48 protein-coding genes and 4 pseudogenes (2 of these 52 cut by a window edge) are annotated in these 57,671 nt (G+C 68.0%); 19 read left to right on the top strand and 33 right to left on the bottom strand.

Features of this window, described 5'->3' with window-relative positions:
- A protein-coding gene (locus ACQBJO_RS16565) for a DUF2200 domain-containing protein (protein WP_421007818.1) crosses the window boundary here: on the top strand, positions 1–233 show its 3' portion. 112 nt of this gene lie to the left of the window's left edge; only the last 233 of its 345 coding nucleotides appear in the window; its start codon lies off the left edge, out of view; its stop codon occupies positions 231–233.
- Between the two features lie 79 nt (positions 234–312).
- Here the strand turns inward: ACQBJO_RS16565 and ACQBJO_RS16570 are convergent, their stop codons facing one another.
- A complete protein-coding gene (locus tag ACQBJO_RS16570; RefSeq protein ID WP_421007817.1) occupies positions 313–3,609 on the bottom strand; it encodes an SNF2-related protein in 3,297 nt (1,098 codons plus the stop codon).
- A 219-nt stretch (positions 3,610–3,828) separates the two neighbouring features.
- On the opposite strand from ACQBJO_RS16570, the gene ACQBJO_RS16575 reads away from it, so the two are divergent.
- Positions 3,829–4,461, top strand: a complete 633-nt coding sequence (locus tag ACQBJO_RS16575) for an alpha/beta hydrolase (RefSeq protein WP_421007816.1) — start codon at positions 3,829–3,831, stop codon at positions 4,459–4,461.
- Between the two features lie 8 nt (positions 4,462–4,469).
- Here the strand turns inward: ACQBJO_RS16575 and ACQBJO_RS16580 are convergent, their stop codons facing one another.
- Both ACQBJO_RS16580 and ACQBJO_RS16585 read right to left on the bottom strand, forming a co-directional pair.
- Positions 4,470–4,799, bottom strand: a complete 330-nt coding sequence (locus ACQBJO_RS16580; protein ID WP_430407186.1) for a LysR substrate-binding domain-containing protein — start codon at positions 4,797–4,799, stop codon at positions 4,470–4,472.
- Positions 4,754–4,894, bottom strand: a complete 141-nt coding sequence (locus ACQBJO_RS16585) for a hypothetical protein (protein WP_421007953.1) — start codon at positions 4,892–4,894, stop codon at positions 4,754–4,756. The genes ACQBJO_RS16580 and ACQBJO_RS16585 overlap by 46 nt, the downstream gene beginning before the upstream one ends.
- Positions 4,895–5,059: 165 nt before the next feature.
- Here ACQBJO_RS16585 and ACQBJO_RS16590 point away from each other — a divergent pair, with 165 nt between their 5' ends.
- Positions 5,060–6,859: a calcineurin-like phosphoesterase C-terminal domain-containing protein gene (locus ACQBJO_RS16590; RefSeq protein WP_421007815.1), complete on the top strand. Its 1,800-nt coding sequence runs from the start codon at positions 5,060–5,062 to the stop codon at positions 6,857–6,859.
- A gap of 323 nt (positions 6,860–7,182) precedes the next feature.
- Here ACQBJO_RS16590 and ACQBJO_RS16595 read toward each other — a convergent pair whose 3' ends face one another.
- On the bottom strand, positions 7,183–8,640 hold the full coding sequence (locus tag ACQBJO_RS16595) for an HNH endonuclease signature motif containing protein (protein ID WP_421009236.1): 1,458 nt from the start codon (positions 8,638–8,640) through the stop codon (positions 7,183–7,185).
- Between the two features lie 168 nt (positions 8,641–8,808).
- Here ACQBJO_RS16595 and ACQBJO_RS16600 point away from each other — a divergent pair, with 168 nt between their 5' ends.
- Both ACQBJO_RS16600 and ACQBJO_RS16605 read left to right on the top strand, forming a co-directional pair.
- Positions 8,809–10,872: a heavy metal translocating P-type ATPase gene (locus ACQBJO_RS16600; protein WP_421009237.1), complete on the top strand. Its 2,064-nt coding sequence runs from the start codon at positions 8,809–8,811 to the stop codon at positions 10,870–10,872.
- Between the two features lie 181 nt (positions 10,873–11,053).
- Positions 11,054–11,938, top strand: coding sequence for an aldo/keto reductase (locus tag ACQBJO_RS16605; RefSeq protein WP_192911126.1), 885 nt, complete (start codon positions 11,054–11,056; stop codon positions 11,936–11,938).
- Positions 11,939–12,016: 78 nt separating this feature from the next.
- On the opposite strand, the gene ACQBJO_RS16610 is transcribed toward ACQBJO_RS16605, so the two are convergent.
- From ACQBJO_RS16610 to ACQBJO_RS16630, 5 genes are all read right to left on the bottom strand, one after another.
- On the bottom strand, positions 12,017–12,355 hold the full coding sequence (locus ACQBJO_RS16610) for a TraR/DksA family transcriptional regulator (RefSeq protein WP_421009238.1): 339 nt from the start codon (positions 12,353–12,355) through the stop codon (positions 12,017–12,019).
- A 132-nt stretch (positions 12,356–12,487) separates the two neighbouring features.
- A complete protein-coding gene (locus tag ACQBJO_RS16615; protein ID WP_421009239.1) occupies positions 12,488–13,618 on the bottom strand; it encodes an NAD(P)/FAD-dependent oxidoreductase in 1,131 nt (376 codons plus the stop codon).
- Positions 13,619–13,759: 141 nt separating this feature from the next.
- Positions 13,760–14,062: a putative quinol monooxygenase gene (locus tag ACQBJO_RS16620; protein WP_072625910.1), complete on the bottom strand. Its 303-nt coding sequence runs from the start codon at positions 14,060–14,062 to the stop codon at positions 13,760–13,762.
- The gene (locus tag ACQBJO_RS16625) at positions 14,059–14,628 is read right to left on the bottom strand and encodes a type 1 glutamine amidotransferase domain-containing protein (protein ID WP_255184781.1); all 570 of its coding nucleotides are present in this window, start codon (positions 14,626–14,628) and stop codon (positions 14,059–14,061) included. Before ACQBJO_RS16625 ends, ACQBJO_RS16620 begins: the two co-directional genes overlap by 4 nt.
- A 1-nt stretch (position 14,629) precedes the next feature.
- The gene (locus ACQBJO_RS16630) at positions 14,630–15,796 is read right to left on the bottom strand and encodes a glutathione-independent formaldehyde dehydrogenase (RefSeq protein WP_421009240.1); all 1,167 of its coding nucleotides are present in this window, start codon (positions 15,794–15,796) and stop codon (positions 14,630–14,632) included.
- A 125-nt stretch (positions 15,797–15,921) separates the two neighbouring features.
- Between ACQBJO_RS16630 and ACQBJO_RS16635 the strand changes: the two genes are divergently transcribed.
- From ACQBJO_RS16635 to ACQBJO_RS16650, 4 genes are all read left to right on the top strand, one after another.
- Positions 15,922–18,120 (top strand): DUF4185 domain-containing protein, encoded by a 2,199-nt coding sequence (locus ACQBJO_RS16635; protein WP_421009241.1) that lies wholly within the window; start codon positions 15,922–15,924, stop codon positions 18,118–18,120.
- Between the two features lie 76 nt (positions 18,121–18,196).
- Positions 18,197–20,371 (top strand): heavy metal translocating P-type ATPase, encoded by a 2,175-nt coding sequence (locus tag ACQBJO_RS16640; protein ID WP_421009242.1) that lies wholly within the window; start codon positions 18,197–18,199, stop codon positions 20,369–20,371.
- A 45-nt stretch (positions 20,372–20,416) separates the two neighbouring features.
- Entirely contained in the window at positions 20,417–20,581 is a 165-nt protein-coding gene (locus ACQBJO_RS16645) for a hypothetical protein (protein WP_421009243.1), read from the top strand.
- Between the two features lie 102 nt (positions 20,582–20,683).
- Positions 20,684–21,394, top strand: a complete 711-nt coding sequence (locus ACQBJO_RS16650) for a 4a-hydroxytetrahydrobiopterin dehydratase (RefSeq protein WP_421009244.1) — start codon at positions 20,684–20,686, stop codon at positions 21,392–21,394.
- Positions 21,395–21,892: 498 nt separating this feature from the next.
- On the opposite strand, the gene ACQBJO_RS16655 is transcribed toward ACQBJO_RS16650, so the two are convergent.
- The 6 genes and pseudogenes from ACQBJO_RS16655 to ACQBJO_RS16680 form a co-directional block, all read right to left on the bottom strand.
- Positions 21,893–22,273, bottom strand: coding sequence for a hypothetical protein (locus ACQBJO_RS16655; RefSeq protein ID WP_421009245.1), 381 nt, complete (start codon positions 22,271–22,273; stop codon positions 21,893–21,895).
- A gap of 76 nt (positions 22,274–22,349) precedes the next feature.
- Complete coding sequence (locus ACQBJO_RS16660) at positions 22,350–22,526, bottom strand: type I restriction-modification system subunit M N-terminal domain-containing protein (protein ID WP_421009246.1); 177 nt, start codon at positions 22,524–22,526, stop codon at positions 22,350–22,352.
- Positions 22,527–22,876: 350 nt separating this feature from the next.
- A pseudogene (locus ACQBJO_RS16665) lies at positions 22,877–24,007 on the bottom strand (ISL3 family transposase); the annotation flags it as partial.
- 48 nt (positions 24,008–24,055) lie between these two features.
- Positions 24,056–25,302: pseudogene (locus ACQBJO_RS16670) on the bottom strand (IS256 family transposase).
- Positions 25,303–25,422: 120 nt separating this feature from the next.
- A pseudogene (locus ACQBJO_RS16675) lies at positions 25,423–25,628 on the bottom strand (ISL3 family transposase); the annotation flags it as partial.
- A gap of 633 nt (positions 25,629–26,261) precedes the next feature.
- Positions 26,262–26,573 carry a putative quinol monooxygenase gene (locus ACQBJO_RS16680; protein ID WP_421009278.1) on the bottom strand — a complete coding sequence of 104 codons (312 nt, stop codon included), beginning with the start codon at positions 26,571–26,573 and terminating at the stop codon, positions 26,262–26,264.
- A gap of 107 nt (positions 26,574–26,680) precedes the next feature.
- Here ACQBJO_RS16680 and ACQBJO_RS16685 point away from each other — a divergent pair, with 107 nt between their 5' ends.
- Positions 26,681–27,622 carry a GlxA family transcriptional regulator gene (locus ACQBJO_RS16685; protein ID WP_267626788.1) on the top strand — a complete coding sequence of 314 codons (942 nt, stop codon included), beginning with the start codon at positions 26,681–26,683 and terminating at the stop codon, positions 27,620–27,622.
- Positions 27,623–28,488: 866 nt separating this feature from the next.
- Here ACQBJO_RS16685 and ACQBJO_RS16690 read toward each other — a convergent pair.
- Positions 28,489–29,907, bottom strand: a complete 1,419-nt coding sequence (locus tag ACQBJO_RS16690; RefSeq protein WP_421009277.1) for an FAD-dependent oxidoreductase — start codon at positions 29,905–29,907, stop codon at positions 28,489–28,491.
- Between the two features lie 117 nt (positions 29,908–30,024).
- Between ACQBJO_RS16690 and ACQBJO_RS16695 the strand changes: the two genes are divergently transcribed.
- A complete protein-coding gene (locus ACQBJO_RS16695; RefSeq protein ID WP_421009276.1) occupies positions 30,025–30,384 on the top strand; it encodes an ArsR/SmtB family transcription factor in 360 nt (119 codons plus the stop codon).
- A 32-nt stretch (positions 30,385–30,416) separates the two neighbouring features.
- Here the strand turns inward: ACQBJO_RS16695 and ACQBJO_RS16700 are convergent.
- A pseudogene (locus ACQBJO_RS16700) lies at positions 30,417–31,663 on the bottom strand (IS256 family transposase).
- 83 nt (positions 31,664–31,746) lie between these two features.
- Between ACQBJO_RS16700 and ACQBJO_RS16705 the strand changes: the two are divergent.
- On the top strand, positions 31,747–32,727 hold the full coding sequence (locus ACQBJO_RS16705) for an IS481 family transposase (protein WP_421009275.1): 981 nt from the start codon (positions 31,747–31,749) through the stop codon (positions 32,725–32,727).
- Positions 32,728–33,014: 287 nt separating this feature from the next.
- Here ACQBJO_RS16705 and ACQBJO_RS16710 read toward each other — a convergent pair whose 3' ends face one another.
- Both ACQBJO_RS16710 and ACQBJO_RS16715 read right to left on the bottom strand, forming a co-directional pair.
- Positions 33,015–34,118 (bottom strand): IS110 family transposase, encoded by a 1,104-nt coding sequence (locus tag ACQBJO_RS16710; protein WP_421006698.1) that lies wholly within the window; start codon positions 34,116–34,118, stop codon positions 33,015–33,017.
- Between the two features lie 296 nt (positions 34,119–34,414).
- Positions 34,415–36,316 (bottom strand): PhoX family protein, encoded by a 1,902-nt coding sequence (locus ACQBJO_RS16715; protein ID WP_421009247.1) that lies wholly within the window; start codon positions 36,314–36,316, stop codon positions 34,415–34,417.
- Between the two features lie 796 nt (positions 36,317–37,112).
- Here ACQBJO_RS16715 and ACQBJO_RS16720 point away from each other — a divergent pair.
- Genes ACQBJO_RS16720 through ACQBJO_RS16740 form a run of 5 tightly spaced genes read left to right on the top strand, consistent with a single transcriptional unit; the run spans position 37,113 to position 41,580 of the window.
- Positions 37,113–38,066, top strand: coding sequence for a PstS family phosphate ABC transporter substrate-binding protein (locus tag ACQBJO_RS16720; RefSeq protein WP_421009248.1), 954 nt, complete (start codon positions 37,113–37,115; stop codon positions 38,064–38,066).
- Positions 38,067–38,115: 49 nt separating this feature from the next.
- Complete coding sequence (pstC, locus tag ACQBJO_RS16725; RefSeq protein ID WP_421009249.1) at positions 38,116–39,081, top strand: phosphate ABC transporter permease subunit PstC; 966 nt, start codon at positions 38,116–38,118, stop codon at positions 39,079–39,081.
- A complete protein-coding gene (gene pstA, locus ACQBJO_RS16730; RefSeq protein ID WP_421009250.1) occupies positions 39,081–39,998 on the top strand; it encodes a phosphate ABC transporter permease PstA in 918 nt (305 codons plus the stop codon). The genes pstC and pstA overlap by 1 nt, the downstream gene beginning before the upstream one ends.
- 43 nt (positions 39,999–40,041) lie before the next feature.
- Positions 40,042–40,878: a phosphate ABC transporter ATP-binding protein PstB gene (pstB, locus tag ACQBJO_RS16735; protein WP_421009251.1), complete on the top strand. Its 837-nt coding sequence runs from the start codon at positions 40,042–40,044 to the stop codon at positions 40,876–40,878.
- Complete coding sequence (locus ACQBJO_RS16740) at positions 40,879–41,580, top strand: hypothetical protein (protein ID WP_421009252.1); 702 nt, start codon at positions 40,879–40,881, stop codon at positions 41,578–41,580.
- On the opposite strand, the gene ACQBJO_RS16745 is transcribed toward ACQBJO_RS16740, so the two are convergent.
- The 6 genes from ACQBJO_RS16745 to arsB form a co-directional block, all read right to left on the bottom strand.
- Positions 41,563–42,549: a low molecular weight phosphatase family protein gene (locus tag ACQBJO_RS16745; protein WP_430407127.1), complete on the bottom strand. Its 987-nt coding sequence runs from the start codon at positions 42,547–42,549 to the stop codon at positions 41,563–41,565. The genes ACQBJO_RS16740 and ACQBJO_RS16745 overlap by 18 nt on opposite strands.
- A gap of 1 nt (position 42,550) precedes the next feature.
- Positions 42,551–42,889, bottom strand: a complete 339-nt coding sequence (locus ACQBJO_RS16750; RefSeq protein WP_421009254.1) for an ArsR/SmtB family transcription factor — start codon at positions 42,887–42,889, stop codon at positions 42,551–42,553.
- A gap of 72 nt (positions 42,890–42,961) precedes the next feature.
- Entirely contained in the window at positions 42,962–43,414 is a 453-nt protein-coding gene (locus ACQBJO_RS16755; RefSeq protein ID WP_421009255.1) for an arsenate reductase ArsC, read from the bottom strand.
- Entirely contained in the window at positions 43,411–44,034 is a 624-nt protein-coding gene (locus ACQBJO_RS16760) for a low molecular weight phosphatase family protein (RefSeq protein WP_421009256.1), read from the bottom strand. The genes ACQBJO_RS16755 and ACQBJO_RS16760 overlap by 4 nt, the downstream gene beginning before the upstream one ends.
- A gap of 15 nt (positions 44,035–44,049) precedes the next feature.
- Positions 44,050–44,493 (bottom strand): low molecular weight phosphatase family protein, encoded by a 444-nt coding sequence (locus ACQBJO_RS16765; protein WP_421009257.1) that lies wholly within the window; start codon positions 44,491–44,493, stop codon positions 44,050–44,052.
- A 29-nt stretch (positions 44,494–44,522) separates the two neighbouring features.
- On the bottom strand, positions 44,523–45,644 hold the full coding sequence (arsB, locus tag ACQBJO_RS16770; RefSeq protein ID WP_421009258.1) for an ACR3 family arsenite efflux transporter: 1,122 nt from the start codon (positions 45,642–45,644) through the stop codon (positions 44,523–44,525).
- An 80-nt stretch (positions 45,645–45,724) separates the two neighbouring features.
- Here arsB and ACQBJO_RS16775 point away from each other — a divergent pair, with 80 nt between their 5' ends.
- Positions 45,725–46,105, top strand: a complete 381-nt coding sequence (locus ACQBJO_RS16775) for an ArsR/SmtB family transcription factor (protein ID WP_421009259.1) — start codon at positions 45,725–45,727, stop codon at positions 46,103–46,105.
- 384 nt (positions 46,106–46,489) lie between these two features.
- Here ACQBJO_RS16775 and ACQBJO_RS16780 read toward each other — a convergent pair whose 3' ends face one another.
- Complete coding sequence (locus ACQBJO_RS16780) at positions 46,490–46,915, bottom strand: MerR family transcriptional regulator (protein ID WP_114202261.1); 426 nt, start codon at positions 46,913–46,915, stop codon at positions 46,490–46,492.
- Between the two features lie 208 nt (positions 46,916–47,123).
- On the opposite strand from ACQBJO_RS16780, the gene ACQBJO_RS16785 reads away from it, so the two are divergent.
- Positions 47,124–48,683 carry a SulP family inorganic anion transporter gene (locus tag ACQBJO_RS16785; RefSeq protein WP_421009260.1) on the top strand — a complete coding sequence of 520 codons (1,560 nt, stop codon included), beginning with the start codon at positions 47,124–47,126 and terminating at the stop codon, positions 48,681–48,683.
- A gap of 199 nt (positions 48,684–48,882) precedes the next feature.
- Here ACQBJO_RS16785 and ACQBJO_RS16790 read toward each other — a convergent pair.
- From ACQBJO_RS16790 to ACQBJO_RS16820, 7 genes are all read right to left on the bottom strand, one after another.
- Positions 48,883–50,060 (bottom strand): IS3 family transposase gene (locus ACQBJO_RS16790; protein ID WP_421009262.1). Its coding sequence is split into 2 segments (ribosomal slippage): positions 48,883–49,773 and positions 49,776–50,060, totalling 1,176 coding nucleotides; the frame shifts between segments, so codons are not numbered across the junction.
- A 225-nt stretch (positions 50,061–50,285) separates the two neighbouring features.
- On the bottom strand, positions 50,286–50,885 hold the full coding sequence (locus ACQBJO_RS16795) for a hypothetical protein (protein WP_421009261.1): 600 nt from the start codon (positions 50,883–50,885) through the stop codon (positions 50,286–50,288).
- A gap of 622 nt (positions 50,886–51,507) precedes the next feature.
- Positions 51,508–52,641, bottom strand: coding sequence for an IS110 family transposase (locus ACQBJO_RS16800; RefSeq protein ID WP_430407128.1), 1,134 nt, complete (start codon positions 52,639–52,641; stop codon positions 51,508–51,510).
- Positions 52,642–52,831: 190 nt separating this feature from the next.
- Positions 52,832–54,078, bottom strand: a protein-coding gene (locus tag ACQBJO_RS16805; RefSeq protein ID WP_430407129.1) for an IS3 family transposase whose coding sequence is annotated in 2 segments (ribosomal slippage) — positions 52,832–53,784 and positions 53,784–54,078 — 1,248 coding nt in all. Because the reading frame shifts where the segments join, the coding sequence is not laid out codon by codon here.
- A gap of 48 nt (positions 54,079–54,126) precedes the next feature.
- Positions 54,127–55,887: an AAA family ATPase gene (locus ACQBJO_RS16810; protein ID WP_421007637.1), complete on the bottom strand. Its 1,761-nt coding sequence runs from the start codon at positions 55,885–55,887 to the stop codon at positions 54,127–54,129.
- The gene (locus ACQBJO_RS16815; RefSeq protein ID WP_430407130.1) at positions 55,835–57,613 is read right to left on the bottom strand and encodes a TniQ family protein; all 1,779 of its coding nucleotides are present in this window, start codon (positions 57,611–57,613) and stop codon (positions 55,835–55,837) included. Before ACQBJO_RS16815 ends, ACQBJO_RS16810 begins: the two co-directional genes overlap by 53 nt.
- On the bottom strand, positions 57,603–57,671 hold the final stretch of the coding sequence (locus tag ACQBJO_RS16820; RefSeq protein ID WP_421007639.1) for a hypothetical protein. 1,377 nt of this gene lie beyond the right edge of the window; the window shows 69 of its 1,446 coding nt (coding positions 1,378–1,446); its start codon lies beyond the right edge, outside the window; it ends in the stop codon at positions 57,603–57,605. The genes ACQBJO_RS16815 and ACQBJO_RS16820 overlap by 11 nt, the downstream gene beginning before the upstream one ends.

The raw sequence follows: 57,671 nt of genomic DNA on the forward strand, positions 1-57,671 counted from the left end.
CCGGCTATGACCAGGCGGCGCTCGAGCGACACCTGGCCGAGGGGACGACCTTCGAGGACTTCTTCGGACAGGCGCAGCCCAACCCGGCCGCCGAGCTGATCACCGGCTCGGTCTGCGGGGTCAAGGTGCAGGAGGTCGAGGACCCGCTGATGCGCCGGATCCGCTACCTCGACAAGCTCGTCGACGAGCTGGCCAAGGGCAAGGCAATGGACAAGGTGCTGCGTTCGGCCTGAGCCCACGTCGGGGCCAGCGCCCACCGCGCCGTGTCGGCCGTTCCCCCTCGACCCGCGGGTGGGGTGGCGTGCGTCGGCGTCAGTCGCTCGGATCGAGCAGGGCCCGGATGTCGGCAGAGGTGATCGCCCCCGAGAGCGCGCCGCCGTCGTCGACGACCCGCTCGAAGAGGTCGCGCTTGCGCTCTTGCAGGTCGACGACCTTGTCCTCGATCGTGTCGGTCGACACGAGGCGGTAGACCATGACCGGCTTGTCCTGCCCGATGCGGTGGGCCCGGTCGATGGCCTGGGCCTCGGCCGCGGGGTTCCACCACGGGTCGAGGACGAAGACGTAGTCGGCCTCGGTGAGGGTCAGGCCGACACCGCCGGCCTTGAGGCTAATGAGGAAGGCGGTCTGCTCGCCCTGCTTGAAGCCGTCGATGACGCTCGCGCGGTCGGTCGTCGCCCCGTCGAGATAGCTCGTCGTGATGCCCTCGGCCTCGAGCCGCTCGCGCACGATCGCGAGGAAGCCGGTGAACTGGCTGAAGACGAGCGCCCGGTGGCCCTCGACGGCGAGCTCGCCGAGGTGCTCGACGAGCACGTCGAGCTTGGCCGAGATGCCTTGGCCGCGGTGCTCGTCGTCGACGAGGCCTGGGTCGAGGCTCAGCTGTCGCAGCCGGGTCAGCGAGGCGAGGATCGCGACTCGGTTGGCGTCGGGGTCGTCGAGGAGGCCGAGCACCCGCTTGCGCTCGCGCTGCAGGTGACGGTCGTAGATGCGTCGGTGGGTCGCGGTGAGCTCGACCGGCAGGACCTGGATCTGCTTGGGCGGCAGGTCGATCGCCACCTCCTCCTTGGTCCGACGCAGCATGAGCGGGCGGATCCGGCGGCGCAGCCGGTCGAGCAGCTCGGGCTGCTCGCCGGACTCGATGGGCTTGCGGTAGAGGTCGCCGAAGCGGTCGCGCCGCGGGTAGAGCCCGGGTGCGGCGAGCGCGAAGAGGGACCACAGGTCCATGAGCGAGTTCTCCAGCGGGGTGCCGGTCACCGCGAGGACGAAGGGGGTCGACAGGCGCCGCAGGGCCTGGTGCGTCTTGGAGCGGTCGTTCTTGACGAACTGCGCCTCGTCGAGGATCACGCCGCGCCAGTCGACCTCGGCGAACTCCGCGGCGTCGATGCGCAGCACGGCGTAGGAGGTGACGACGAGGTGGGCGCCGTCGACCGCCTCGGCGACGGACGCGCCGCGGCGGCGGTGGGTCTGCGTCAGGGTACGCACGACGAGGTCGGGGACGAACTTCGCGGCCTCGCTGGCCCACGTGCCGACGACGCTCGTGGGGGCGACGACGAGCACCGGCCGGTCGAGCTCGCCCGCCTCGTGGGCGCGGGCGAGCAGCGCGAGGGTCTGCACGGTCTTGCCCAGACCCATGTCGTCGGCGAGGACGCCCCCGAGACCGGCGTCCCAGAGCGTGCTCAGCCAGTGATAGCCCTCGAGCTGGTAGGGCCGCAGGGTCGCCCGCAGGGAGGCCGGCGCCTCGGGCACCGGGCGGCTGTCGATCTCGCGGAGGGTCTCGACGCCCGAGCGCCACGCGTGATCGCGCTCGACCTCGACGTCGGCGATCGCCGCCAGCTCGTCGTAGAGGTCGACCTGGTAGCGGCTCAGCCGCACCTCGCCGGCCTCCGGCTCGACGAGTGCCCGAGCCTCCTCGATGAGCGCCCGCAGGTCGTCGAGGACCGGGTGGTCGAGCCGGAACCACTCGCCGGTCTCGAGCTGCATGATCTCCTCGCCCGCGACGAGCGCGGCGAAGAGCGGCTCGAAGGGAACCTCGACGTCGCCGACGGTGACCCGCACGTGCAGGTCGAGCCAGTCGGAGCCGCCGTCCTCGCTCGCCGCGTGCAGCGAGACCTCGGGCTCGGCGTCGAGCTCCTCGAAGCTCGGGACGTCGTCGTCGACGACCACGATGCAGCGCGGGTCGTCGTCGAGCCGCGGCACGACGACGGTGAGGGCGAGGATCGCCGCGGGCCCGTGGAGCCGCATCGGCGAGCGTAGCCGCCAGCCGTGCGGAGACCGGATCCGCGCGCCCGGCAGGTCGGCGAGCGGCTCGAGCTCCTCGAGCAGGGCGTGCTCGGCCCGGCGATCGCGCGGGAGGGACCCCTGCTCGTCAGCACCGACGACATGGGTGCTCCCGCCCGCCGAGTAGGCGAAGCCCAGGTCGAGCAGCACGCCGCGACCGTCCCGGCGCACGTGGAGGTGCAGCTGCGGCGGCTCCGGCAGCGGCAGGTCGACGCTGTCGTCGGAGGAGATGACCGTGACCCGCTCCCGCAGCCGCGGGAGGAAGAGGGCGAAGAAGCGCTCGACGTCGGCCTCGGGCACGACGATGTCGCGGCCGGCGACCAGCTCACCCAGCTCGGGCGTCAGCTCGGCACCGAAGGGCGCCAACCGCATCCGCTCACCGTCCTCGCCCACCTCGGCCCAGACGACTCCGTGCGCCGGCTCGCCGACGAGCTGGAGATCACCCGCGTCCGGGCCGGCACCGTCGATCGACGGGCGGAGCAGGAGCCCCTCGTCGACAGCCGTGACGTCGAGGACCACCTCGACCGCCTCGTCGAGCAGCTCGACCTCGTCGCCGGCCTCGCTCGCGATGAGGGCGACGCCCGCGTCGCGGACCCGCCGCAGCGCGAGCCAGACGCTGGGCCCGAGTGCGTCGACGTGGACGTCGCCGCCCGAGCCGTAGGAGTGGCGGCGCATGCCGGTGTGCGCCTCGTAGAGGGCGAAGAGCGCGCTCACGGCGCGGCGGTGACCCTCGCGCACCCCGACCGCGGCGTAGGGGTTGGGCTGGAGAAGCTCGCTCCACGAGTACTTCTTCGCCCAGTGGCCCGCCTTGGTGCGGCGGGTCGGACGCAGCCGGAGCCGGGGGGCCCGCTCCCGCCCCCAGGTGTGCAGCGGCGCCTGGACCCGCTCGACGACGAGCGCGACGGGTGCGCCCTGGGTCAGGGGCTCCGGGTCGGGGTCGCGAGCCAGCGGCGCGAGCGCGTCCTCCCACGGCCGGGTCGGCGGGCTCGGCTCGACGCCGCCCGCAGATCCGCCGAGGACCTCGCGGACGCTGACCACGACGGCGACGGCGTGCTTGCAGTCACGGGCCACGGGGCAGCTGCAGCGGGCGCCCCACTCGACGACGGCATCCCTCGGGTCGCTGCGCAGGGAGACGATGGTCTGGTAGGTGTCCCGCTCCGAGCCGGCCACCTTGGCCACGACGACCCGGCCCCGGTTGAGCGTCGCCACCTGCTGGACCATGCCGCGCTCCGCGTAGTCGAGACCGCGCTCGAAGGACCCCTCGTCCGTCGCGGCGAGGATCTCGTCGTCGCTCAGCCCGCGGACCCACGTGGCGGACTCGACGTCCCAGACCACGGGTCAGCCCCGCTGCGAGGACGAAGGGAGGATCGGCATGCCCCCACCGTAGGCCGGTCCCCCGTCACCGCCTCACCACGACCGCCACCTGTGGACAGGCGCCCACCGCACTCCCCGCCTGTGGACCCAGCCGTGGCCTCGCGCCGCCCGACGACGCGACGTCCCCCTTCGCCATGCGGTAAATTGGTTGACGTAACAACTATTACCCAGGAGCCCTCCATGGCCACCCACACCTTCCCCGAGCCCGTCGTCGTCACCCACGGACCGAGCGATCCCGACGCGCCGCTCGTCGTGCTGCTGCACGGCCGCGGGTCGCACGAGGGCGAGATCATCTCGCTCGCTCCCCATCTGCCGCAGGGCCTGCAATACGCTGCGGTGCGCGCACCGATCGCCGAGGGTGGGGGCTTCGCGTGGTTCGCCAACCGTGGCATCGGCCGTCCGGTCGCCGAGTCACTCGCCGCGACCATGGCGTGGTTTCGCGCCTGGCTCGACGACGTGGCCCCGGAGGGCCGCCCCGTGGTGCTCGTCGGATTCAGCGGTGGCGCCGCCTTCGCCGGCGGGCTCCTGCTGGCCGACCCCCAGCGCTTCGTGGGCGGGGCGATCCTCTTCGCGACGATGCCCTTCGACGCGGGCCTGCCGACCACGCCGGAGCGACTCGCGGGCACCTCGACGCTCGTCATCCAGGGCGACACCGACCAGGTCATCCCCCGCGAACTTCTCGACCGGACGTGGGACTACCTCACCGGCGAGTCCGGCGCCACGACGACGGCGCTGCGCGAGCCGGGTGGGCACGACCTCACCGCCGCCAGCCGGCAGGCCCTGTCGGCCTGGCTCGAGGACGTCACCGCCTGACGGTCGCGTCAGACCCCCGCGCAGCGCGCGGTCACCGCGTCGACGAGGTCGTCGAGGCCGCGCGGCCGCGCGTCGCGCCACCAGGCCAGCCGCACCGGGATCCGCGGACCGTCGGTCACCGGGCGGTAGACGACACCCGGACCGGGGTGGTGGTCTGCGGTGGCCGACGCCGTGATGCCCACGCCCCGGCCCGCCGCGATGAGGTCGAGCCAGCCGACGACATCGCTCGACTCGATGAAGTGCGGCACCTGCTCGGCCCCGCGCCACAGCTCCTGCGTCGTCGTCCCCGACCTCAGGTCGACGATGACGGTGCGCTCGGCGATCTCGGCCAGTCGCAGGCGCCGCCGACGGGCCCACTGGGGAGTCGCTCGTACCAGTCGGTCGCCCGCGGCAGGTCGCTCACCGCGACCCCGGCAAAGAGGTCCGTGCCCATGTCGCGCTCCTTCACGTGTCCTGACCATTTCCTTGCGGGGAGTTCACCGGCCGTGACGCCGCAGGCCGCCGCCGCTCGTCCTGCGGCTCACGGGTGGTTCACTGCCGGTTGCCAGCCTCGGGTGCGGCCGCGGCACGCGGCCGCACCCCACACCGAAGGAAGCCCGTGATCTCCCTCAAGGCACCCAGCATCCTCCCTTCCGTCGCCACCGGCGCCCTGGCGCTGACCCTGACCGCCGCCATCGCGGCCCCCACGACCAATGCAGCGGTCCCCCCTTCGTCCGGGTCGAAGGGAGGTGACGCCACCTGGACGGGACAGGTCGAGGTCGTCCCCGGCCACGACGAGAGCAAGCGGACCGTCGACGGCGTCGTCTTCGACGACCGCAACAAGAACTCCACCCAGGACCGCGGCGAGCGCGGCATCAAGGGCGTCGCCGTCTCCAACGGCCGCGACGTCGTGCGGACCGACGCCAAGGGCCGCTACGAGGTGGCCGTCGACGACAACACCAATGTCTTCGTCACCCAGCCGGCCGGCTACGCCGTGCCGGTGGACGGGGACAACATCGCGCAGTTCAGCTACGTCCACCTGCCCGAGGGCTCGCCGGAGCTGAAGTACGGCGGCATCGAGCCCACCGGCGCGGCGCCCGAGGCCGTGAACTTCCCTCTCGCGCGCTCCGCCGCGACGAAGAAGCCGCAGCAGAGCTGCATCATGGCCGGCGACGTCCAGACCTACGACGAGGAGGAAGTCGGCTACGCCCGTGACGGCGCCTTCGCCGACCTTGCCGCGCGCAACGACTACGGCTCGTGCGGGGCGCTCTTCCTCGGTGACATCGTCGGCGACGACCTCTCGCTCTACCCGCGCACGCGCGAGCTCACCTCGATGATCAACGGCCCCGCCCGACTGCTGCCCGGCAACCACGACCTCGACTACGACGCGGCCGACAGCGACAACCGCTTCGACACCTACCGCTCGCAGTTCGGCGCCGACTACTACTCCTACGACGTGGGCAACCTGCACGTCGTGGCGCTCGACTCCGTGCAGTACCGCGACGGCGAGGACTACACCGGCGGTCTGGGCGAGGACCAGCTCGAGTGGCTGCGGCAGGACATCGCCGCGACGCCCAAGGACAAGACCGTCGTGCTCGCCGCGCACATCCCGCTGCTCAACTACAACGACCAGTCGCAGACGCGCCACCAGGTCAAGGAGATCAAGGAGATCCACGAGATCGTCGGGGACCGCGACGCGGTCGCCTTCGGCGGCCACAGCCACACGACCGAGTTCATGCGCGAGGGCGACTCGACCGAGGGTTGGACGAAGACATGGGGGGTCGACGAGCTGCCCTTCGACCACATCACCGCCGGTGCGATCTCGGGTGACTGGTACTCCGGTCGGGTGACCGAGGACGGTTACCCGACGGCCCTGCAGCGCGACGGCGCCCGCCCCGGCGTGCTCACGCTGGAGTCGCGGCCGCAGTCGACGACCGACCGCTTCACCGTCACCGGTGAGGACGACGGCGTCCAGCTCGCGCTCGGGGTCAACTCGCCGCGCTACCGCGGCTGGTTCGACGCCAACCGGTCGAAGGTCGGCAAGGCCGCGGCCTTCGAGCGGCCCACCGAGGTCTCGGCGGCGGACCTCGCCGACGGCACCTACCTGACGGCCAATGTCTTCGCCGGGTCGACCGGCACCGAGGTCGACGTCGAGCTCGACGGCGGCGAGGCGAAGGGGGCCGAGCGCACCCAGGCGATGCAGGGCGAGGCCAAGAAGGTCGGCGCCCTGTGGTCCGACCCGGTCGCCGCGCAGGAGCAGCTGGTCCACGGCGGCAGCGTCGCCGAGAGCGGCATGCACCTGTGGCGCCTCGAGCTGCCCGCCGACCTGGCCGCCGGTGAGCACACCGCGAAGGTGACGAGCACCGACCGCACCGGTCGGGTGAGCTCCGAGACGATCGAGTTCACCGTCACCGACTGAGTCCTTCCGCAGGACGCCCTGCAACGGGCGCCCGGGCCACTCGGCCCGGACGCCCGTTGCGCGTCCACAGCGGCGTAGGACCGCACCGCACCGTCGGGCACGGCGAAGGGGGCAGCCGGTCGCGGTCCGGGTCATGACTCTGCATTGCCGTTGGGCAATGCAGCCTCCACCCGCCCCAGTTCTGCATTGCCATTGGGCAATGCAGGCTCCGGCCCCGACTTCGCACGACCTGAAGGAAATGCGACGTCATTGCCCCCCCAACTCGGGTCCGGGGCGTGCGGAGGCGCCCGACCCGGACCGGGGTCGGGCGCGGGGCGGGGTGGCTACAGGTGCCAGGTCACCCCGTCGTCGCGGATCGTGCAGGTCAGCTCCTGCTGGTGCACTCGGGTGTGGTGCCGCTCGCACAGCAGCGCCGCATTGCCGATGTCCGTGCGCCCACCCAGCGACCAGTACTGCACGTGGTGCGCGTCGGTCCAGTGCGCGGGCATCGTGCACCCCGGGAAGGTGCAACCTCCGTCCCGCAACCACAACAACCGCTTCTGCCCCGGCGTGAAGAACCGCGTGGCCCGGCCCAGCTCGAGCGGCTCGCCGTCACCACCGAGCACCACCGGGATGACCCCCGCCTCGCAGGCCAGCTTGCGCACGCTCACCGGCGACAGCACCGCCCCCGAGGCCGTGACCCCGCCGGCGTGACCACCACCGGCCACACCACCAGCACCCAGCTGCCCTGCGAAACCGCGTCCGCCGACCCCCGGAGAGCCACAGACACCGCAGATCCCGTCCGTGACCGTCAGCAACGAGGCCATCGAGATCGTCACCATGACCTGCGCCTTGTCGCTCGTGCCCACCTCGCCCGGGCTGGACACCCCACGACCCACAACCGTCACCAGGGCATCGGCCCGCCGCCGCGCCGGTGACCGCGGGTCACGCTCACCGTCCGGACCCTTGACCGGCTTCGACAAGCCCGCCACCGCCGCGTCGATCATCGCCGCGCCCTCCGCGTCGAGCACCAGCTTGTAGCGCGTCAGCCCGCTGGCATCGGTGTGACTCGTCAACGACCGCGCCGACCGCGCCCGCTCGTCATCCGCCGCGAGGTCCTTGGCCGGACGCAGCATTCGTGTCGTCTGGGTGATCGCCGCCGCCAGCTCGCGCTCGGTCAGCCCGTCCACCCTCTGGCTGACTCGACCCTGCGGACCCGTTCTGATCACGTCGTCCTTGGCCTGCCCCAGCAAGATCCCCAGGTCGGCCGCCAGCAGGTCCGGGTCGGCCACCCGACACACCCCCTCGTGGAACCGGACGAGCTGATCGGCCTTGCCCAGCGGGAGCTCCCCGGCCCCGAGGCAGTCGACCACCTCCGCGAGCCCAGCCGGCGATGACCGGTCGGCCCAAGGCTGCTCATCCCCAACCGCCTGCGGGTCCTCGACCTGCGACTGCGGGTCGCCGCCTTCGTCCGTCGCGGCATGGTCGACGAGCGCGGACTGGGCCCGCAGACCCGCCCTGGCCACCCGCACCACCGACGCCACATGACGCACCGCCGGTCGCGGCGCCGACCGACCCTCACTCACCCCGACCCAGTCGGCGTCCGACCACGACTCCCGCTGCGGCACACCCCGCGAGATGCCCTCACGCACCAACGCCACCTCGGCCGCCTCGAGCACCGCCCGCGCCCGACCGATCGCAGCCAACCCGTCGGCCAGCTCCCCGTCCGGCGCCCGCCACAGATCCGGCACCTCGAGGGCGGCGATCGTCAGGGCCCGCACCGAGTCCCGCAGGCCCGACACGAGCCCCAGATCCCCCCACTGCGTCGCCTCTGACGTGCTTCGATCATACGTTCGATAGAGGCTGATGGGAACCCCCTGAACCCCTGTGGATTCAACGGATTCTCATGGACCGACTGTGGGCGACCGTTGGGCGGGAACATACCCGCCTGGGGTATAGGTTCACTGAGTATGAGCACCGACCACACGAAGCACCACGAGCACACGAAGCCCGGCCACGAGTCCCACGAGCATTCTGGGCACATGGGGCACGCGGGCCACGGCGACCACGTCGCGCAGTTCCGCCGGCTCTTCTGGATCATGCTCGTGCTGGCCGTGCCGGTCGTCTGCTTCGACGCGATGTTCGCCGACCTCATCGGCTACGACCTGCCGCACGACGACTGGACGACCTGGATCTCTCCGGTCATCGGCACCGTGATGTACGCCTGGGGCGGGCGCCCCTTCCTCACCGGCGCCGTCGACGAGATCCGCTCCCGCAAGCCCGGGATGATGCTGCTCATCGCGCTGGCGATCACCGTCGCCTTCGTCTCGTCGTGGGGCGCGAGCCTCGGACTGCTGCACCACGAGCTGAGCTTCTGGTGGGAGCTGGCCCTGCTCGTCGTCATCATGCTGCTCGGCCACTGGATCGAGATGCGCTCCCTGGCCCAGACCACCTCCGCCCTCGACTCGCTCGCCGCGCTGCTGCCCGACGAGGCCGAGCGCGTGGAGGGCGACGAGATCGTGACGGTCCCCCCTTCGTCCCTGGCGGTGCGTGACGTCGTCGTGGTCCGGCCCGGCGCATCCATGCCCGCTGACGGGCGGGTCGTCGAGGGGTCGGCGAGCATCGACGAGTCGATGGTCACCGGCGAGTCGCGCACGGTGCGTCGCGAGGTCGGCGACACCGTCGTCGCGGGCACCGTGGCCACCGACTCCGGCCTGCGCGTCGAGGTCACCGCCACCGGTGACGACACCGCCCTGGCCGGCATCCAGAAGCTCGTGACCGAGGCCCAGGCCTCCTCCTCCCGCGCACAGCGCATCGCCGACACCGCCGCAGCCTGGCTCTTCTGGTTCGCCCTCGGGGCCGCGATCATCACGGCGGTCGTGTGGACGCTGCTCGGCATGCCCGACGACGCGGTCGTGCGCACGATCACCGTCCTCGTCATCGCCTGCCCCCACGCACTCGGCCTGGCGATCCCGCTCGTCGTCTCGATCGCCACCGAGCGCGCCGCTCGCGCAGGCGTGCTCGTCAAGGACCGGCTCGCGCTGGAGTCGATGCGCACGGTCGACACGGTGCTCTTCGACAAGACCGGCACGCTGACGCGCGGCGAGCCCACGGTCACCGGCATCGAGGCCCATGGGCGTGACGAAGGGGAGGTCCTCGCGCTGGCAGCGGCCGCCGAGGCCGACAGCGAGCACCCGCTCGCCCGGGCCATCGTCGGCGCGGCCGAGCGCCGCGGGCTGACGGTGCCGTCCGCGAGCGGCTTCACCTCGTCGCCGGCGGTCGGGGTCAGGGCCGAGGTCGGCGGCGAGACCGTCGAGGTCGGCGGCCCCTACCTGCTCGAGCAGCACTCTCTCGGTGAGTTGCCCGTCGCCGACGCCTGGCGGGAGGAGGGCTCGATCATCCTCCACGTCCTCGCCGACGGTGACGTGATCGGGGCGCTGCGCCTCGCCGACGAGATCCGCCCCGAGTCCCGCGAAGCCGTCGACGCGCTGCACGCCGTCGGCGCCCAGGTCGTCATGATCACCGGCGACGCGCAGGCGGTCGCCGAGTCCGTCGGCGCCGAGCTCGGCATCGACCGCGTCCTCGCCGGCGTGCGTCCGCAGGACAAGGCAGTCCAGGTCGCGCAGCTGCAGGACGAAGGGAGGAAGGTCGCCATGGTCGGCGACGGCGTCAACGACGCCCCAGCCCTCGCGCAGGCCGACGTCGGCCTCGCGATCGGCGCGGGCACCGACGTCGCGATCGGCTCTGCCGGAGTCGTGCTCGCCAGCTCCGACCCGCGCTCGGTCCTGTCGGTCATCGACCTCTCGCGCGAGACCTATCGCAAGATGAAGCAGAACCTCTGGTGGGCTGCCGGCTACAACCTGCTGTCCGTGCCGCTGGCCGCCGGCCTGCTCGCCCCGGTCGGCTTCGTCCTGCCGATGAGCGTCGGCGCGATGCTGATGTCGCTCTCGACGATCGTCGTCGCGCTCAACGCGCAGCTGCTGCGGCGGCTGGACCTGGCACCCGAGCGGAGCGCGGCGAAGCTGCGCGGCTGAGCGCACACACCCGTGGCCAGCCCGAGAGGGCAGGGAGTCAGACGGCTGTGGCCCTCGGCAAGGGGCTCGGGTGGTCCCGAAGCGTGATCCACGCAGCAGCGCAACACCCGCGAGCAGGACACCGATGCCCGACCACGCACCTCCGGCGCCCTCCCGGACCTCTCCGGCTAGCGTCGAGACCATGAGCATCCCCACGATCACCCTCAACAACGGCGTGACCATGCCTGCCCTCGGCCTCGGCGTCTTCCAGACCCCGCCGGACGAGACCATCGCGGCGGTCGAGGCCGCGCTCGAGGTCGGCTACCGGCATGTCGACACCGCCGCCGCCTACGGCAACGAGCGCGAGGTCGGCGAGGCGATCCGCCGGTCCGGTCTCGCCCGCGACGAGGTCTTCGTCGAGACGAAGATCTGGATCAGCGACTACGGCTACGACGAGACGCTGCACTCCTTCGACAAGAGCGCCGGCAAGCTCGGCGTCGAGCAGATCGACCTGCTGATCCTGCACCAGGCGCTGCCGGGCGAGTTCGACACGACGATCGGCGCCTACCGAGCGCTGGAGCGGCTGCTCGCCGACGGCAGGGTGCGCGCCATCGGCGTCTCGAACTTCATGCACGAGCACCTCGACCGGCTCCTCGCGGAGACCGAGGTCGTGCCGGCCGTCAACCAGATCGAGGTGCACCCGTACTTCCGCCAGTCGGCGCTGCTCGACCGCAACAACGAGCTCGGGATCGTCAGCCAGGCGTGGTCCCCGATCGGCGGCATCACCTTCTACCGCGACTCCGGCCACACGAGCACCCTCGAGAACGAGACGATTCGCTCGATCGCGGACGCACACGGCAAGACGCCCGCGCAGGTCATGCTCGGCTGGCACCTGCAGCAGGGCCGCCAGGTCATCCCGAAGTCCGTGACTCCCGCGCGGATCGCCGAGAACTTCGACGTCTTCGACATCGAGCTCTCCGAGACCGAGCTGGCCGCCATCGACGGCCTCGACACCGGCAAGCGCGGTGGCCCCGAGCCGGAGGACATCACGCTGGAGAGCTTCGGCCGGGAGATCCCGGAGGCATGATGGGCCGCGTGGCCCATGAGACACAGACATCCCGCGTGCTCGCGCACGCGGGATGTCCTTGATCCGCATCACCTGCGGTCAGCGGGCAGCGCAATCGATGCAGGTCCGCGCCGTGGGTCGCGCCTCGAGCCGACCCGCCGAGATGGGGCGACCGCACCGCTCGCAGGTGCCGTAGACGCCTGCGTCGAGGCGGGCCAGAGCAGCATCGATCTCGCGGAGGTGCTCGCGGGCCTGCCGAGCGAGCGCATCGACCTGCGAGCGCTCGAAGGCGATCGTCGCCCCCTCCGGGTCGTGCTCGTCGTCGGCGTTGCTCCCCTCGCTGGCCTCGACGAGCGCGTCGAAGTCCCCGGTCAGGGTCGCGAGACGAGCGAGGGTCTCCCTTCGCTCGGCGTCGAGAAGTGTCCGTGGGTCAGGCATCCACGCATCATGGCACCCGCCCTCTACAGGTCGGCGGGCTGCCCCCGGAGGTGGGGTCGGGTGGGGAGCTTCGACGCCAGGACGTCAAGCTTCTCGAGCTGGCGCAGCGCCGCATCCGTGGGTCACCGGCCACTAGTCCTGGGCTTCGCCGAGGCGCGCTTCGGGCGTGAGCTCGCCCCTGAGACCGCCGCCGGTCGCAGCCCGGGCAAGAGCGCGACCCAGCACAGGTGCCTGCTTGAACAGATTGTGACCGGCCACAAAAAAGACAGAGCCTGCCTCCCACACGGCCACGCCGTCCTCGCTCCAGGGGAGGTCGGTCACCCAGCAGTGAAGGAAGTCGCGCGGCTCTGGGTGGAGACCGGGCAGCGCCCGTGTCACGTATTCGCGCGCGCGTTCGTCCAGCGATCGAATCGCCGCAGGGTCGATGAACGTTCCGTCGTCGCGGACGCCGACGGTTTCGCTGAGTCCGACCGAATACCTGCTGTTGCCCGGTAGCGGCGTCGCATACACGCCGACTTCGCCGAAGACGCCGCTGCTGTCCTGCAGGCACGCGACTCGTGCCGGGGCGGCGGCTTTCACGTCGAAGGTCAGCCGGACGTGTGCGGCAAGGCGAACCGGCAGCGACAGGCCGACGCTGCGGGCCAGGCGGGCGGTTTCGCGGCCGGCGCACACGACGACCTTGGAGTAGACAGCCCGGTCGTTGACGCTGCGCACCTCGACCGTCCCATCTGCGCGGGGATCGATGGAGATGACCTCTGCGGTGGTGACGGCATCTGCGAGGGCACCCGCGAGTGCCGTGATCGCGGTGCGGGTGCGGATCGCGCCACCCGACTCGTCGAGCACCGCTGGCCCCGAGTACCCAGCGAGCAGCGGCATTCGCTGGGCGAGCTCGGCTGCATCGATCTCGTGCACTTCCACGCCACCGACCTGGTCGAGCACCCGCAGCCGCTCCAAGGCGCTGTCGCCGATCGCCACGACACCGTCTGAAGAGACCAGCTCCACGTCGAAGTGTTCGGCCCACTCATCCCATACGCCGCGGCTTTCGCGCGCAAAAGCGACGAGTCGCGGGTCGTCGTGGGCATGCCGGAAGATCCGCGACTCGCCTGCGGACTGACCCGTTCCGGGCACACCGGCCTCGTACAAGCGCACCGGAACGCCCTGCTCCCGCAGCGCGTACGCCGTCGACAGACCGACGATCCCGCCCCCGATCACTGCTACCTCGGGTGAACGCGTCGTGGCAACGTCGTCGTCAATTCCTGTCATCGCGGTTCCTCGATCTGTTAGGGATGTGCGATAGGCCGCAAGAGAAGGGGCCGCTGCCACGACGTCAACGGACTGTGTCAGCCCGAAGTCACCGCGGGCAGCGACCCCTCATGTCCGGGTCAGTACTCCCGGTCTGTGGTGTCAGGCGGGCAGCTTGGAGCCCAACACGTCGAGCTTCTCGATCGTCGGTTCGGAGAACATCGCACCGGTCTGCTCGCCGAGAGCTGCCGCAACAGCGCCGGACAGGTGAGCGTCACGTCCGGCGTCGTCGGGGAACACGTCGAAGATCCCGAAGGAGGAGGGCCCGAGGCGGATCGCGAACCACGCAGTGGTCGCCGGCTCTTCCTCGACAAGCGCACGGCCGCTGTCAAGGAACTCCTTCACGTCGTCCTCCTTGCCGGGCAGCGCGTCGAACCTGACCAGCAGTCCCTTGGTCACACTCATGACTTCCCCCCTTCCGTTGTCGAGGTGCCCTCGAGTTGGGACACGATCGCCGCGGAGAACGCCGGCAGGTCCTCCGGCGAGCGGCTGGTGATGAGGTTCTTGTCGACCACGACCTCCTCGTCAACGACGTTCGCGCCAGCATTGCGCAGATCCGTGCGGATGCTCGGGAAGGACGTCAGGGTGCGACCGGTGGCCACGCCGGCCTCGATCAACGTCCACGGTCCGTGACAGATCGCCGCCACCGGCTTGCCGCTCTCGACGAAGTCTCGGACGAAGGCGACAGCGTCCTCGTCGAGCCGGAGCTTGTCGGGGTTCACCGTGCCGCCCGGAAGCACCAAGGCGTCGTAGTCGGCCACCGAGGCCTCAGCCACCAGCCCGTCGACGGCGAACGTCCCCACCGGATCCAGGTCGTTCTCGCGGGCCTGGATCTCGCCCTCATCGACCGAGAGGACCTCGGTCCGGGCGCCGGCCTTGTCCAGAACCTCGCGGGGTTGCTCGAGTTCGACGCGCTCGACCCCGTCCGCGGCGAGGATCGCGACTCTCTTGCCCTGCAGATCTGCTGCCATGTCAGTTTGCCTTCTTTCCGTCGGACATACCCGGCTTGATGACGACCTTGGTCCAGCCCTCGGACCTGGAGTCGAAGTTCCTGTAGGCGTCGGCGGCCTGGTCCAGCGAGATCTCGTGGGAGATGATCCAGGACGGCTTCGCCTTGTCAGCCGCGATCAGGTCACGCAGCCGGCGGTTGTACTTCTTGACCGGGCACTGACCGTTGCCCATGGTCTGTCCCTTGAACCAGTGGGTGCCGAAGTCGATGGCCGCCTTGCCCTGCTTGGCCAATTCGCCCTTGGCTCCCGGGTCCTCGGGGACGAACACGCCGACGGTGCCGATCCCGCCGGTAAAACGCACCGAGTTGATGAGCATGTTCAAGGTGGCAGCCGGGTCTTCGTTCCCCTGCGGGTCGTGGGCCTGGTAGCCCACGCACTCGCAGCCACGGTCGGCTCCGAGCCCCATGGTCTCGTCCAGCACAGCCTGCACGGGGTCGGTCTTGGAGTCGTCGATGGCGATCGCTCCGATCTGCTCGGCCAGCGCGAGCCGGTCGGGGTGGCGATCGACCACCATGACCTTCGCGGCGCCCTTGATCGTCGCGGACAGCGCAGCCATCAGACCCACCGGACCGGCTCCAGCGATCACGACGCTGTCGCCCGGGATCACGCCAGCCATCTCGGTGGCGTGGTAACCGGTGGGGAAGATGTCGGAGAGCATGACGTAGTCATTCTCCTTCTCCTCCGCGTCCTCGCCCAGGCGCAGTGCGTTGTGGTCTCCGAAGGGCACCCGGAGCAGCTCGGCCTGGCCGCCGCCGTACGGGCCCATCTCTGCAAATCCGTAGGCCGCACCGGCGGCAGACGGGTCAGGCTGGGTGGTGAGGCAGTAGTTCGTGAGCCCGCGCTCGCAGTTCTTGCAGAACCCGCACGAGATGTTGAAGGGCAGCACGACCCGGTCGCCGACCTGGACCTTCTCCACGCCCTTACCGATCTCCACCACCTCCCCCATGTTTTCGTGGCCGAAGGTGCGGCCCTCCTCGAAGGAGGTCCGTCCCTCGTACATGTGCAGGTCCGAGCCGCAGATATTGGTCGTTGTCATCCTGACCAGCACATCGGTGGGGCGCTCGATCTTCGCGTCCGGAACATCCGTGACCGCGACATCTCTGGGCCCCTGATAGACGACAGCCTTCATGGCGAGTCTCCAATGGTTGGGCGTGGTGAACTTCTGACTCCTTCACAGTCACAGCGCGTCATGGCCGAGTCAAGCGCGTGTCACCGAACCCGACATGCCGACCGGACTTCCCCTAACCTGCGGCCGTGGGCCCCACCGATCCGGACCGTCCGCGGTGGCGGCACGTCATGCCCCCCGCGGTCGCGATGGTGCTCGCCGTCGTCGTGGTCGCCGAGATCGCGTGGGCCGCCTTTGTCCTCGCGGGGTCCGACGACCTGCGTCCGCACGCCGTGCCCGCGGTGGTCGCCGCCGACCCGGTCGTCGCCGAGAGCGTGGCCCGGCAGTACGACGACCTGCCCGGCGACCCCTTCGACCTGCGTGCGGTGACCAACGAGGACACGGCACGCGCGGCACTCGACGACGGGTCTGCGCGGGCCGCGCTCATCGTCGATCTCGAGGGGTCCGTCGACCGCCTGCTGCTCGCCTCGGCCAACGACGACACCCTCGACGCGGCGATTCGCGACCGCGTCGAGCAGACCGACGAGAGTCTTGGCCGCACCGTCCACGTCGAGACCGTCGGCCCCGCTGAGGCCGACGAGCGAAGGGAGGCCGCCCGCCTTGCCGTCGCCCTCGCCTTGCTCCTGGGGTTCCTCCTCGCGGTGGGCACGAGCCTGCGCGACGGGCCGGTGTCCCGCACCCACCTGCGCGCGCTGCGCCGGACCCTCGTCATCGGCTCCGCCTCCGTCGTCGGCGGGGCGCTCATCGGTGTGCTCGTGCTGCGCGGCAGCTGGGTCGAGGTGCTCGTGGCGGCCGCCGTCGCCGGAGCGGCCGCGGTCTCGACCATCGCGCTCGAAGCACTCTTCGGGTGGGCGGGCCTCGGGCTGGTGGTCGTCGCCTTCTTCGCCACGGGCGCACCGGTGCTCGCCCGGGTCGACCCCTATCTCGTCGGCGAGCCGTGGGCGAGCCTCGCCGGGCTGGGGGTACCGGGCGCCGGCGTCGACACCGCGACCGCGGTGACCCTGCGCGGCGAGCTCGCCGTCGGACCGGTCGCAGTGCTGCTCGTGTGGATCGCGACCTCGCTGCTCGTCGTCGTCCTCGCCGGATCGGTGCGGCGCCGCTACGCCGTGCCCGAGCCGGTCGGCGACGAGTCGCTGCGGGACCTGAGGGGGGTCAACGCGTGGCGGGTGCGGGTCCTCGGCGTCGTTGCGCCGCTCACCGCAGCGATGCTCGCGCTTGCCGTCGTCGTGCCCCGCGCCGAGGCGGCCACCCCGCGCCCGGTGGCCTCGCTCGCCGCGACCGCGGACTGCGTCGCCTCCGGGTCCGTGACCTCGGTCGACGACCTCAATCGGATCGCCGGCCTGCGCGGGACCGACGACTTCCGCGGGGGTGACGTCGGCGCCGACGCACTCCTGCAGGACGGCCGGCGGCTGTGGCTCTTCGGCGACACGCTGCGCGGCGGGCAGGCGGGCCCGACCTATGTCCGCAACTCGATGCTCGTCGCCGACGACCGGTGCCTGCGTGCCGTCCTGCCGAAGTCCGGCGGCGCCCTCATCCCGGACCGAGCGGGCAGCGGGGACAACCCCGTCGGCCACTGGCCGATGTCGACGATCGTCGACCGCCGCACGGGCTACGACCTCGTCTACGTCACGACGCAACGGGTGCAGACGACCGGGTCCGACGCCTTCGACTTCCACAACCTCGGGCTGTCGATCGCCGTCTTCGTCGTCCCCGCCGGTGCGACCCCGCAGCTGATCGAGCAGCGCGACATCGGCGCCGACCGCTCCGGCCGCGAGCACCCGACGTGGGGTGCCGCCACCGCGCTCGTCGGCAGCGGCAAGGACCGGTGGGTCTACGTCTACGGCACCGCCAACCCGGGCTCCGACAAGGCGTGGGGGTACTCCCTTCGCGTCGCTCGGGTGCGGCCCGACGACCTGCTGAACCAGTCGCGCTGGCGCTACTGGGACGGCAGCGAGTGGTCTCGCTCGCAGGCTGACGCGATCGAGATGATCGCGGCGCGTGACGGGGTCTCCCAGACGCTCAGTGTCTTCACTCGCGGCGGACGCTGGTATGCCCTGAGCAAGCGCAACGACCTGCTCGGCAGCGACATCACCGTGTGGACCGCGAACTCCCCCACCGGGCCGTGGTCATCGGGCACCGCGGTCGCCAAGGTGTCGAAGGGAGAGACCGGCCAGGTGCGCTACATGCCGCTGGCGCACCCCTCGCTCTTCCCGCAGGCCGGGAGCGTCGTCGCGTCGTACAGCACCAACGACACCAACAGCGAGCGCGTGGTCGAGGACCCGCTGCGGTACCGGCCGCACTTCGTCCGGGTCACGCTGCCCAGGTGACCCGGCCCGGCGCCTGCCTTCCGGGGAGCGAGGCCACGCATTGACCTATACCCCTAGGGGGTATAGGTTTGCAGGCATGAGCGCCAACCACGACCACCAGTTCGCGCCTGAAGGGGACACGCACGAGAGCCACCCCGAAGCCCACGTGACCGACCAGGTGCACGGGCGTCATCCGCGTGATCACCAGCCGCGGAAGGCAGGCCGCGACGCTGAGCACAGCCACGGCGAGCACCGCGGCCACGGAGGCCACGAGGGGCACGGCGACCACGTCGGGCAGTTCCGCCGCCTGTTCTGGATCATGCTTGTGCTGGCGGTCCCGGTCGTCGGCTTCAACGACATGTTCGCCGACCTCATCGGCTACGACCTGCCCAACGGAGGCTGGGTGCCGTGGGTCTCGCCCGCACTCGGCACGGCCATGTACCTCTGGGGCGGCCGGCCTTTCCTCACCGGCGCCGTGGACGAGATCCGCACTCGCCAGCCGGGGATGATGCTCCTGATCGGCCTGGCCATCACCGTGGCCTTCATCGCCTCCTGGGGCGCGAGCCTGGGCGTGCTCGACCACGAGCTGAACTTCTGGTGGGAGCTGGCCCTCCTGGTGGTCATCATGCTGCTGGGCCACTGGATCGAGATGCGTTCGCTGGCCCAGACCACCTCCGCACTGGACTCCCTGGCCGCGCTCCTGCCCGATGAGGCCGAGAAGGTGGACGGCGACGAGGTCGTCACCGTCGCACCGGCCGACTTGGTGGTCGGCGACGTCACCATCGTCCGCCCCGGGGCGTCCGTGCCCGCCGACGGACGGATCGTCGACGGCTCGGCCAGCATGGACGAGTCCATGGTCACCGGCGAGTCCAAGACCGTGCGCCGCGAGAAGGGGGAGAACGTCGTCGCCGGCACCGTGGCCACCGACTCCGGCCTGCGCGTCGAGGTCACCGCCACCGGTGACGACACCGCCCTGGCCGGCATCCAGAAGCTCGTGACCGACGCCCAGGCCTCCTCCTCCCGCGCCCAGCGCATCGCCGACACCGCCGCAGCCTGGCTCTTCTGGTTCGCCCTCGGCGCCGCTGCGATCACGGCCCTCGTCTGGTCGGTGCAGGGACTGCCCGACAGCGCGGTGGTGCGCACGATCACCGTCCTCGTCATCGCCTGCCCCCACGCCCTCGGGCTGGCCATCCCGCTGGTGGTCTCCATCGCCACCGAGCGGGCCGCCCGCGGTGGCGTGCTCGTCAAGGACCGCCTGTCGCTGGAGTCGATGCGCACCGTCGACACTGTCCTCTTCGACAAGACCGGCACCCTCACCAAGGGCGAGCCCACCGTCACCGGCATCGAGGCGCACGGCGGTCACGACCAGGACCAGATCCTCGCGCTGGCGGCAGCCGCCGAGGCCGACAGTGAGCACCCGCTGGCCCGGGCCATCGTCGGGGCCGCACGCGCCCGCGAGCTTGAGGTCCCGCGCGCCGGTGACTTCTCCTCATCCCCGGCAGTGGGGGTGCGGGCGAGCGTCGACGGCACGGTGATCGAGGTCGGTGGCCCCTACCTGCTCGAGCACCACGATCTGGCGGAGCTGCCCGTCGCCCGTACCTGGCGCGAGGAGGGCGCGATCATCCTCCACGTCCTCGCCGACGGCGGGGTCACCGGCGCCCTTCGCCTGGCCGACGAGGTCCGCGCTGAGTCCCGCGACGCCGTCGACGCCCTGCACGCCGCAGGCGCCCAAGTCGTGATGATCACCGGAGACGCCCAGGCCGTCGCCGAGACCGTCGCCACCGAGTTGGGCATCGACCGGGTCTTCGCCGGCGTCCGCCCGCAGGACAAGGCCGCCAAGGTCACCGAGCTGCAGGACGAAGGGCGAAAGGTCGCCATGGTCGGCGACGGCGTCAACGACGCCCCCGCCCTGGCCCAAGCCGACGTCGGCATCGCCATCGGCGCCGGCACCGACGTGGCCATCGGCTCCGCGGGCGTGATCCTCGCCAGCTCCGACCCGCGCTCGGTGCTCTCGGTCATCGACCTCTCGCGAGCTTCCTACCGCAAGATGAAGCAGAACCTGTGGTGGGCCGCTGGGTACAACCTCATCTCCGTGCCACTGGCCGCGGGCGTTCTCGCCCCGGTCGGCTTCGTCCTTCCGATGAGCGTCGGCGCGATCCTCATGTCGGCCTCCACCGTCGTAGTCGCCCTGAACGCCCAGCTCCTGCGGCGCCTCGACCTGACCCCGGCGCGCAGCACCGCAAAACTCCTGGGCCGCGACACCGACGAGTGAATCGGCTCACCAGCAATGCACTCCCAGCTCCAGCAAGGACTGGTCATGAGCACCACCCCAGAGTCTTCCGGCAACCGCCGCGACTACACCTACATGAAGTACAACCTCTACCGGCGATGCTGCACGTTCGGTTGGCAGTACACCGCCACGCCGACCGGCAACAGCGTCAGGTCTTGGCTGTCACCGCAGCCCTCAGAGGCGCCGAGCTGACGCAGAGGCTGCTCGTCGTGCTCGCCGAGGTCGTCTCCGGCTGACCACGTCGGGGCGGTCCGCGGACCGCAACGGCACCCCTTCGCCGCTAGCGTGGACGCCATGGACATGATCAGGGGAGATCAGATCGCTGCCGAGGGGCTCACCGACTGGCGCAAGCTCGCCCAGGGGCTGCACGCGAGGTATCGGGTCGAAGGCTTCGGGGAGGCGGCGCGGTTCGTCACGGCCGTCGGCGCAGGGGGCGACGACCTCGGTCATCATCCGCGCGTGCGGATCGGGGAGGGTGTCGTCGACCTCGAGGTCGTCAGCCAGGACGCGGTCTACCGCGACGACGAGGACGGGTCGGAGCTGCACGGGATCGAGTGGGTGACGCAGCGCGACGTCAACCTCGCGCGCCGGATCACGCAGATCGCCGCCGAGCTCGGGCTGACCGCGGACCCGGCTGGCGTGAGCGAGGTCGAGCTCGGGCTCGACGTCACGGACTCCGCGAAGGTCGCGCCCGTGTGGGCCGCGCTGCTCACCGGTGACCCGCAGTCGCAGGGTCGCGGGACGCCGGGCGACGAGATACGGGACGCCGACGTGCGCATCCCCAACCTGTGGTTCGGGGAGGTGGACCGGGATGGTGGGGCCGGTCAGCGATTCCACCTCGAGGTCTACGTGGCCCCCGAGCAGGTCGAAGGGAGGGTCGCCGCGGCCGTCGCGGCCGGCGGCGAGGTCGTCGACGACAGCCAAGCGCCCGGCCTCACGGTCATCGCCGACCCCGAGGGCAACCGGGGCGTGCTGTGCGCCGACATGTCGGCGGCTCCGGCCTGATCGGTCCTTAGATGTGTCGCTGAGTGTCCGCTCGACATTCCTCACCCTCAATGAGGTTGACTGTTGTTCACTGAGGGAACGGTCAAGGCGCGCGCCTCGGCCGACTCTCGGAGGAGATTGGATGTCGAGATCGAGTCCAGACTGCACACGACACGCGGCCAACTTTGCATAGGTTCGGCCCACAGGGCGCCATCGTCCAATGAAGGCCCCGCGGCCCCGGATACGACCCATTCGTCCGCTGCAGCAGCTACCGACTTTCACCTATTCGAGCAGCAGTCCCTAAACACTGCCCGGAGCCGCTTATACAAACTAGGACCCCTCTCTACATTTAGATGTCGGGAACTACCGCGGACCACACACGACACGCGGCCTACTTTTGACAGATTCGTCATGCGGGCGGCCGCGCGCAAGGTAGCCACAGGCACCCACTCGCGGCCGTTGCAGCAATCTGAGTGCACCCACTCATGGTGGTCTCCCCACAGGTGACGCGTTATCACGTCATTCCGGCCTTTCCGACCCCAGCGGATCCAACGACTCAGACCAATAGTCGTATAGGCACTGACGGTCTGGCTCCGGGTCTCCCTCATAGTCGGCGCCCACCTCCCCCGTGACACCGTTCACCACGAGGGGGGCAAGCGAAGGTTCATCTCTGATGCGGCAGTCTTCGGAGATCACGTCCAGGAGCCGCCCCATGCCATGCGGCCGGTGGGTCAGGTTCGCGGCAGCCCTGAGCTCGCCGTAGGTAATGGTTTGACCGCGCTTTGCGACATCGATGAGTTCATCTCTCACTCGCTCGCCGACATCGGCCTGCATCTGAGTGACCGTCACCGTCCGCCCCTTCATGTAAAAGCGGTCGCCGGCCAGCAGCATCAGTCCCATGGAGCCCATCGTGGCACTCGGTCGTCTGTCTGTCAGGACGCGTGACGGAGTCGCTCGATGGCCCGCTCCGAGTCGCCTATGCCTTGTCCTTGAGCCGGTTGGGGTTGTCGAACTTGCCCGCGAGGTCACGCACCGTCTCACGGTCCGGAGCGAGGATGCACTCGAGGCGCCGGAGGATCGTCAGCGGGAGGATGACGTTGCCGTACTGGTTCGGCCGATACGGCCCCCGCAGCTGGTCAGCGATCCACCAGATGAAAACTTCCGAGCGTGCTCAACACGACCCCTCACGGCAAGACGACATCTGTCTGCGTCATCTGCCGCAGGCTGGTCGCTGGTGCGCGGATGGGTGGCCAGGGATCGTCAGCGGTGTCGTGCACTCATAGTTATGAGGTCGACCGACATCCCCTCCCAGAAGTCCATAAGTTTCAAACTCTATGAACCAGGTCGGCGCAAGTTTCAAACTCTATGAACCAGGTCGGTCGCCTCCCCGCCCTACGACTTAGATGTCGAGATGCAGCGAAGGTTGCACACGATGCTCGGCCTACTTTGCCCAGATTTGGCCACACATGCCGTCCTGTGCAAAGTGTGATCCCCATTAAGGGCTCATCCCAATCGGGGGTGTAGGAATTGGGGTCTGAAGCCGCCGGTCTCGAGCAGGCTCCGGGCGATGTAGTTGGTCAGGTTGCGGAACCCGAGTGCGGAGCCACGCAGGTATTCGAGCCGTCTGTTGAGCGCCTCGGTCGGCCCGTTGCTGGTGCCGGGTCGTTCGAAGTAGGCGAGCACGTCAGCGGCTCGCTTCTTCAGGGTCCGGCCCGGGGTAGTGAGCTCGGTGAGCACCTTGGGGACGCCGGCGCTGAGGTCGGTGATCAGCTTCTCCATGAGCTCGCGCCCACATTGCCGGTCCTCGTGGCGATAGGCGGCGATCATGCGCTGGTAGACACCCCAGGTCGCCTCGACCTCGACGTGAGCGTCATCAACGAACAGCGCGCGTAGCCTGTCGCGCTGCTTGTCGGTGAGCAGGTCCGCGCCGGTGTGCAGCGTGCGCCGCGACTTGTAGAGCGGGTCGTCCCTGAACCCACGGTGCCCGTGGATCGCGAGTTGGACCCGGCGCCGGCACCTGTCGAGGGCGTCACCGGCCAGGCGCACGACGTGGAAGGGATCCATCACCGTGACCGCGTCCGAGATCTCCTCTGCAGCGGCGGTCTTGAACCCGGTGAAGCCGTCCATCGCGACCACCTCGACCCCGTCACGGAAGGCGTCGTCGCGGTCGGCGAGCCAAGTCTTGATCGCCGCCATCGACCGGCCCTCGACCATGTCCAGCAGCCTTGCTGGGCCGGCGCCATCGCGGACCGGGGTGAGGTCGATGATCACGGTGACGTACTTGTCGCCACGCCTGGTGTGGCGCCAGACATGCTCATCGACGCCAATGACCTTCACGCCCTCAAACCGCGTGGGGTCGTTGATCAGCAGCCGCTTGCCTTCAGCCAGAACCGCGATATTGGCGGTGTCCCACGCGACCCCGAGTCCCTCGGCGACACGGGCGACGGTGAGGTGTGCGACCACGATCCCTTCCAGCGCCCACCGCAGCCCGGTGCGCGAGAGCTTCGCACGTGGCTCCGCCGCGGCGCTGGTGTCTTGGCGCCACACGTGTCCGCAGTCGGCACAGCGGTAGCGGCGCACTACAACTTCCAGCACGGTCGGTCGCCAGCCCAGCGGCTCGTGGGCCAACCGCCGGTCAAGCCCCGGGTAGTGGTGTAGCGCCTGCGTGTTCCTTCTGGTGGTTCAGGCGGTCAATGCGGGCAGGTTGTCGCCTCCGATCTCGGGGTCGAGGGCGGGCACGATGTTGACGCGGCATCTGGCGAGGACGTCGAGGCCGAGGTAGCGCCGTCCTTCGGCCCATTCGTCGGTTTGTTCGGCCAGGACGGCTCCGACCAGGCGCACGATCGCGGCGCGGTTGGGGAAGATTCCAACGGAGTCGGTGCGGCGTCGGATTTCGCGGTTGAGGCGTTCGGCGGGGTTGTTCGACCAGATCTGGGTCCACACGTCTTTGGGGAAAGCGGTGAAGGCCAGGATGTCCGCTCGGGCGGCGTCGAGGTGTTCGTGGACGTCGGGAAGCTTGCCGTCGACGTAGTCCAGCAGCCGGTCGAACTGCGCCTGCACGGCGTCCTTGTCGGGCTGGTCGTACACCGAGTGCAACATCGCTTTCACGGCCGGCCACATCGACTTGGGTGTGACGCTCATGAGGTTCGCGCTGTAGTGGGTGCGGCAGCGTTGCCAGGCCGCGCCGGGCAGGTTCGCCGCGATGGCCTCGACCAAGCCCTTGTGGGCGTCGCTGGCACGAGCCGGACGCCGGTCAGGCCGCGTGCAGTGAGGTCGGCGAAGAACTCGTTCCACGCCGCTCCGGTTTCCGAGGTCGCCACGCGCAGTCCGAGGACTTCGCGGTGGCCATCGCCGTTGACGCCGACCGCGACCAGCGCGACGGCGTTGATCACGCGTCCGCCCTCGCGGACCTTCATCGTGAGCGCGTCCGCGGCGACGAACGTGAACGGTCCTGCCTCGGCCAAGGGGCGGTGGCGGAACTCGTCGACGATCTGGTCGAGGTCAGCGGCCATGCGACTGACTTGGGACTTGCTCAGGGAGTCGATCCCCAAGGTCTTGACGAGCTTGTCCATGCGGCGGGTGGACACGCCGGCGAGGTAGCAGTCGGCCACGACAGTGATCAACGCGGACTCCGCGCGTTTGCGGCGTTCGAGGAGCCATTCGGGGAAGTAACTGCCGGTGCGCAGCTTCGGGACGGCGACGTCGACGGTGCCGACGCGAGTGTCGAGGTCGCGGTGGCGGTAGCCGTTGCGCTGCGCCGACCGACCTGGGGTGGGCCGGCCGTACTCCGCGCCGATCACCGCATCGGCGTCCGCGGACAACAGGGCGTTGATCATGGTCTGCAGCAGCGATCGCATCATGTCCGGTGATGCTTCGGACAGGGCTTCACCCAGGAGGCCTGCAGGGTCGACAATGTGTGGTGCGGTCATCGTGATGACTCCGTTCGAGAGTGCTGTGAGACGTTCGCTCGAAGGATCACGCGGTGGCCGCGCCTATGTCCATCACGGTGATGAACTCGGCAACCGCGCTACACCACTATCGGGGACTCAACTCAACCGCCGGATCGCGGTGTCACGAGCAGCGCCTTCGCTGCCGCACCGTCGGCACCACTGATCTGGTTCCACCACGTGGCACGCGAGGACCGCAGACCGGGTTCAAGTCGTTGTCCGGTCACGCTCAGACCGAGGCCGTCGAGTCGAGCGAAGGCAGTCAGGTCAGGGCGGCCGAAGCCGGCCGGCGGGGTAGCGTCGGACACGTCGAGGTCTTTTGGATGGATGGCGTAGGAACCTCCATCGTCGGGAGACCTCGACGTCTATCTGCGGACCGACGCGCCCGGCCGACCTACACCGTCATCTGAGAAGACCCCTGAAACGTCTTCGACGACGACGGGACCGGCGAGGAGGAGGGCGCGGTGAGCTAAAGGAATGGAGCTTGCTCGGCTTCGACGCCGCCGCAAGCTCCGGTGAAACGGTCGGTACTGGTCGGTCGTCGTCGGTCACCACCGGATGGCGGCGTCCCCCATGCTCGGCGTTTGCGCAGGTCAGCGGCTCGTTCGCCCAGTGGGCGCATCAAGCGATAGGACGCAAAGCCGACGTGATGAGGTCGTCGGTTCGATTCCGACAGGCGGCTCCGGCGAACAGCCCCTGACCTGCGGAAATGCAGGTCAGGGGCTGTTCGGTTCTGGTGGTCGCGCGATGCGCTGGCCTCACGGCTCTGCCCGACACCGACGTCGCTCTCCTCTGCGACGGACCCCTCGCCGGCTGAGCGCTCGCGGCCGGCATCCTGTCCGTGTGCCGATTGGCCTCGCACCGCTCGGCAACGCAGCATGGCGTTGCGTCGCGACCTGGCGACGGCTCGGCGGGGCGCGATCGTCTCGTGCGTTGGCGGACTACGGGAGCTTGGACGCGAGGACGTCGGCCGGCAGGATCTCGGGTGCTGCGCCGAGGAGGTGCTGGTTGGCCATCAGGGCTGCGACGATGTCGCCGTTGGCGTGGGCGTCGCGAGCGGCCTCGTCGGGGAATGCATCGAAGATCCAGAAGGTGTCGGCGTCGGTCCTGACCGCGAACCAGACAATCGTTCCTACTTCTTCGTTGGCGAGTGCGACAGCGCCGGCGAGCAGATCGGCGAGCGCGTCGTGCTGTCCATCGGCCGCGACGATCTTGGCGACGAAGGCATACGGAAGTGATGCGGGTGTGGACATGAGGGACTCTCCTTGAAATCGGGGTTCTTCGTGGGACGAGTTCAGCGTATGACGAGCGAGGGCCGGTGGGGAGTGGCGTATACGGCAGTATTGCTATTGTTTACGTCATGCGTATCGGACTGATCGCGATCGACGGCTGCTTCGGTTCGGCTATCGCGTCGATCATCGACATCGTGCGGGTGGCCGACGGAGCCCGCGGCGATGTCGACCCGCGGATCGACCCGATCGAACTCGCCATCCTCGGACCGAAACGGCGAGTGACCACGACGGCATCGATGACCCTGTCGGTGGACCACCCGCTGTCGGAGTCCGCAGAGTTCGACGTGGTCGTCGTCCCTGCGCTTGGAACCCTCACGGCCGCCGCTACCAACGACGCCCTCCAGAGCCGAGATGCTCGTTCGGTCATCGCCTCGCTCGGGCGCCTCGACGAGGCGACCACCCGGATCGCCGCGGCGTGCACCGGCGTGTTCGCCGTCGCCGAGACCGGACGGATGCATCATCGGCGGGCGACGACCAGCTGGTTCCTGGGGCCGGAGTTCCTGAAGCGCTATCCGACCGTCGCCCTCGATCTCGACACCATGGTCGTGGCCGACGGGAACCTCGTCACCGCCGGCGCCGCGTTCGCCCACATCGACCTCGCCCTCTCACTCGTGCGATCGATCAGCCCCGACCTGGCCCAACATGTCGCCAAGCTCCTCATCATCGACGAGCGCCCGTCGCAGGCGGCCTTCGTCGCCTACGAACATCTCCGGCACGAGGACCCGATCGTCGTCGAGTTCGAACGCTTCGTGCGCGCCCGCCTGGACGAACCGTTCAACGTCGCCTTCGTCGCGCAGTCACTTGGCACCAGCCGGCGCACCCTCGAACGACGAGTCCGTGCGGCGCTCAACCTCACTCCGCTCGGCTTCGTCCAACGGCTTCGCATCGAACGAGCTCGGCACCTCTCAGCAACCACGGACCTCACCTCCGCCGAGATCGCGCTACGAGTCGGCTACGCGAACGCCGAGACTCTGCGCTCCCTCCTGCGTAGGGAGAGACGCCGTTCCTGACCTATCGCCATGCCTGTAGCCGGTGTGCTAGTGCTCGACTGGAACCACCTCTCAGCACGTCGCGTCGACGCTCCTGCGTCGCCCCTGGACGACCCACTCGACACGCCCGCCGCACAGGCCATGTAACGTGTCCCGGCTTCCCGGACGGTCGGGGTTGGGTGGCTGTGATGTCGCTGCGTTCTCGTCGAGAGGATCAGCAGACCCGATCAGAGTCGATTGGGATGACACGCGAAGGCGGTCAGGTCAGGGGCGGCCGAAGCCGGCCGGCGGGGTAGCGTCGGTCACGTCGAGGTCTTTCGGATGGATGGCGTAGGAACCTCCATCGTCGGGAGATCTCGACGTCTATCTGCGGACCGACGCGCCCGGCCGACCTACACCCTCATCTGGGAAGAGCCCCGAAACCCCAGTTGAACGCCATTTCGATGAGGGTCGGCCGAGCGACGAATCTCAAGCCGTGAACGCGACAGACCCCCAAGTCGACGACGACCCAGCCTCACCCAGCGGTGACTAACAGCCGCCCAACTACGGCCAGCCAAGCGCTCCCCCCACTCGAGCTTCAGTACCGCAAGCAGACCGAGGGAGACGCGGTCGGCAGTAGCCCCCTGCCCGCGCGGCGTCCGAGCACCAGAAGTCTGGCGTCCTAGTGCCCTCGAATCCTCATATCTTAGATAGAAGTCGACTTGCTCTAATTTAGGGCGCTTCTCGACAATTAGTGTCGAGAGGCAGCGCAGATTGCAGACGACACGCGCCCTACTTTGCGCAGATCCACCTCGTAGCCATGGTGCGTGCAAAGTGCGGGCTGATCGCCATTCAGGCACCATGGCCGAAGCGGCGGCGCTTGGCCACGCCGCCCGCGCCTTTGGGTTTCAGCAGCAGGCAGACTCTTGGGCGCGCGTTGGTGCTGCACCGATCGTGACGGGCTGCGGCTCGGTCGCGCAGCAGGCGTCGCCGGAAGGGTCGGCAATGGTCGGCGGAGCGTCACAGGAGCCGCCCAGGTCGGTGGAGCAGACCCCGGTTTCTGGGAGGTCCAGCTGCACATCGTCAGCAGCGGCGCGGTCTCCTGCGAGAGCAGCGGCGATGGAGCGCACCTGCTCGTAGCCAGTGGCCATCAAGAACGTAGGGGCTCGGCCGTAGCTCTTCATGCCCACGATGTAGAAGCCCGGTTCGGGGTGAGCCAGGAGCCTCTCCCCGTGGGGGGCGACAGAGCCACAGGAGTGGAATTCGGGATCGATCAGTGGCCCCAGTTGTAGCGGTGCTTCGACAGCAGGGTCCAGTTCGAGGCGGAGCTCGGAGAGTGGTCCGAGGTCGGGGCGGAAGCCGGTAGCCGGGATCAGCACGTCTACGTTCATGTCTCGGTCACCGTGTGGGGTCGATGTCCGCACGGTGAGGCCGTCATCTGAGTGGGTGAAGCCAGCGATCGTGCAGGAGGGGTGCACTTCGATGACCCCGGACTCGACCAGACGGCGGAGTCGAGAGCCCAGCGCACCGCGTGCGGCTAGTTCGTCCCGGTCCTCTCCGCCATAGACCTTGGTGGCATCGGCGGAACGAATTGCCCAGGAGATCCGGGTGCCTGGTTCGGCATGGGCAAGGTCGCCCAGGTCCAGCAGTGTGTTGGCAGCGGAGTGTCCTGCGCCTACCACCAGCACGTGGCGGCCGGCGAAGCGACCTCGATCCCGACCGGTGACGTCCGGTAGCGGTTCGGTGATGTGACCTGCAGAGCGGGCTTCCGCTTCGCCGGGGGCTTCGAGTCCGGCCCGACCGAGGGGATTGGGGGTGCTCCACGTGCCAGACGCATCGATCACTGCGGATGCCTGAAGATCTTCGCTGGTCTGATCTGCGTGCTGGATGCGGACGAGGAAGGGTGCGTCAACGCGGTCCGTCGTCCGGGTCTTGTCCATCCCCAACCGGGAGATCGCGACGACTCGAGAGCTGGTCCGGATCCGGCCGGCGAGGGCCGTGGTTGCGGCTAGCGGCTGGAGGTATCTCTGGATCAGCTCTGTGCCGGTGGGCAGTTCTTCGGGTTCGGGTGCCACCCAACCGCTGCTGGTTTCGAGCAAGCGGGCGGCGGCCTCGTCGATGTTGTAGCGCCAGGGGGAGAACAGTCGGGTGTGCCCCCAGCGCCTGATCGCATCACCAACATGGTCGCCGGCCTCGAGCACCAGTGGGTCCTGACCACGTTCGACCAGATGGGCGGCAGCTGCCAGACCAACAGGTCCAGCGCCGATCACGATGACCGGCAGAGGTGATGTGCTGCTGACGGGGGAGTCGGTCGTGGTCTCAGGCATTGGGGCTCCTTGGAGTGTGCGGTGGTACCGCCGAGCGGCACGATGACCTGTTGTTTCGATGATTGTCGAAGCAGGCTCCATGCTGACTGTTGATTTGATATGTGTCAAGATGGATTCATGAGCATCCTCGAGTCCACGCCTCAGGAGCGAGAAGTCACCTGCTGCGGTCTTGCGACCACGCCGGTAACGGAAGAGGATGCCGTCCGCCTGGCGCCGGCCCTCAAGGCCCTTGGCGACCCGGTCAGACTCCGAATGGCCTCGATGATCGCCGCCCAGCCGGAGCTGTGCGTCTGCGAGATTGCACCGGCCTTCGACCTGTCCTCCGGGACAATCTCGCACCACCTCAAGTTGCTGCGAGAGGCCGGACTCGTTGGATCGGAACGCCGAGGAACCTATGTCTATTACTGGATCGAGCACGCTGCACTCGAAGTTCTGGGCACCTTGCTGTCCGTCGGTCAGGGGTCAAGTCCCGGGTAGTGGTGTAGCGGTGCGTGCTCCTTCGTGATGGTTCAGGCGGTCAGTGCGGGAAGGTCGTCGCCTCGGATCTCGGGTTCGGTGGTGGGCACGATGTTGATGCGGCAGCGGGCTAGGACGTCGAGTCCAGGTAGCGCCGTCCTTCGGCCCATTCGTCGGTCTGCTCGGCCAGCACAGCTCCGACCAGACGCACGATCGAGGCCCGATTGGGGAAGATCCCCACGGAGTCGGTACGGCGTCGGATCTCGCGGTTGAGACGCTCGGCTGGGTTGTTCGACCAGATCTGGGTCCACACGTCCTTGGGGAAAGCGGTGAACGCGAGGATGTCGGCGCGGGCGGCGTCGAGGTGCTCGTGGACCTCGGGCAGCTTGCCGTCGACGTAGTCCAGCAGCCGGTCGAACTGCGCCTGGACGGCCTTGGCGTCGGGCTGGTCGTACACCGAGTGCAACATCGCTTTCACGGCCGGCCACATGCTCTTGGGCGTCACGCTCATCAGGTTCGCGGCGTAGTGCGTCCTGCACCGCTGCCAGGACGCGCCGGGCAGGTTCGCCGCGATGGCCTCGACCAAGCCCTTGTGCGCATCCGAGGTGACCAGCCGGACGCCGGTCAGGCCCCGTGCGCTCAGGTCGGCGAAGAACTCATTCCACGCCGGCCCGGTCTCGGACGTGGCGACGCGCAGCCCGAGGACCTCGCGGTGCCCGTCGCCGTTGACGCCGACCGCGATCAGCGCGACGGCGTTGATCACGCGCCCGCCCTCGCGAACCTTCATCGTCAACGCGTCCGCGGCGACGAACGTGAACGGTCCTGCCTCGTCCAGGGGCCGGTGGCGGAACTCCTCGACGACCTGGTCCAGGTCGGCGGCCATCCGGCTGACCTGCGACTTCGACAACGAGTCGATCCCCAAGGTCTTCACCAGTTTGTCCATGCGGCGGGTGCTGACGCCGGCGAGGTAGCAGTCGGCGACGACCGTGATCAACGCGGACTCCGCACGCTTCCTGCGTTCCAGGAGCCACTCAGGAAAGTACGTGCCCGAGCGCAGCTTCGGGATCGCCACGTCGACGGTCCCGACGCGGGTATCCAGGTCGCGGTGGCGGTACCCGTTGCGCTGCGCCGCCCGCCCAGGAGTGGCCCGGCCATACTCCGCGCCAACCACGGCATCGGCGTCCGCGGACAACAGGGCGTTGATCATGGTCTGCAACAGGCTGCGCATCATGTCTGGCGATGCTTCGGACAGGGCTTCACTCAGAAGGCCGGCAGGGTCGACAATGTGTGGTGCGGTCATCGTGATGACTCCGTTCGAGAGTGCTGTGAGACGTTCACTCGAAGGATCACGCGGTGGCCGCACCCACGTCCACTACTGGGACGATGACGGCGACCGCGCTACACCACTATCGGGGACTCAACTGCGCACACATTGCTGCCGAGGCCGGGCTCTCGCGCCAGTGCTTGTCGAAATGGGTGGCCCGCTACCGCGAGCACGGCGTCGAGGGTCTGCACGACCGTTCCAGCCGTCCCGGGTTCTCGCCCACGGCCACATCGCAGGACGTGGTCGATCGGATCATCGAGCTACGCACCCGCAAGTGGTCCGCGCGCCGCATCCACCTGGCATTGACCCAGGAAGGAGCCCCGGTCGCGGTGTGCACCATCGCCCGGATCCTGCGCCGTGAGGGCCTCAACAGGCTGCGGGACCTGGACGTGGACGGGCAGCCCTTGTGGGCGCAACCCGCGGGGAAGATCACCGCCTGCTACCCCGGCCACATGATCCACCTGGACGTGAAAAAGGTCGGACGCATCCCTGCCGGCGGCGGCTGGTGGGCCCACGGACGCGGTTCACAAGCCGACCGGGACCGCGGCCTGCGAGGACACAACCGCGGCAGCAAGGTCGGCTACACCTACATCCACTCAGCCGTGGACGGCTTCACCCGACTGGCTTACACCGAGTCCCACGACGACGAAACCGCTGCGACCGCCATCGCGTTTCTGGCCCGAGCACGCGTGTTCTTCGCTGCCCACGGCATCAATCGCATCACCAGGATCGTGACCGACAACGGATCCTGCTACCGAGCAGGCGCTTTCAACCGTTCGGTGCTCTCCTTCGCCTCACGGCACAAGCGGATCAAGCCCTACACGCCCAAACACAACGGCAAGGTCGAGCGCTACCAACAGACCATGGCCCGCGAGGCCCTTTACGCCGCTGCCTACCAATCCGAAGAAGAACGCCGCCAACAGCTACAGATCTGGCTCACCCACTACAACTACCATCGACCCCACAGCGCCACCGGGGACCAACCCCCAGCCAGCCGAGCCAAGAACCGTGTCACCAAGGTCATGCCCAGTTACACCTGATATGGAGCGACTTCTTGTCAAGAGGCAGGGTGAGGCGCCCGTCCCCGAATCAGGGGGCGGGCGCCTCATGCTTCGTCGTCGTGGTGCTGGCGAGCGTGTCGTTTCCCGACGCGCGGTCAGACTGATATTCGCGGGTTGGTTACCGCAGGACGGTGCTTTCGGCAGGAGCTGGACCGCGTGTCTAGCAACGAGCGTGGCCAGTCTGGGCTGGCTGCTCATAGGTGTTTCGCGGGTCGCTCCACGCGCTGCCACCAGTACCGGCGCGGCGACGAAGCAGTTCGTGGGGCCTATGGCATGGACGCTCCTTCGAGGACGGCCAGGGACCAGCACCAGCCGGCGAGCTCACGCGCGATGGCGATGTTGGCGACGGTGGGCTTCTTCCTGCGTTCGTTGAACCTCACCCACCGCTCGTGCAGGCGTCGGTTGCCCGCGTCCCCGCGGGACCGGGCAGCAGCGGGTGCCAGGTCCCACCGATCACGCATGGTCTTGCCGATCCGGTAGCGGGGGCGGTGGTGCCAGGCGGCCTCGACCAGCAGTCGACGTACATGGGTGTTGCCGGTCTTGGTGATCGATCCCTGCACGCGCGAGCTGCCGGAGGAGTACTCGCTGGGTACGAGCCCGACGAAGGAACCGATGCTGTTGCCGGTGAACCGGTGCCAGTCGCCGACCTCGACCGCCAAGGCGAACCCGGTCAGGGTGCCCACCCCGCGCAGGCACCCGAGCCGGTGGACCACGTCGGTGAACTCGCCGTCAGCGGCCATCTCCTCGATCGCGACGTTGAGTCGGTCGCGGCGTGCCTGGACCGTCAGCACGGCCTCGTAATCGGAGTCGAAGGCCAGCCGGGTGGCACGACCGGTCAACTGTGACAGTGCCTCTTGGCGCAACCACACGTCATGCTTGCCGGTCCACGCGGCACCGCCGTAGTAGACGACCCCGTGGCGCAGCAACAACTTCGACAGTCGGTGCCGGGCGCGCATCAGGTCACCGCGGCAGTCCTCACGGGCACGGACCAGATCCCGGGCGGCCTCCTGGTCCACGCTCGGGATCGCGACCGAGGTGACTTCGTCCAGGCGCAGCAGCCGAGCCAAGTGGATCGCGTCCTTGGCGTCGGTCTTGACCCGATCACCGGAGGGCTTTTGCAGCTTGCTCGGCGCGGCGACCTCGCACCGGATCCCCGCCGCGGCCAGATGTCGGTACAGGCCGAATCCGGTCGGCCCGGCCTCGTAGGTCACCGCCACTGGTCCCGGCAAGGCTTGGACCCAGGACACGACGTGCTCGTGAGACGGAGTCAGCTTCGATTGGAACAGCTCGCCCGTGACACCATCGATCGCCGCCGCAGCAACAGATCGTGCATGCACGTCGAGCCCAACACTCGTACGCTCGGTAAACACCGGGGCCTCCCACAACTGTCGGACAGGCCGAGCAGGCAGCCCCTACTCGGTAACCCACGAACATGTGTGAGAGAGGCCCCGGCCCGCAACCCCTCGGTCAGCCCGAGTGGTCACCCATACCGTCTAGTGCCTGCACTGGCGCGCGCGGGCTGGCTCGTCCCATCTCGCAGGGCCGGGCGGTTGGCTACGGCAGGGAGGTCGACCGTTCAACGAGCCGCTGGATCGACGTCCGCCACAAATGGGCTGGGCCGCTGCCCCGACGGACAGCGGCCCAGCCCCGTGCGATCGTGCGGTCGTCAGCTGCCGACGACACCGCCGTCGTCCTTGGTGACGATCACCGTGGCCGAGCGGGGGGTGGTGATCCCGTCGAGCCGCGGCCAGGTGCTCCCGTCGCCGGGGTGCTGGATGTTGACGAACATCGTGCGCTGGTCCGGCGTGGTGATCACACCGGTGACCTCGCAGTTGACGACGCCGGTGAGGAAGCGGCGGATCTCCGGGGCCCCGGCCGAGTCCGTGACGTAGGGGTTCGCCGCGAGCATCTGGTCGTTGGCGCCGGCCGGCTGCGTGCCGTCGGTCTGGATCCAGACCCGGCCGTCGGCGTCCGCCCACAGGCCGTCAGGCGAGCCGAAGGCGTCCTCGTCGGCGATCGTCGAGCCGTCACCGCTGCTGCGGCCCTGGCCGGCGATCGCGAAGAGGTCCCACTCGAAGGTCGTCGCGGCGTGGTCGCCCTTGGCCTCCTCCCAGCGGATGATGTGGCCCCAGCGGTTGGGGGTGCGCGGGTTGGCCGGGTTCTCCACCTTGCTGCTGCTCGTGTTGTTCGTCAGGGTGAGGTAGACCATGCCCGTGTTGGGGTCGACGGTGGCCCACTCCGGCCGGTCCATCCTCGTCGCGCCGACAGCCGAGGCGGCCTGACGGGTCTTGACGAGCACGTCGCCCTGGTCGGCGAAACCGTTGGCGGCGGTCAGCGGACCCTGGCCGTGGATCAGCGGCAGCCACCGGCCCGAGCCGTCGTCGTCGAAGCGCGCGACGTACAGCGTGCCCTCGTCGAGGGGGTTGCGGCCGCGGGCGCGCAGCGACTTCCAGTTGCCCGAGCTGACGAACTTGTACATGTACTCGTTGACCTGGTCATCACCGGTGTAGACGACGACCCGGCCGCCCTTGGTGACGTGGACGAAGGCACCCTCGTGCTTGACCCGGCCCAGGGCGGTGCGCTTGACCGGGGTAGAGCTGGGGTCGAAGGGGTCGATCTCGACGACCCAGCCGAAGCGGTTCGGCTCGTTCGGCTCGTCCGGGGAGACGACGAAGCGGGAGTCGTTCGTCGCCCAGCGGTTGCGGTCGCCGCCGACGCCGTAGCGGCTGGTCAGCTCCGACTGCTCCGGGGTGTACTGACCCGATTCGACCCGGAAGTACCCGTTGAAGTTCTCCTCGCAGGTGAGGTACGTGCCCCAGGGCGTGACACCGTGCGAGCAGTTGTTGATCGTCCCGAGCGGGCGCATCCCCTTCGGATCCGCCGAGGTCTGCAGCAGGCGGTGCCCGGCGGCAGGGCCGGCGAACGTCATCAGGGTGTTCGCCGTGACGCGGCGGTTGAGTCGCGAGCGGGCGACCTTCCACTCGCCGCCACCGTCCCGGTGGATCTCCACGAGCGACACACCGTGCGCGGCCTGCGACTTGCGGACCATTTCGCGGGTCCAGGTCGACGCCGCCGGCATCGTCTCGGTGCCGGTGTGCAGATAGGCCTCGTCGGTGTACTCGTGGTTCACCGCGAGGAGGCCCCGCTCGTTGCCGGCCAGACCGCGGCCGAGGGGGAAGAAGTGCATGCCGTCGTGGTGCATGCCGACCTGCTGCTCCTGCTCGGCGGCAGTGTTCTTGCCCGGCACGAACTCGGGGAAGCCGCCGAGGATCGGCGTACCCCACGGGATGAACACCTTGGCGGTGTATCCGGCCGGGACGACGACCTCGTCAGCGGCGCTCAGTGGCACCGGCGAGAAGCCGAGCAGGCCCGCGGCCTGCGGCGCCTTTCGGGCGGGCGCCGCGGCTGCGGCCGGTGCGCCCGCGATGCTCGTGGTGAGGAATCCCGCCGCCGCGGCCATGCCGCCGGTCAGTGCGGTCCGGCGGGAGAGGCGGCGCTCCACGACCTCGGCGAAGGACGTGTTTGTGGACGGGTTGCTGTTGATGTCGTCAGGGTCAAAGTGGTCCATGGTTGGGCTCCAGTGGTCGGTGCAGATGGTCAGCCGAGACGGAACCTAGCTGCGGCTTCGGGCGGCACCGCAACGCCGACGTGAACATCAGCCGACCGGAGGGCAACGCTTCCGGCGTCGGCGGCGGGGTGGACGTGCTCGTCGAGGGCGACGGGTCGGGCGACGTCGGCACGGTGTCCTGCGGTCCGGGCGGGGGCTGCTCACCCACCCCGGCTGCAGCAAGCACCCCGGGAGGTCTCGGACCGTAGCTCAAGGTTATTGACCTGACGTGGGAGCCGGTCGAGTCCACCCGCGGTCGCGGCTACCGCCTGGTCGGTCGGGACTGAGCCCTGATCCACCGACTCGGTTTGTTCCGTGATTCTGGGAGTTGAAGTCGGTATCGGCCCGCCGGTGGGCGTGGGCGAGCCGCCGGTTTGCCCGGCTTTTCCACGTCTGGGTTCCTTGGTCGCGCCCGGTCGGGGCGGGGTGGTCACGTCCTCACGCGGGAGGCGGGCGGCGCGTTCGCGACCTGATGGAGCAGTCCTGCGCGCCATCACCCTCTGGCTCAAACGGTTACGAGACACGCCCTAGGTCAACCCAGTCCGGAGCGGCACGGCCGGGCACCGGCCACCGGCTGGCCGTCGACCTGGGTGACGGTCAAGCCCAGTAAATAGTCAGTTGTCTATGTGTCATGTGCGCGTCCCCTCCAGTTCACTCCACAGACACATAGGTGCTCTTCTATCGATTCTGCGGGTCGATGGACCCGTCCAAGAAGGGTCGATTGACCCGTCCAAGAATCCCCTGAAGGGAACCACCCGTGATTCCTCGTACCACCAAGGCCCTGTGCCTCGGGTCCGCACTCTTCCTCGCCACCTCGCTTGCCGCCTGTGGCAATGGCGACACGTCGGACGCTTCCGGCGAGAGCCTTTCGGGCTCCATTTCCATCGATGGATCGAGCACCGTCGCGCCGCTGAGCGAAGCGGCCGCAGAGATCTTCATGCAGGAGCATCCCGACGTCAGTGTCACCGTAGGCACGTCCGGCACCGGCGGTGGATTTGAGAAGTTCTGCCGGGGTGAGACCGAGATCTCCAACGCCTCCCGCGAGATCAAGGACGAAGAGGTCAAGCTCTGCAAGGAGGGTGGCGTCAAGTACGAGCAGATCAACGTTGCCAACGACGGCCTCGCGGTCATCGTCCACCCGGACAACACCTGGGCTGAGTGCCTCACCGTCGACGAGCTGAAGGCCATGTGGGAGCCGAAGGCCACGACCAAGACCTGGAAGGACGTCGATGCCAAGTTCCCTGCCGACGCCTTCAAGCTGTACGGGCCGGGCAGCGACTCCGGCACCTTCGACTACTTCACCGAGGCCATCAACGGTGAGGAAGGCGTCATCCGCAGCGACTACAGCGACATCGGTGAGGACGACAACGCCGCCATCACGGGTGTGTCCGGCAACAAGAACGCCATGGCCTTCGTGCCGCTGTCCTTCGTCCAGGAGGCTGGCGACAAGGTCAAGGCGATCAAGGTCGAGAACGACAAGGGCGAGTGCGTCGCCCCGTCCGAGGAGACCGTCCAGAACTCCACCTACAGCCCGCTTGGTCGGCAGTTGTTTGTCTACCCGTCGCAAAAGTCCCTCGAGAAGCCCGAGGTGGGCGAGTTCCTCAAGTTCTACATCGAGAAGAACGACGAGGTCACCGAGGCCGCCGGCTTCATCCCGCTGACCGAGGAGCAGGCCAAGGAGTCGACCGCGCTGGTCGACTCGCTGAAGTGAGTCTCGGCGCACCTCAGCTCCACCAATTCACATCGAGCATCGAGGGATCATGAGTGTGACGTCGACAGTTGCCCCAGCGCGGAAGGGGGGCGACAACGTCTCCTTGGAGGCGACCAGTTCGCGCTGGGGCGAGAAGGCCGTCGTTGCGTGGCTATTCCTCTGCGGCGCGCTGTCCGTGCTCGTCACCGTCGGCATCGTGGTCTCCCTCGTGGGGCCAGCGGTGGAATTCTTTCGGGCGGTGAGTCCCGGTCAGTTCTTCTCGACGGATGACTGGGCCCCGCGGCAGGACCTGTTCGGCGTGTCGCGGCTGGTCGCAGGGACGGCGGCGGTGGTGCTGTACTCGTGCATCGTCGCTCTCCCTGCTGGACTGGGCGCGGCCATCTTCCTCAACGAGTACGCCAAGCCGCGGACTCGGCGCATCCTCAAACCGCTCCTCGAGGTGCTCGAGGGAGTACCGACCGTGGCGTACGGATTCTTCGCCTTCGTCTTCGTCACGCCCCTGATCCGGGAGTGGTGGCCCACCTTCCTCCCGGGGAAGCTGGGAGAGGCCCCTGGGATCTTCTCGGTGGGTGCGGCTGGTCTGGTGCTCGGCATCATGATCATCCCCACGGTGGCGTCGATCAGCCAAGATGCCATGGCCGCCGTCCCCAAGGGGTTGCGGGAAGCCGCCTACGGGCTCGGCAGTACACGGCGGCAGGTGGCGACTGAGGTCGTCGTTCCCGCAGCCCTGTCGGGCATCATCGCCTCCTTCGTCCTCGGCGTCTCTCGGGCGGTCGGAGAGACGATGGTCGTCCTCATGGCCGCGGGCGCGACGGCACGCCTGGGCCTCTGGCCCAACGAGGAGGCGCTCCCGATGACGGCCTTCATCGCTCGAACCTCGACCGGTGACATCGCCACGGGCACGACGATCTACTACACCGTCTTTGCCGTGGGTTCCTTGCTCTTCTTGATCACTTTCACCATGAATTACTTCAGCGCCAGACTGGTGCGTCGATTCCGAGAGGCCTACGAATAATGGCGCGATATTCAGGCGCGGTCGCGGCGTCCGGCGCGGCGACCGCACGCGGTCTGGGCGAGGGCAGCCGCATCCCGAAGGTGAAGGACGGGCTTTTCCGTGGACTGATCGTCTTTTGCGTCGCGGTATCCGTGGCCACCCTTGTCGCCGTTGTGGCCGTTGCATTCGTGGAGGGCCAAGGCCGGCTGGACATGGACCTCGTGCGCAATGTGCCCTCGACCCTGAACCGTGCGACGTCGGGGATGTCCACCGCGATCGTCGGCAGCCTCATGCTCATGGGGGGTGTCGTCCTCACAGTCATGCCGTTGGGGGTGAGCGCCGCGCTCTACCTCGAGGAGTACGCGGACGGCGACAAGTGGTGGAACCGCATCATCGAGCTCAACATCCAGAACCTGGCAGCTGTCCCCTCGATCGTCTTCGGCATCCTGGGCCTGGCCTTCATCGTGCGTGGTCCCCTCAGTCTTGGTCCCGTCGTGTACGCGGGCTCGCTGACCTTGTCCCTGATGGTGCTCCCCACGGTCATCCTGGCGGCGCGCGAGGCGATCCGGGCGGTCCCGCCCTCCCTTCGTCAGGCGTCGATGGGGCTGGGAGCGACCAAGTGGCAGACGATCTGGCACCAGGTTCTGCCCTCCGCCGTACCCGGGATCATCACCGGCGGCATCTTGGCGCTTTCGCGGGCCATCGGCGAGACCGCACCTCTGCTTCTGGTCGGCGCCACGACCTTCGTGGTGGCGAATCCCGACGGGTACTTCGAGGGCCGCTACACCGCGATCCCGGTGCTGGTGTACCAGTGGTTCGCCCGGGCACAGGCTGACTTCAGGGTCTTGGCCGCCGCCGGGATCATCGTCCTCATGGTGGTCCTGCTCGCCATGAACTCCGGGGCGATCTGGCTCCGCGACCGTTACACGCGCGACTGACCCTCACGTCCTCGACGTCTTCATTACAAGGAGCAACACCAACATGACCTCTCCGCTGGACTTGGGTGTGACCACGGACCGCGAGGTCCTCGCTGACCCAGAGATCGTTGTTCGAGCCGAGTCTCTGAATGTGTACTACGGAGACTTCCACGCCGTGCACGACGTCGACCTGGACTTCGGCCGCAACGAGATCACCGCACTGATCGGTCCCTCAGGGTGCGGCAAGTCGACCGTCCTGCGGTGCCTCAACAGGATGAACGACCTGGTGGGAACGGCACGCGTCGAGGGGCGGGTGACGTATCACGGGCAGGACATTTACGCGCCGAAGGTCGACGCGATCGAGGTCCGCCGCCGGATCGGCATGGTCTTCCAGAAGGCGAACCCCTTCCCCAAGTCGATCTACGACAACATCGCCTACGGCCCGAAGGTCACCGGCATGAAGGTCGAGAGCATGGACGACCTCGTTGAGCAGTCCCTGCGCCGTGCGGCGCTCTGGGATGAGGTCAAGGACAAACTCGGACAGTCGGGCAACGGACTCTCGGGCGGTCAGCAGCAGCGCCTCTGCATCGCGCGGGCCATCGCCACGTCACCGGACGTGATCCTCATGGACGAGCCGTGCTCGGCGCTCGACCCCATCGCCACAGGGGCCATCGAGGACCTGATGCAGGAGCTGCGTGAGGACTACACGATTGTCATCGTGACCCACAACATGCAGCAGGCGGCCCGGATCTCAGACCGGACGGCCTTCTTCACGGCCCAAGCGGACGAGACCACAGGTAACCGGACCGGGTTCTTGGTCGAGTTCGGCGAGACCAAGAAGATCTTCGGCAAGCCGGACGACTCGCGAACCGAGGACTACATCTCCGGCAGGTTCGGCTGAGTGCCGAGCAAGTCCGAGCTGTTCATGCTCGTCCTGGGGGCCGGGACGCTGTCCTTCAGTGACCACTCCGAGGACTTACGTGCTCACGGCATCACCGTCCAGACACACTCTCAGCCAGCTGCGGCGCTCATTGCGCTTAACACGCTGTCGCCCGACATCGTCGTCGTCCCGGCCGATGCGCAATGGGTCGACGCGGCCCTCGTCGTCGAGGCGATCACCCAAGAGGCAGGTGTTCCGTGCTTGGTCGTCTGGGGTGGGCCCGGTGTGACGCCAGAGCACGTCGAGCGGTGCCTGGAGGCGGGCGCAGTCGGTCTCGTGTCCCAAGTCGTCGGTCTTGACGAGCTCATGTCCGTGCTGTCGCTGGCACACGTCACGTCACACGCGTCTCCCCTGATCACGGTGGGAGAGCTGTCTGTGGACCTGCCCGCCATGGCGATCCGACGCGGAACCGACCGGATCGATCTCAGCTCTGTCCAAGTGTCGCTCGTGGAGCGGCTGGCGCAGCGCACTCCGCGCTACGTCCCGAGCGCGGAATTGGTGGCGCTCCTGGGCTACGAGGACCGACACGGTGCCCTCAAGAGAGCGATCGCGGGGTTGCGGCGCAAACTCGATGGGCTAGATCTTCCCTGGGAGCCCGTCCAGTTCTCCAATGCGCACAAGGGGTACCGGTTGGTGGGGGACGCGTCAACCGAGGCCATGTGACCTCGCCGAGTCGATCTCGGCCACGAGGCCGGTCACGAGCTCGAGGACGTGGTCGCGCACCTGCCGCACCCCGTCGATGGTCAGTCCCACGGGGTCGGTCACGTCCCAGTCGAGGTACCGGCGTCCAGGCAGGATCGGGCAGGCATCCCCGCATCCCATGGTGACGATGTAGTCAGCCATCTCCACCATCGAGTCCTGGAGCTCCTTGGGTGCCCCGCCCGGCACGAGTCCGACCTCCGCCAGGGCCGACGTCACCATGGCGTCGACGGTCGGGCTCGGGCGGGTACCGGCGGACCGTACGTTGACGCGGTCTCCGGCCATCGCGACGAGCGCGGCGTAGGCGATCTGGCTACGGCCTGAGTTGCCGACGCATACGAACAGCACCTCGGGCACCTCGACCAAGGGGAACATGTGCATGGTGGCCACCTCTGCCAGCCGATCGGCGACCAAGCGGTTGACGAGCATCGGTACGTGTTGGTGACCCGTCGATGACCCCTTGAGCTCGTCGTAGGTCTCGGCGACGTACCGCTCAGTGGTCTCCGTGGAGAAGGTGGTCCGGTACCGGCGGGCCAGTTGGTCGGCCATCCGCCGGATGACCCTCGGGTACCCGTCCCAGTCGACCACGGGAGTCTTGGTCACGGCTGGCCGTGCCGTGCCTGGCGCGAACAGCCGGCGATATCGCGTCCACGCGTCACTGGAGGGTTGGAAGGCCTTGGGGTTGGTCGGCGAGGTGATCGCCAACTCGCAATCCAGGAGGACGGCCACCCGGCGTTCCGCTTCGTCCGAACTGATCGATAGGGCCGCCGCAACGCCCGCCGTAGTCTCGCCTGCCTCGGCATCCATGGCCAGTGAAGACAGGACGCGCAGGGTCAGCGCATCGGTCAGGGCATCAAGCTGAGCTGCCCGCGCCTGGGCCGAATGGACGTCAAGTGGCGTCGACACGCGGTGCAGGTTGGGAGGGCGCTCCATGTCAGGCCAGCAGGTCCGTCACGATGGGGGCCATGTCGGCCTTGACGCGGCACAGGACGCGACGACCGCTCGGGTGACGGGAGACGACGCCCGCTCCTTCGAGGATGTTGATGTGGTGTGTCACGCTTGGCTGGCGTAGGCCCACCGCGTCGGCGATCTCTCCCACGGTGGCCTCGCCGTCCTCGGACGAGATGATCACGCTCAGGATGCGCAACCGGGTGCTGTTGGCCAGTGAGGTCAGAAACTGCGCGACCAGAACAGCGTGGTCAGACAAGATGGGTTGTGGTCTCCCTGTCTCCTCGGGGGAAGACAATTCGACGTGATCTTCGGGCATTCCCATAGATGACAGTCTACCAATCGACACTAGGGCGCCCTTGGCCTCTGGGCGTGCCCGGCGTTCTCTCGGTCCAGCTCACGCCCGAGATTCGGCCAGTTCGACTCCGAGCGAGGTAAGGAGACCCTCCACTCGTACCTTGATCTCGTCCCGGATGGGGCGAACGGCCTCGACGCCTTGACCGGCCGGGTCCTCCAGTGTCCAGTCCTCGTAGCGCTTGCCGGGGAAGATGGGGCAGGCGTCGCCGCACCCCATGGTGATGACGACATCGGAGGCCTGGACCGCGTCCGTCGTGAGGATCGTGGGACGCTCGGCGGACAGGTCGATCCCTTCCTCGAGCATGGCCTCGTGCACGGCGGGGTTGATCGAGTCAGCGGGGGCTGAGCCGGCCGAACGGACCTCGACGGCACCCTCGGAGAGGACCCGGGTGTAGGCCGCGGCCATCTGGGAGCGTCCGGCGTTATGGACGCAGACGAAGAGAACGCTGGGCGGGCGTTCCTCGGGCGTGCGCCGAGTCGTGTCGTTGGTCATGAGAGCACCTCTCTCAGGAGTTGGGTGACGCGGGCCTGGATGTCGTCGCGAATGTCTCGGACGGTGTCGATCGGCTGCCCTTGGGGGTCGGCCACGTCCCAATCTTCGTATCGCTTTCCCGGGAAGATGGGACAGGCGTCGCCGCAGCCCATGGTGACGATGACGTCGGCTGCCTGAAGGACGCGGTGCGTGAGGGGCTTGGGATAGGGCGTCGTCAGATCAATCCCACGTTCGTTCAGCGCTTCGATGACGATGGGATTCACCTCGCCGGTTGGCTCGGATCCGGCGGAGCGGACATGCACCCGGCGTGCCGAGAGGTGTTCTGTGAGGGCTGCGGCCATCTGGGAACGCCCGGCGTTGTGGACGCACACGAAGAGGATCTCGGGAACCTGCTTGGCGATGCGCCCTTCGGACTGTGCGATGGCCATGAGTTGTTCTCGAGACTGCTTTGCAACGAAGACCGGTAGGTAGCGGGTCAGCTTGGCGGTCGCTTCAAGTGTGGTGCGTGCTTCGTGGACGACCTCGGCCACGGTCTCGCGGGAAAAGACGCCGTCGTAGGTATAGCTCAGATCGTCGACGAGGCGCTCGTAGGTGATGCTCGGGTCCGGTTGTGTCGTCATGCCATCTCCTTGTGCTCAGGTTTGCGATGCGGTGACGAGCTCTTGCATGAGTGCCTGCACTCGGGAGTCGATGTCGTCGCGGACCATTCGCATCCGTTCGATTCCTTCGATTCCGCGGGTTGATGGCTCGTCGGTGTGCCAGGTCTCGACGGTTCCGATCATGTTCGCCACAGGCGTGACGCGTGCTTCGTCACCGAGGACGACGACGCGGTCGACCCGGGCCAGCAGCTCGGGGTCGATCGCCTTGGGCTGTCCGGCGGACATGTCGGCGCCGGACTCGGCGATGACCTCGGCCGAGAGGGCATTGATGGCCGCTGCCGGAGTTGTGCCGGCGGAGTGGACCTCGACCCTGCCTTCGGCATGGTGCTCCATGAGGGCGGCGGCCATCTGGGACTTGCCGCCGTTCTTGGCGCAGACGAAGAGGACGGAGGGTACGGCCTGTGGCTCGCTGACGGTCATCTCTGGGTCTCCTGTGAGGAAGGGGGGGATCAGTCGCGGGGGGCGGCGGATGCGGCTGGGCTGCTGGGAACGGTGGGGTCGCCGTGGAAGAACTTGCGGCCGGCCCAGAGGCAGGCGTAGACGAGGCCCACGAGCACGGGGACCTCGATCAACGGACCGACGACGCCGGCCAACGCCTGACCTGAGGTGACCCCGAAGGTCCCGATCGCCACGGCGATGGCCAGCTCGAAGTTGTTGCCTGCGGCGGTGAAGGCGACCGTGGTGGACTTGGCGTAGTTCAGGCCAACGGCCTTGGAGGCGAAGAAGCTGACGCTGAACATCACCACGAAGTAGGCAAGCAGCGGAAGGGCGATCCGAGCGACATCCCAGGGGTTGGAGGTGATCGCGTCACCCTGCAGGGAGAAGAGCAGCACGATGGTGAAGAGCAAGCCGTAGAGCGCCCACGGACCGATCTTCGGCAGGAACTGCCCCTCGTACCATTCCCTTCCCTTGGCCCTTTCGCCCAGGGTGCGCGTAAGGAATCCCGCGAGAAGGGGGATGCCCAGGAACACGAGGACGCTGCCCACGATGGCCCAGACGGAGAAGTCGGCGCTGGTGGTCGGCAGCCCCAGCCAGGAGGGCAGGACCTGGAGGTAGAACCAGCCGAGGGCGCCGAAGGCGATGACCTGGAACACGGAGTTGATGGCGACGAGGACGGCGGCGGCCTCGCGGTCACCGCAGGCCAGGTCGTTCCAGATGAAGACCATGGCGATGCAGCGAGCGAGTCCGACGATGATCAGGCCGGTGCGGTACTCCGGCAGGTCGGGCAGGAGCGCCCAGGCCAGGGTGAACATCAGTGCGGGGCCGACGAGCCAGTTCAGCACCAGGGAGGTGGCCATCAGGCGGCGGTCCCCGGCGACGCGGTGCGTCTCGTCATAGCGGACCTTGGCCAGCACCGGGAACATCATCACCAGCAGACCGACCGCGATCGGCAGGGACACCTCGCCGATCTTCACCGCCTCCAGGGCGGTGTTCAGCCCGGGGATGAACCGGCCAAGGGCCAGGCCGACGACCATGGCCAAGAGGATCCAGGCCGGGAGCCAGCGATCCAGGAAGGACATCTCTTGCATCACGCCGTGCTCGGCAGCGGGCGTGGTGGTGGCGGTGCTCATGGGGCCCATCTTTCGCATTGATCAGTGTCAATGCGAACACTATCGAGACATATCGATATCCGTCAATGTAGGATGGGTTAATGGTCCAGACAGCCACCCCCCTCGTGGACACCGCCGAGCGCGACAGTCGCACCGCCGCCCCCAGCTCGGTGGAATGCTGCTCCTTGACCGATGGCCCGATCGATGCCGAAGCAGCCCAGCGTGCGGCCGCGATGCTCAAGGCCCTGGCCGACCCCATGCGCCTGCGCCTGCTCTCTCATGTCGCCACACAGGGCTGCGAAGCCGTGTGTTCCTGCGACCTGACAGCGGAGCTGGGCATCAGTCAGCCCACCGTGAGCCACCACATGAAGAAGCTGGTCGACGCGGGTCTACTCACCCGTGAGCAGCGCGGGAAGTGGGCGCACTACTCAGTGGTGCCGGCAGCCTTTGCCGAGCTGCGACGAATGATGGATCTGGGTTGAGCCTGAACCGTCGCGGCGGCCCGAGCCTGACGACTACGGGCGTCGACGTCCTGGTGATCGACGACCGCCAGGCCGACCGGCGGCGGGCACCATCAGCGTCGCCTTGGCAGGGACGCCGCCCTCGGTCGAAGGGTCCCGCCCTCACCTTCGCGCCTTCGACAGCAATCCCCAACCGAGCAGATCTTCGCAGTACTCCTGAGACTCGCTGGAGCTGTTCTCACCCATCACTTGCAGCTTCCTGCCTGGAAGGGGCGGGCAGCCCCTCCTCCTCGCACGTGGTGAAGTACCTGCGCACGCACGAGGTGCCGATCCCCTCGCTACGCGACGCGGTGAGCCGCCGGGGCACGCCAAGCAGCTGGACATCGCGGTCGGCGGAGCGAGGTCTCAGTCGGTGGCCGGTGGCAGCCCTGCCACCTGTGCGTCCAGCGCGCTCGCAAACTCTTCCGCTCGACTGACGGTCTGTCGTAGGTCGGCGATCCTGCGCTGGGCCTTGTCGTGGATGGCCCTGACCGTTTCGCGTGCGGACGCACTCTCGCTGTGGGCCTGGAGCGTGTCCAGGGCTCCGAGCAAGTGGCCCATCTCTTCGACCGTAAAGCCGAGGGGTTTCATGGGCTTGATCAGCACCAGCCGCTTGATGTCAGCCTCCTCGTAGAGACGGAAGCCGCCATCTGTGCGCGCGGAGGGACTGATCAAGCCCATTTCCTCGTAGTAGCGAATCGTGCGGTGCGACAGGCCGGTTCGCTCGACGACTTCACCGATGTGGACGCGCTCTACGCGCGTGGGCTCATCCCGTTCCTGGTCACCGGACATGGCCGGAACGCTACCTTCCGGCGGCGCATGTGACGCCCCACGACAGACTCAACTCTGACGCCACGTTAGAGTTGGTTTCTGTGTTGCGGTGACAAACCGCTCGCCACCCTACTTTCTGGGATGGCGCGTTGCTTGACAGCGCCATCCCTCTCGACGCCGCCGTCGGGTCACACGACTTCGCCCCATCGCCCCTCACGTAAGGACCCCTGTGCCTGAGCCCTCCGTCACAACCCTGCCCACCGGCCCCGAGATCTCCGCGGTACCCGAGGCTGGCGAACGCGAAACCTCCACTCGGGCCGCCCTGCGTAATCCCCGGCGACTACGCACCGAGATCCTCGCCGGTCTCGTCGTCGCCCTGGCTCTGATCCCCGAGGCCATTTCGTTCTCAATCATCGCCGGCGTCGACCCACGGGTTGGCCTGTTCTCCAGCTTCATCATGGCCATCACCATCGCTGTCGTCGGCGGCCGGCCTGCGATGATCACCGCAGCAACCGGAGCGGTCGCGCTGGTCATCGCACCCGTCGCCCGCGAGCACGGCCTCGACTACTTCCTAGCCACCGTCATCCTCGCCGGTGTCCTGCAGATCGTGCTCTCGCTGCTGGGTGTGGCCAAGCTGATGCGTTTCATCCCGCGGATGGTCATGGTCGGCTTCGTCAACGCACTGGCCATCCTGATCTTCACTGCGCAGCTGCCCTACCTGCTCGGCGTTCCCTGGCTGGTCTACCCGATGGTTGCCTTGGGCATCCTCGTCATGGTGGCCCTTCCCCGGCTGACGACTCTCGTGCCAGCACCTCTGGTGGCAATCGTCGCGATCACTGCTCTGGTGTGGGCTGGCGGGTGGAGCCTTCCGGACGTCTCCGACCAGGGTGAGCTGCCCACGTCGCTGCCCCAGCTGTTCCTGCCGGACGTGCCCCTGACCTTGGAGACCCTGCAGATCATCGCCCCCTTCGCTCTGGCGATGGCCTTGGTCGGCCTACTGGAGTCGCTCATGACGGCCAAGCTTGTCGACGGCATCACCGACACCCACTCGGACAAGACCCGCGAGTCGTGGGGGCTGGGCGTGGCCAACATGGCCTCTGGCCTCTTCGGTGGCATGGGCGGTTGCGCGATGATCGGCCAGACGATGATCAACGTCAAGGTCTCGGGTGCACGCACGCGGATCTCCACGTTCTTGGCCGGCGCATTCCTGCTTGCGCTCGTCCTCGGTGCCGGGCCGCTGGTGGGGATGATCCCGATGGCTGCCCTGGTGGCGGTGATGATCATGGTCTCGGTCGCCACGCTGGACTGGCACAGCATCCACCCGGCCACCCTGCGGCGGATGCCACGAGCCGAGACCACCGTCATGGTCCTGACCGTCTTGGTCACCGTGTTCACCCACAACCTCGCCTACGGCGTCATCGTCGGTGTCGTGGCCGCCATGGTGGCCTTCGCCCGTCGCGTGGCGCACTTCGCCTACGTCGACCGGATCGTTGACACGGACGTCGACGGTGACGGCGAGCCCGATGTGCGGGTCTACAAGGTCACGGGCGAGCTCTTCTTCGCCACCAGCAACGACCTCGTCTACCAGTTCGACTACGCCGCCGACCCTGCCCGGGTCGTCATCGACCTCACCGACAGCCACATCTGGGATGCCTCGACTGTCGCCGCCCTGGACGGAGTGCAGACCAAGTACGAACGTCTGGGCAAGAGCGTCGAGATCGTCGGGCTCAACCAGGCCTCTGCTGAGCGTCACGAGCTCCTGACTGGGCGGCTGGGCGACAGTCACTGAACGACCGCGCGAGGGGTGTCTCACCCGTGCTCGGGGCTCGTGGCTGGAGCTGTCGCGCTGCGTGGTGGGGTGGGTCGTCGTGCCGCAACGACTGCCACTGCAGCGGCTGCGAGCACCGCGAGGGCCATGAAGGCGAAGGCGACATGATCGGTGCCCACCAGGGCAGCGGGTCTGCTGCACGAACGGGTGACAGTCGGGGTTAGGCCACCTGGATGGCGGCGGGCTTCATGATCAACTCGTATTCGACTGGGGTCAACCGCCCGAGAGCGGCCTGCCGACGGCGTCGGTGGTAGGTCCTCTCGATCCAGGTCACGATCGCGATCCGCAGCTCCTCGCGGGTGTTCCAGGACCGACGGTCGAGGACGTTCTTCTGCAGCAGCGAGAAGAACGACTCCATCGCCGCGTTGTCGCCGGCCGCGCCGACCCGTCCCATGGAGCCGACCATGTCGTGGCGGTTGAGCTGGTGGACCAGCTTCCTGGAGCGAAATTGCGACCCGCGGTCGGTGTGCAGGACGCAACCGGCCACATCGACGCCTTCGGCGTTGCGGCGCGCGACGGCGTTGTCGAGCGCAGAGACCGCGATCCTGGACTTCATCCGTGAGTCGATCGAGTAGCCGACGATCCGGTTGGAGTAGACGTCCTTGATCGCGCAGAGGTAGAGCTTGCCTTCACGGGTCCAGTGCTCGGTGATGTCGGAGAGCCACAGCGTGTTCGGGGCGTCGGCGGTGAAGTTCCGTTCCACCAGGTCGTCGTGAACCGGCGGTCCCGGTTTCTTGCCGTTGCGCCCGCGTTTCTTCCCGAATGCAGACCACCAGCCCAGGTCGGAGCAGTACTTCCATGCGGTCCGCTCAGCCATCGGCTCGCCGGCATCGCGTGCCTCATCGACCAGGAATCGGTGGCCGAACTCGGGGTCGTCGCGGTGGGCGTCGAACAACGCGTTGGCACGGTAGGCCGCCGTCAGGTCGGCGTCGGTGACCGGGTTCGCGAGCCAGCGGTAGTAGGGCTGACGAGCGATTTTCAGGACCCGGCACGTCACCGCGACAGGAATCCCGTCGGCGGCCAGCTCGCGGACGAGCGGGTACATCATTTTCCCGGCAGGTGCGCCTGGGACAGGTAGGCAGCAGCGCGGCGCAGGACTTCGACTTCTTGCTCGAGGAGCTTGATCCGCTTGTTCGCCTCACGCAGCGCGTCGGACTCATTCGCAGCACGGCCAGCCGGCGACGGGTTGGCAGAGTTGCGGTCGTCGATCGTGAGCCAGCGCTTTAAGCACGACGGCGAGACGCCGAAGTCCTTCGCGACCTGGGCGACCGAGGCATCGGACTCCCGGTAGACCCGGATCACGTCCTCGCGGAACTCCGTGGGAAACGCCTTCGGCATGGTGCACATCCTTCCAGCGTCGACACACATCGACGCAGATCAGATGTCACCTATCCGTGCAGCAGCCCAGTGTGACTGCCTCGTGGTTCGGCCCAATCCGCGACGTGGTCTCGACGATGACCACGTCGACCGATTGCTCGCTTGGGCACAGTCTTGAGCTCTTGTCGTACCGGCCCAGGACTGGCGACGAATACGGCAGCGAGGCCGGTGTCGCCTGCGACGGGTTCATCCACCTCTCGCCATGGCCGGCAGTTGGTTTGCCGACCAACGTCCTGCGGCGCGACGAGCGGCGTTCAGGGCGACCCTGTGGCGTCCAGCGTTCAGGGCAGCCAAAGGCGTCCTGGCTTTGGCGTCATCGGCTATCGGGGTCTGCAGCCACAGCGCGATAGTGGTCGGGTCAGCGCACTGTCGTAGCGCGTCCACAATCTTCAGGATGTCGGGACGTACTTGGTCGTCGTCGAACTGGAACGCTGGGAAGAGGTTCCTCCCCTTCACCTTGATGGTCAGGACCTGGCCGTCCTTGCTCCTCTTGATCACAGTCGACCTTGATATGCCCATCAAGTTCATCACGGCCCGTGTGGTGTAGACGGGTCCGATGAGCACGTTCATGCCCGAAGGCTGGAACGCCTCGGCGTTCAAGCGGCGTTCGCGGTTAATTTCCCCCTGCCGTATCGCCTCGCAGGCGGCGCCGGTGTCGTAGTCGGACGTGAAGTACTCGGTGCCATCCTCAAGCTGATGCGCCCCACGGTGTCCTGACGGCTGAGCACAGCGAGCAACGCCATAGAGCATCGGGGCCTCGCAAGGCTGCCACTGTGTCCAGCTCATGGGCCCTCTCCTCGCAGTCACTCGAATCCTGTCAGCCGAGCGGTGATGAGGCCATGAACGAAACGGCCGTCGTGGATCACTGCTGTGAATAGGCCTCCGGCCCCAAGCGGGACTGGGTCGTGTTGTGGCCAGGCGCTCTGGACAGCGTCACGTTGGTGCGTGCGTAGCTCCTGCTTGGCTTCACCCCAACCCGACCAACCTCAGCGCCTTGGCTGACCGATCAGGTCCCCGGTGCCAGTTTGGTCCGACATCACTTGGGTGTCTCGAGCAGAGCCGTGAGGCTCGCGTGGAGAACGCTGAGGGCGTCTCTTGCTTCTCGGGTAAGTGGAAGCGGCCCGTCGTGGCGCAGTAGACGTCCTGCCACGGCCACCTTGCTGGGGGTGTTGTCTTGACCGCCGAGCACATCTTGGGCTGCCTTAGCGATAGGCGTTCCCTCGTCGAGAGTCGCTTGAACTTGCTCGCGGGTGATCTTTGAACCGCCCCGGTGTGTCCGGAGACCTTCTAGTTTGAGACTCCAGCGGTTGCTGGGGCCTGGTGGTGAGCGTAGTGAGCCTGCTCGGCCTGCACTGGGGTGAGGTCGTCGCAGTACTCGTGGGGTCGGCGGTGGACGCTTCTATATCAGTCAAGCGGCGGACTGGACCGCGGCTCGCGCGGTTGGCGCCTGCTGTCGTAGGTGTCGCGTGTTGCGCCAGATTTCCCGGATGAGGTGTCGTTTGAGGCATCTGATGATCTCGGACTTGGTCTTGCCCTCGGCCATCCGCCTGGCTACGTAGGCCTTGGTGCGCTCGTCCAGCCGCATGCGGACGATGACGATGCGGTAGAGGGCCGCGTTGGCCTGCCGGTGTCCGCCCCTATTGAGTCGGTGACGATTGGTCCGGCCGGAGGAGGCAGGGATGGGGTTGACGCCGCACAGCTTGGCCAGGGCGGCTTCGCTGGTAACCCTGGCAAAGTTGTCGCCGATGACGGTGAGCAGCTCGGCGGCCGCGTCGGGACCGATGCCGCAACCCTCGCGGAGCTGGGGAGCTGTCGCGGTGGTCAACCGGTCCAGGTGTGCTTCGTGCTCGGCGATCTCCTCGCTGAGGTGGAGCCAGCGGCGGGCCATCGCGCGCAGCGCGTACTTCGTTGCGACGGTGGGGTCGTGGACCTCGCCAGGGCGAAGTGCGGCGCAGCGTCGTAGCAGGGCCATCTTGGTCAGCGGCTCGAGCTGCTCGCGCAGGTCGGCGGGGGCGGTGACGATCAGATGGCGCAGGCTGATCATGGTGGCCGCTCGCGCCTTGACGGCGGTGTGCTTGGCGCACTTGATCACGCGGATCATCTCGACGTGACCGTCCGCGGTTTTCGCGGTTCCTGTGGCGGTCCCCGCGAGCACGGCTCGTGCGGCGTTCTCGGCGTCGAAGGCGTCCGTCTTGCCGCGCAGGCGACGGTCTCGCCGGTTGGGGCGGGCGACTTCATGGATCGTGACGCCCGAGGACCGCAGGGCCGCGACCAGTCCGGCCCCATACGAACTGGTGCCTTCGATGGCGTACGTGAGGTCCGTGTCAGCAGGCTGTCCAGTGACCTGTCGGCGCAGGCCCTCGGCCCACAGCGCGAGGCTGGTGTATCCGGCCCGTGTGGCGGTGAAGCGAGCGATCTCGAGCAGAGCACCGCGATCATCAAGGGCTGCCGCGACGACGTGGAAGTCCTTGTGTGTGTCGACGCCGACGATGAGGCGCCGTGCCTCGTTGTGGCGTGGACGTGATGGGGTCGGATTCGTCATGATGCTCACTGCTGGCCTCCACTGATCGGTGCGGGACAGCGAACGGACCGGCCGGAGCGGGACAGAACTGTGACGAGACCTGGTCAGATCAGGCTTCTATCAGGTCACTGCCCGGCCGGTCTGATCACCGGGACGCATCCGCTGGCTCAGGGCCGACAGGTCCACTCGAAGGACACCGTCCATGGACGAGTCAGTTGTAACCAGGGGTCAGACCCTGGCCAGCGGACGCCTGAGCAGTCTCACAGTTGTACCAGTCGACCCACTCGGCGGTGGCGATCTCGAGGTCGTCGAAGCCCTTCCACGGCCGCTGTCGCTTGACCAGCTCGGTCTTGTAGAGCCCGATGATCGACTCGGCCAGCGCGTTGTCGTGCGACGAGCCGACGAGGCCGGTCGAGGGCTTGATTCCCGCGGTGTCGAGCCGTTCGGAGTAGGCCACGGACATGTACTGGGCGCCGTGGTCGTGGTGGGCGATCAGGCCGGTCAGGTCACCGCCACGATCTTCGCGGCCGCGGGTCCAGATGGCCTGCTCGACTGCGTCCAGGACGAGCTGGCTGGTCATCGTGGTCGACACCGACCAGCCCAGGATCCGCCGGGCGTAGGCGTCGATGACAAAGGCGGTGTAACACCAGCCCGACCACGTCGGGCAGTACGTGAAGTCGGCCACCCACAGCCGGTCCGGCGCCAACGGCTCGAAGTTGCGATCGACCAAGTCAAGCGGTTTCGGGGCCTTCGGGTCGCTGATCGTGGTGCGCTTGACCTTCCCGCGCACCGCGCCTGCCAGCCCAAGCTCGCCCATGAGCCGCTCGACGGTGCAGCGCGCGATCGGCGATGCGTCGGCTGCCCGCTGTCGGTTGAGCGTCAGCCACACTTTCCGTGCGCCGTAGACGCCGTAATTGGCCGCGTGGACCTGCTCGATCATCGGCTTCAGCTCCTCGTCGCGCACCTGCTGGGCGCTCGGCTGGCGGCCTCGGTGCTCGTAGTAGGTCGCGGGGGCGATCTTGCAGCCGAGCTCGGTGAGCGCGGCGCAGATCGACTCGACACCCCATCGCAGACCCTGCCCGTCGGCGTCCTCGTGCTGCTGACCGACGTGCTCGTCGATGTAGCGCACGATCAGCGCTGTGGCCGGTCGAGTTCGGCCGCGAAAAAAGCCGACGCGCTCTTGAGGATCGCGTTCGCGCGTTTGAGCTCGGCGTTCTCCCGCTTCAGCCGCTTCAGCTCTGCCGACTCCTCGGACGTGACCCCCGGGCGCTGGCCGGCGTCCACCTCAGCCTGACGACACCACTTGCGCACCGTTTCCGGTGTGCCCACCCCCAGCAGCTCGGCGACCCGGCTCATCGCGGCCCACTCCGACTCGTGCTCGGCCCGGACCTCGGCGACCATCCGTACCGCCCGCTCACGCAGCTCGGCCGGGTACCTCTTCGATGTACTCCCTGACATGACTCCATCCTTCCCAAGGAACGGAGCCTCCGGACACGCCGGGGCGGTTCACTTCTCCGGTCGGCCGGAGTCACTCAGGACACCGTTCAGGGCCTCCAGGTAAGCGTCCGGCTCGACTAGATCTTCCAGAGCAACACCGTCAGGCAGCCGCAGGATCCTCTCCGGTGGGATCATGGCCTTCTTGAGGTTCTCGGCGTGTTGGTCGCCGCCGCCGTCTCCGTCGAGAAGGTAGGCGACTCGGATTGCGGCGTACTCGGCGTCACCGAGTTGGCGGGGATGAATGTTGGCGAGTCCCGGGACGATCTGGTAGCCGAGGACTCGCTCCCCGGTGGCTTCTCGGATCAGGCGGGGAAGGAGAATCATGTCGGATGGCCCCTCCGTGAAGACTGCGGCCCTCACGGCGGAGAACGCCGCGGCTCCTGCACCCATGGCGAACAGGAGCGATGAGAATCCTGGCGCCTCCTCCTCCCAGAAGGTGTTGCTGAGCTCGCTGATCGCCTTCTCGGGGTGAGGGCGAACCACACGAATTCCCGTGCCCAGGTCGAGCGGGAGGCATCCGGGTGAGTGGGTCGTGTAGATGGTCCGTGAGGGCAACTCCTGGAGAAAGTTGATTAGGTCGGCCTGGGCGTTGTAGTGAAGGTGGGTGTCTGCCTCATCGATGAGCAGGACTGGCGGAGGGTCACTGGCGTGCTGTGCCAGGAAGGCAATCAGGGCGACGAAGGTGCGCAGCCCGTCGCTGCGATCTGTGAACCGGGCGACGTCCTCTCCGTCGTCGATGAACACGCGAAGGGTCGTGTCGCTCACATCCAACCTCACTCGCAGGTCTCGCTGACGCCAGTACGGGGAGAGGGTTTCGTTCAGTCGCTTGTTGACCTTCCGCACCAGGGCTGAGGTGCGCTCGGGTACCCCTTGCTGTACCAGCTCATAGATGGTTCGGATGCTGGTTCCGGCGAGCGTGAGCAGGTTGGCCAGCCCTCCGTCCGGCTGCTCCACGCTCTCGCTCGGAACGCGCCGACTCTGACCACCTTGGGTGACCGTGCGTGGCCTGAGATCGTGTTCGAAGCCAAGTTCGCGGTCGGCTTCTGAGAACATCAGAAACGCGGGCAGGTGATCGCGGATGACGTCGCCGGCCTTGGCCTCGGGATGGGGCTTACTCATCTGCTGCTGCCAGTCCTTCAGCAGCTCAGCCGCCTCAAGGTCCGACTCTGGAGGTGGCAGCTCGGTCGGCTCGGCGCCGCTCGCACTGGAGTTTCCCTCGTCGTCAGCGCCTCCAGTGATCGGCAACTCCAACCAGTTGACGAGGGTATCGACAAGCCTTTGGTCGCCGTCTTCCCATTCCCGGCCTGACTGGGCGAGGTCTATGACGCGGGGTAGGGCCTGGGAGGCTGTGTGTGCCTCTATTCGTTCGGCGATCGAAGGCTCGCTGAGCATCTGGAAAATGGAGACTGCCAAGTGAGATCGACGAGTCAGAGACGGCGCGAAGTGCACCTCGTCGTGGCCGTCTTGGTAGCGCGAGTAGAGGACTGAAGTGGGGTGGTCGTCGGTCTCCACGTCGGTCAGGAGGTCCCGGTCAGCGGTTTCGAGGGCGAAGACAGCCGTCACAACCGGGCCGGATAGTCCAGGACCGACGGTCCGGTTCACCTTCCGCTGGTCCAGTCGCTCGCCTGAGCTGAGCCATTCCAGAGCTTCCAAGACCGTGGTCTTGCCTGCCTCATTCGGCCCGACAAGCGCGATGACGTCGGCATCAAGGTTGCAGCTAGTGGCAAGCATCCTCTTGTAGCCGTTGAGTTCGACCTTGGTCAGACGCATGACGTTGAGCCTTCCTTTCGCTGTGGGCGATCGAGGTCGTCGGCGCCCGTGTTGGTCCCGTGGTGTGGTTCGCCTGCGGTGAACCCCAGTGGGTCACGCTGGTGAGGTGATGGACCACTTGGTGCAAACTGCTCTGTTGGTCGGAGTCGAGTGTTGCGGCGAATCGCCGTGCGCGGGCCGGCGATGCGTCCGGCGCGGTCGCGGGGTGAGCGTGGGCGACGTGGGTCCAGAGACACTGGATGACGAGGGTCTGGCTGGCCGCTCGTGTACCCGGGCGGTGGTTGCGGGCCCAGGTGGTGAACCACGAGCTGCTCTCGGTGAGGGCGCGGACCTTGGCCTCGAGGGCCCGATAGTCGCGGCCGTCGAGATCTATGGCGGCGGCGGCGATGGCGGTGAGGACAGCCGCGGGTGAAGCGGTCTGGCTGGCCGCGGCGGCTGCGGCGCACCGCGGTCCGAGATCTGGAGGCAGTCCGAGGGCTTGTGCGGCCTCGGCCCAGGTGGTGATGCCGGGGTGGGTGAGGGCCATGGCCAGGGAAGCGAACAGCTGGATGGTTTCGGGTCGGGAGGTGAACAGAATGCCGAGGTGCTCCTCGTAGAGCTCCACAGGCAGGACTTGGGGGATCTGCTCGGTGGAGACCGTTAGCGGCGGCGTCGCGTCGAGGAGGTGAGAGAGGCGCCGGCGTGGCGCATGTGTGGCCATGACCAGGCGGGTCGTGGAGCTGGTGTGCCGGGTGTGGTCGCCGATCCAGCCCAGCAAACCGTCCGGGGTGCGCGGGATCGCCTCCACCCACGGCGCGAAGCGCGTGATGGCCTCCTCGAGGCCGCTACTGGTGAGGATGTCCGCAGTGGTGGTCAGCGCCCGGGATCGGGTGGAGATGTCCGCGGGTAGTTTCAGGCCCCATCGGGGTGCCCGCTGCTGTGTATGGGTCTCGGCGTGGACCTGTCCCGCCCATTCGGGCAGCAGGCCGGGGCGGGTGGTGGCGGTGGCGATGTGCAGCAGCAGGGCGGTCAGGCCATGGACGTCCGCCATGAACCGGTGGGCCGTGGTGCCTTCACCGAAGACCTGGGGTGGTCGCGCCACCAGCGACTGGGCCTGGGTACGTGCTTGCCGGTCGACGCAGCCGGGGTCCGCCGGCTCCATCGGGAGCGTGCTGAGGTCGGTTGGGCAGTAGTGGCCGCGTCGGCCCAGGGCATTGCCACAGCGGGTCTTAGCGCCGATCGGGCGCAGGAGCGTGGATCTGGTGGCGCGGAAGGGTCGCTGGCAGCCCGGGCACGTCGAGAGCAGGTAGGAGCGGTGGCGGAGGCAGACGGTGGTGGTGGGGATTCGCCAGGAGATGTCCCAGGTGCCGGTCTCGGCGAGGCAGCGGGGACAGATCTGGGTGCCTTGGCCGGGTGCCCAGCCTCGGGCGGCGACGGCGCGGTAGCTGGGCTGGTGGTGCGGGTCGAGACCGGACAGGTCCAGCAGCGTCCCGTCGACGGCGGCGAGCGTCGCCGCGGTCAGCGCCGCGGTCGACTGGCCGGTCAGGCCCGAGAGGACCTCGAGGGTGCGGGGGGTGGGGCGCAGCAGCACGTAGCGGGTGGTGTCGCACGCGTCGGTGATGGCGCGCATGACCGTGGCCGGCGGTATGTGGTTGGCGTCGGCGGCGTGCTCGAGGTAGCAGTCCAGGGCTTGGCCGGCGTGCAGGGTCGGGCGGGCCGGCAGGTTGCGGCTGGGGTCAGGAGACACGACGCTCACCGTGAGCATGGCCTAGTCTCGGGAGGGCGTCGACGGCGACCGTGGCGCT

It is taken from the genome of Janibacter zhangyanbonis (genome assembly GCF_050507325.1).
In the GTDB taxonomy this organism is placed as follows: Bacteria; Actinomycetota; Actinomycetes; order Actinomycetales; family Dermatophilaceae; genus Janibacter.

Coding starts and splice junctions, on each gene's coding strand:
- ACQBJO_RS16620 (WP_072625910.1), bottom strand. CDS start 14,062: ATGAGTGTGACCAAGGGACTGCTGGTCAGGTTCGACGCGCTGCCCGGC.
- ACQBJO_RS16810 (WP_421007637.1), bottom strand. CDS start 55,887: ATGCGTCTGACCAAGGTCGAACTCAACGGCTACAAGAGGATGCTTGCC.
- ACQBJO_RS16625 (WP_255184781.1), bottom strand. CDS start 14,628: ATGGCAGCAGATCTGCAGGGCAAGAGAGTCGCGATCCTCGCCGCGGAC.
- ACQBJO_RS16755 (WP_421009255.1), bottom strand. CDS start 43,414: ATGACCAACGACACGACTCGGCGCACGCCCGAGGAACGCCCGCCCAGC.
- ACQBJO_RS16640 (WP_421009242.1), top strand. CDS start 18,197: ATGAGCGCCAACCACGACCACCAGTTCGCGCCTGAAGGGGACACGCAC.
- ACQBJO_RS16750 (WP_421009254.1), bottom strand. CDS start 42,889: ATGGGAATGCCCGAAGATCACGTCGAATTGTCTTCCCCCGAGGAGACA.
- ACQBJO_RS16775 (WP_421009259.1), top strand. CDS start 45,725: ATGGTCCAGACAGCCACCCCCCTCGTGGACACCGCCGAGCGCGACAGT.
- ACQBJO_RS16605 (WP_192911126.1), top strand. CDS start 11,054: ATGAGCATCCCCACGATCACCCTCAACAACGGCGTGACCATGCCTGCC.
- ACQBJO_RS16615 (WP_421009239.1), bottom strand. CDS start 13,618: ATGACAGGAATTGACGACGACGTTGCCACGACGCGTTCACCCGAGGTA.
- ACQBJO_RS16685 (WP_267626788.1), top strand. CDS start 26,681: ATGCGTATCGGACTGATCGCGATCGACGGCTGCTTCGGTTCGGCTATC.
- ACQBJO_RS16795 (WP_421009261.1), bottom strand. CDS start 50,885: ATGAGCTGGACACAGTGGCAGCCTTGCGAGGCCCCGATGCTCTATGGC.
- ACQBJO_RS16780 (WP_114202261.1), bottom strand. CDS start 46,915: ATGTCCGGTGACCAGGAACGGGATGAGCCCACGCGCGTAGAGCGCGTC.
- pstB (WP_421009251.1), top strand. CDS start 40,042: ATGACCTCTCCGCTGGACTTGGGTGTGACCACGGACCGCGAGGTCCTC.
- ACQBJO_RS16760 (WP_421009256.1), bottom strand. CDS start 44,034: ATGACGACACAACCGGACCCGAGCATCACCTACGAGCGCCTCGTCGAC.
- ACQBJO_RS16650 (WP_421009244.1), top strand. CDS start 20,684: ATGGACATGATCAGGGGAGATCAGATCGCTGCCGAGGGGCTCACCGAC.
- ACQBJO_RS16800 (WP_430407128.1), bottom strand. CDS start 52,641: ATGACGAATCCGACCCCATCACGTCCACGCCACAACGAGGCACGGCGC.
- ACQBJO_RS16690 (WP_421009277.1), bottom strand. CDS start 29,907: ATGCCTGAGACCACGACCGACTCCCCCGTCAGCAGCACATCACCTCTG.
- ACQBJO_RS16630 (WP_421009240.1), bottom strand. CDS start 15,796: ATGAAGGCTGTCGTCTATCAGGGGCCCAGAGATGTCGCGGTCACGGAT.
- ACQBJO_RS16745 (WP_430407127.1), bottom strand. CDS start 42,549: ATGGAGCGCCCTCCCAACCTGCACCGCGTGTCGACGCCACTTGACGTC.
- ACQBJO_RS16680 (WP_421009278.1), bottom strand. CDS start 26,573: ATGTCCACACCCGCATCACTTCCGTATGCCTTCGTCGCCAAGATCGTC.
- ACQBJO_RS16575 (WP_421007816.1), top strand. CDS start 3,829: ATGGCCACCCACACCTTCCCCGAGCCCGTCGTCGTCACCCACGGACCG.
- pstC (WP_421009249.1), top strand. CDS start 38,116: ATGAGTGTGACGTCGACAGTTGCCCCAGCGCGGAAGGGGGGCGACAAC.
- ACQBJO_RS16645 (WP_421009243.1), top strand. CDS start 20,417: ATGAGCACCACCCCAGAGTCTTCCGGCAACCGCCGCGACTACACCTAC.
- ACQBJO_RS16585 (WP_421007953.1), bottom strand. CDS start 4,894: ATGGGCACGGACCTCTTTGCCGGGGTCGCGGTGAGCGACCTGCCGCGG.
- ACQBJO_RS16695 (WP_421009276.1), top strand. CDS start 30,025: ATGAGCATCCTCGAGTCCACGCCTCAGGAGCGAGAAGTCACCTGCTGC.
- arsB (WP_421009258.1), bottom strand. CDS start 45,644: ATGAGCACCGCCACCACCACGCCCGCTGCCGAGCACGGCGTGATGCAA.
- ACQBJO_RS16655 (WP_421009245.1), bottom strand. CDS start 22,273: ATGGGACTGATGCTGCTGGCCGGCGACCGCTTTTACATGAAGGGGCGG.
- pstA (WP_421009250.1), top strand. CDS start 39,081: ATGGCGCGATATTCAGGCGCGGTCGCGGCGTCCGGCGCGGCGACCGCA.
- ACQBJO_RS16765 (WP_421009257.1), bottom strand. CDS start 44,493: ATGACCGTCAGCGAGCCACAGGCCGTACCCTCCGTCCTCTTCGTCTGC.
- ACQBJO_RS16610 (WP_421009238.1), bottom strand. CDS start 12,355: ATGCCTGACCCACGGACACTTCTCGACGCCGAGCGAAGGGAGACCCTC.
- ACQBJO_RS16705 (WP_421009275.1), top strand. CDS start 31,747: ATGACGGCGACCGCGCTACACCACTATCGGGGACTCAACTGCGCACAC.
- ACQBJO_RS16600 (WP_421009237.1), top strand. CDS start 8,809: ATGAGCACCGACCACACGAAGCACCACGAGCACACGAAGCCCGGCCAC.
- ACQBJO_RS16715 (WP_421009247.1), bottom strand. CDS start 36,316: ATGGACCACTTTGACCCTGACGACATCAACAGCAACCCGTCCACAAAC.